This window comes from Bartonella sp. AU16XJBT, assembly GCF_028618665.1.
Classification (GTDB): domain Bacteria; phylum Pseudomonadota; class Alphaproteobacteria; order Rhizobiales; family Rhizobiaceae; genus Bartonella.
Genome location: NZ_JAQITF010000004.1, coordinates 1 through 57,671 on the forward strand (window position 1 = coordinate 1; position 57,671 = coordinate 57,671).

A 57,671-nucleotide genomic window follows, 5' to 3' on the forward strand; every position below is an offset into this window, starting at 1 on the left:
TTGCTTTTGAGGAAATATCCGTGACATATGTTTGTGTTATCTGATCAATTTTATTGAAAAGTTGCGTGAACACAGTAAAGTTCATGGCATTCCTCTTTAACAAATTTTCAATTTTTTATATGATTTCTCTAAGCATTTTTCGTTGAATTTTTTTAGGATGCATTTAGATTTCGTAGACCTTTTCAGTCTATGAGAGAGAACTAAGTATTATGCATTAACTTTTGCTTTTTACGAGCATACAGAAAAAATAATATACAAAATGTTATTATAAAAAGCTTTATCTAATAAATCTTATGGTAGGCATTTTTGTGTTTTTACTATTCAAAATTTTTATGTTATGCTTATCCTTCTGCTGTTTGATAAGTGTATATTCAGCGTTGCGTAAATGTGCGACCATTTGTAGTTTCGCTACTTCATTTTGTAGCTTAGCGAGCATCCCAATTATATGTGCTTGTAAATCGGCAATACTTTTTAGATCTTTTGTTGTCTTGATTTCGTTTAATAGTTCTTCAATTTGCTGAAAACGATTGTTTGCTTCTTGAAAAGTCTTTAAACTTACGGCTTTATCAGTGATGGCTGCATATTGGATCCGTTTGTTGATGAAACTACTAGATTCATGGATAGAGGCAGGAATTTCCTCTTCTTTTAAAATATTTTCAAGTGATGTAGATAGAGCAGAAGGTTTATTTCTATTGTAGAGCGTCTCGGGATTTTTGAGAAAAAAACTGCTCTGATCTGTTTGTGAATTTTTAAGTTTTTTAGTGTCGAATTTTTGGTTTCCCGTTATAGATTCATGTATCTTTTTTAATTCCTCAAGTTGTTTCTTTACGACCTCGAGGATTTCTTTAAGGCTTATTTTTTTTTGTTGTGGAGGTTGTTTAGGCGTTGGTGTGCTCGAAGATGAGCCCCAAAAACTAGGCCAAGTTGTTGGAACTGTTGCTTCTAAATCCGCTGCTCCTGCGCCCCAAACCCAAGCCATTGCTGGATTTGAAAGCCCTAAGGTTACTGCTACTGTTATTGAAATGACCTGTTTTTTCATGTTTCCCTCCTGTCATTTTTTGCGTGCTGTAAAAAAATTGGTAACCATATTGCCGGATCATCACCAACTTCTGCGATAATGCTTTCGGCTAATTCTGCGTTATCCGGCGTCCCTGATAATACCAAGAGCTCATCACTAAAGTCATGCTCGATGGTTTTTCCGTCATTTGTTACATGGAATTTACCCAGATTCAGCTCTGCAAGCGCAGATTGATCACCCTGCTTAATGAGGAACTGGCGACTAAATTCACCAAGTCCTTTAACGAGTTCAAATTCGGTGTCTGTTAGTTTAAAACCTTTTGTGTAATCTTCATAATTCGCTTTGGGGTTGGCTAGAAAAATGTAGGTTGCGCATTGCTGAATGAGTGTTTTGGCAATATTACTATCCAAAGCATCGCTAGGCTCTTGTGTTGCATAAACGAAAATACCATTTTGTTTACGAATAGTCTTTTGTTTATTCTTTGCTAAATCTTCAAAATATGGGTCTTGCAATGGTTTCCAAAACTCATCAAAGATATACATAAATCGCTGGCCGCTAATCATACCTTCTGTACGGTAAAGCAGATACATCATCACTGGAGTACGCGTTTCTGGGTTATCTAAGAATTCTGTGATATCAAAGCCGTAAATTTGATGTGTTGAAAGATCAAGAGCATCATGAGGATTATCGAATAACCATCCATAATCACCACCTTCACACCATTTGAGTAAGCGAGCGTGAACAGATGGGGGTGCATTATAATCACTTAAATGTGGATTTGGTAAAAATTGCACCAGAAAAGATAAACGACGCAGTGATGGGTCAATGTTACTGCTCATAACAGATGTAACAGCTTTGTTAATTTCTTCCTCGTCGTGATGTGTAACTTCGCCACCTGCTTCTGCCAATTTTTTAACAAATTGTTTTAGAAAAATCAAATTGTCTTGTGTGGGAGGAAGTTGAAATGGATTAAAACCACTTGATCTACCTGCCTTGAATGTTAAATATCTTCCACCCATCGCTCGAATGGCAATTTCCATACCACGATCTTTATCAAAAACAACAGTTGTCGGCTTAAATTTTTGTGCTTGTGCTAACAAAAAGCCGAGCAGTACAGTTTTACCAGATCCAGATTGTCCGATAAGCGCGGTATTACCCAGCAATCGCTTGTCAGTCGAATCCTCTTCAAGTTTGGAGGCGTGAAAATTAAAATAAAGCGGTGTTTTACTGGTTGTTTTAAGAATGGTGACCGCTGGTCCCCATGGATTGCCAGTGGGTTTTCCTGACATAAAATTATGCAAAGATGAAAATGATAAAAAGTTCAGTGATGTAATTGGGGCGGGGCGGGGCCTCCACTTCCAATTGCCAGGAAGTTGTGCCCAATAGCCAGCTTCTATCGCTAAATCTACAGGTTTTGGTAATACCGCAACATCTAATAATGCTGCACTTGCTTTGGCCATATAGTCGCGGACTTGTTGAATTGTATCACCATATATGGTCAATGTACAATGATGTTCCCCCATAACAAAATGTCCACTGATAAGCTGATTTAGTGCTTCATCAATTTGTGCAATTTGGCTTGTTGCTACATCACGTGCATCAATAAGATTACGCTGATGCCGCTGCAAATAGTCTTTAGCAGCATGTCGAGAGAGAACCGAAAAGCTCTGGGTCAATATGAACTCGAATTCACTTTCCAGCAAAACATTCAGTTGTCCTGGTTTGGTCGTTGCGTCGTATTCTTTAATTTCCAACATTCCAAATCGACGTATTCCACTGGTTGTGCGCAGCTCACCAAGAGCACCCCATTTTGAAAAAAATGGTCGATTGATAGACATGTAGTCAGCAAAACGGTCATAGCAAATTGGCATAGGGCGATATTCGCCATTGATAAGCATTCCCAGGAATTCAAGTGCAGAAGAATAGACATGTCCATTTTTTTCATAAGAACCAAGAAGTTCTGCACCATAACGCTTTAAGGATTGACCTAAAGTACGATTGACGTCATTGAGTTCTTTGATACATGAGTCTTGTCGCATCTTTTTTTGATCAAACGTTTCTCGCTCATGTTTAGAAAAGAACGACATAATTTTATCCGCTATCGGTTGGAAAACGACGGTCAAATACAGATCATTGACCATCAAATTATAACCAGAAAAGCTTTGCCGATATTTTTCATCAAGCTGATAGCAAAACATTTGATCAAATGCTGAATCAGGATATTCATAAACACGGCGGCGCACGATATGTGTCCAAAATGATAAATTAGCCGATGCAATACCCCGTAGAGTATTGTTAAGCTCTTTTGTCCATTGAAAAATATCTTCTTCTGAAGCGCTTTGATGCGAACGTCCGTCAATTTTCCAAATTGACAAATATTCCGCATTCTTAGTAGAGATAATCGTATCTGTAATATGATGTGAATAGGGAAGAAACAGGCTTACGGGTGTCTCTGATGCGAGACGTTTGCTGCTTTCAACAGCTGTCATGTTTATCTCCTTTTACTATAGTCAGAGGGACTATAACTTGATGCGCCCCAAAAACCTTTATTGCGATTGCGAAATTTAGTATCGATCCATAACCACCAGATACGAAATGCCTTATCATCGTTTTTAGTTATTTGCACCATAATGAACCATAATGGTGGAGCTATAATCCACAAAAAGATACTTATTGTCATGGCAATAACAGCGACCCCCATAACCATAACAATGAATGGCATCATGGGTACACCCCAAATCGTTGGAACACGTGTTGCTCCTTTGAATAGGGGGAATTCTTTGTTTTCTTGTGATTTCATGAAGTGCTCTTGTCACTGGAGGTGAAATAATATGTGGCTAATATAGAAAGCTGCACCAGCAATAATAACGCTGAATGCCCATCGCCTAAATGTCGCTTTTGCAATGATGCGGAATATATAAATAAGCAAAAGTAATAAAAGAATGATGGCAGCAACGATAGGAATAAGTATACTTAATCCATATTGCATCCCTATGAAAACATCTAAGCTCTTTGTTTCCGTTTGAGCATATGCAGATTGAGATATTAAGTACATCATTGAAGTGATAACAATAACATTAATCTTGTTGCATGTTTCTACTCGAAGCGTATTTGATTTTTTCATATCTTTTATCCCCTTTTAATTAAAGTTGCTATAAATAATATTCCTTTTTTCAGTATGGCTACATTATTACTGGTACAGTTTTATAATCGACGGATATTAAAACCATTACGTATTATACTAACTTATAGATTACCTTTCAATAACATTAAAGAAGGTTAGGTTGTAGAGCCCGCAATAATAAAATAATGTCAATTGCTCACCTTATAAACGTATCGTGTCTTATTATTTGTAATTAATGCCGTTATGGCTTAAATAGCAGTGTAACAAGTTGGGCTGCAGAACCAGCGATGACAACACCGATTGCCCACCGTACAAATGTATCCTTTCCGATGTAGCGTCCTGCATAACCAATTGCTAAACACAAAAGTATAATAGCAGCAGCGATAGGAATAATTGCTTTAATGTCTGCCTGTAAATTTGTTAGAGCTGTTGATGCATTTGTTAAAACGCTTGCGTTTTGAGCACATACAGAATTACTCACAAAAAACACAGTTAATGTTGCAGAAACTGTAGCGATTTTGTTGTTACTTTTCGATTGAAGACTAATTAATTTTTGCATTTTTTACTCTTAATTAAAATTCTAGATAACAATCTCGTATGAATAAACATATTGTATTTATCTATTTGTAATTAATGTCATTATTACGTTGTTTTAAATAGCAGTGTAACAAGTTGGGTTGCAGAACCAGCGATGACAACACCGATTGCCCACCGCACAAAAGTGTCTTTTCCGATATAGCGCCCTGCATAACCAATTGCTAAACACAGAAGTATAATAGCAGCAGCGATAGGGATAATTATTTTAATATCTGTCTGTAAATCTGTTAGAGCTTTCGATGCATTTGTTAAAACGGTTGCTTGGGCTTGGGCATAAGCAGAATGATTCATAAAGAATGTAGTTATAACTGCAGAAATTGTAGCGATTTTGTTGTTACTTTTCGATTGAAGACTAATTAATTTTTGCATTTTTTACTCTTAATTAAAATTTTGGATAACAATTTCGTATGAATAAACATATTGTATTTTATTATTTATAATTAATGCCGTTATGGCTTAAATAGCAGTGTAACAAGTTGGGCTGCAGAACCAGCGATGACAACACCGATTGCCCACCGTACAAAAGTGTCCTTTTCGATATAGCGCCCTGCATAACCAATTGCTAAGCACAACAGTATAATAGCAGCAGCGATAGGAATAATTTTCTGAATATCCTCTTGTAAACTTGTTAAAGCGCTCTCTGCATTTGTTAAAACGCTCGCTTTGGCATAAGCAGAATTATCCATAAAGAACGCAGTTATAGCTGCAGAAATTGCGGTGATTTTGTTGTTACTTTTCGATTGAAGACTAATTAATTTTTGCATGTTTTACTCTTAATTAAAATTCTAGATAACAATTTCGTATGAATAAACATATTGTATTTATTATTTGTAATTAACGCCCTTATTACGGTGTTGTAAATAGCAGTGAAACAAGTTGGGCTGCAGAACCAGCGATGACAACACCGATTGCCCACCGCACAAAAGTGTCTTTTCCGATATAGCGCCCTGCATAACCAATTGCTAAGCACAGAAGTATAATAGCAGCAGCGATAGGAATAATTGCTTGAATGTCTTTCTGTAACTTTGTTAGAGCATCCTCTGCATGTTTCAAAGTTGCCGCTGCAGCAGCATAAGTAGAATTATCCATAAAGAACGCAGTTATAGCTGCAGAAATTACGGCGATTTTGTTGTTACTTTTTGATTGAAGACTAATTAATTTTTGCATGTTTTACTCTTAATTAAAATTCTAAATAACATTTTTGTATGTATCAACATATTGTATTTATTATTTATAATTAATGCCGTTATTACGTTGTTTTAAATAGCAGTGAAACAAGTTGGGCTGCAGAACCAGCGATGACAACACCGATTGCCCACCGTACAAATGTATCTTTTCCGATATAGCGTCCTGCATAACCAATTGCTAAACACAAAAGTATAATAGCAGCAGCGATAGGGATAATTGCTTGAATGTCTGCCTGTAACTTTCCTAGAGCATCCTCTGCATGTTTCAAAGTTGTCGCTGCAGCATAAGCAGAATTATCCATAAAGAACGCAGTTATAGCTGCAGAAATTGCGGTGATTTTGTTGTTACTTTTCGATTGAAGACTAATTAATTTCTGCATTTTTTACTCTTAATTAAAATTCTAGATAACATTTTGGTATGTATCAACATATTGTATTTATTATTTATAATTAATGCCGTTATTACGCTGTTTTAAATAGCAGTGTAACAAGTTGGGCTGCAGAACCAGCGATGACAACACCGATTGCCCACCGTACAAAAGTGTCCTTTTCGATATAGCGCCCTGCATAACCAATTGCTAAGCACAACAGTATAATAGCAGCAGCGATAGGGATAATTTTCTGAATATCGCCTTGTAAACCCTTTAGAGCTGTCTCTGCATTTGTTAAAACTTTAGCTGTTTGAGCTTGAGCGCACACAGGATGTGTCATAAAGAACGCAGTTATAGCTGCAGAAATTGCGGTGATTTTGTTGTTACTTTTCGATTGAAAACTAATTAATTTTTGCATTTTTTACTCTTAATTAAAATTCTAGATAACATTTTTGTATGAATAAACATATTGTATTTTATTATTTGTAATTAATGCCCTTATTACGGTGTTGTAAATAGCAGTGTAACAAGTTGGGTTGCAGAACCAGCGATGACAACACCGATTGCCCACCGTACAAATGTATCCTTTCCGATATAGCGTCCTGCATAACCAATTGCTAAGCACAGAAGTATAATAGCAGCAGCGATAGGAATAATTACTTTTAAGTCTGTCTGTAACTTTGTTAGAGCGCCCTCTGCATGTTTCAAAGTTGCCGCTGCAGCATAAGTAGAATTATCCATAAAGAACGCAGTTATAGCTGCAGAAATTACGGCGATTTTGTTGCTACTTTTCGATTGAAGACTAATTAATTTTTGCATTTTTTACTCTTAATTAAAATTCTAGATAACATTTTGGTATGTATCAACATATTGTATTTATTATTTATAATTAATGCCGTTATTACGTTGTTTTAAATAGCAGTGAAACAAGTTGGGCTGCAGAACCAGCGATGACAACACCGATTGCCCACCGCACAAATGTGTCTTTTCCGATATAGCGTCCTGCATAACCAATTGCTAAACACAAAAGTATAATAGCAGCAGCGATAGGGATAATTTTCTGAATATCGTCTTGTAAACCCTTTAGAGCTGTCTCTGCATTTTTTAAAGTTTTCACTTGGGCTTGGGCATAAGCAGAATTACCCATAAAAAACACAGTTAAAGCTGCAGAAAACGCAGCAATTTTATTACGAGCTGTTGTGTGAAGAATATTTAATTGTTTCATGTTCTTTATCCTGATTAAGATTAAAACTCCCACAAATAACCCCTCTTTCATGAAGAAATTTAAAGAGATATTTTGGATCAGCCCAAGTTCTTAGTTTTCCTCTTTGTGTAAGTAATGTATATTTATTGGGTTTTCCGGTGATTGGATCATCGGCAACAAACGTAAAATACCATTCTCTTTCTGAGCGCATCACAACTGTAATTTCACGTGCTGCTCTCTGACTAAATGCTATGTCAACGCTGTTTTGTTCTATCATTTTCATTTTTTTGCCCTCAATTAGAAGAGATTTTATCCAATCTTACTAATTAGAGCTTTAATATTTTCTTATCTAGCTTTCATTATACCATCCTATCAAAATTCTAGTTTCCATTCGTGAAAATATCAGTCATCAATTTAGCTGCTTTGTCGGTGAAGAAGAATCTCCCGTGGCAAAAGCATCACGGCTGCTACTTTCTTTATGTGTAAACGCATCCTCTAATCCCCATAAAGAAAGAGGAAGAGAATCTACTTTAGTTGCCTGTTTTGGTTCTTCTTTTTTAAGCCTTACAGGCTCTTGCAAATCTTTATCTCTTCGTGCAACAGCTCCTTCTCCGATATATGAAGTAATCGTCTGTGTATCGGTACCACTGCTTAAATTTTCTGTGCTGTAAAAACTTAGCACAGACTGCAATGTCGCCTTTTCAAAGATATACTTTGATGTTTTTTGTTCATAGCAGTAAGTCAAAGTGTTTTGTACAGCTGCAAGATTTCTGCAAAAGTCAAATGACCCAAAAAAAGAAAGCCATTTCATATTTTCAACATCAATTTGCTTAAAGATTGCGTCAAAATTATGTCTATTTTGTTTAAACTGCTTAATTATTGCGGTTTCTTCTTTAAGCAGAGATAATTGACGGAATAATTTATCATTCTTATCTGTTATATGAACGTTATCCCGTGCTCTTTGTTCGATGAGAGTAGAAAATACAGGATTGGGGGTATTGGGCATGTATGCAGCAGCAAACATTGTGAAATCTAGAAAAATCATTAGCAATACACCTTATTATGAAGAATTTTGTTTATATAAATGCCAATTCTGTTTGGTGCTTTTTGTCGCTGTTTCTTGATTTTATAAATTTGAAATACGGAATTGTTTCGCTTAGAAGATTCCTTGTATTTATTATTTTCTTCTTTTCTAAGAAGATCTCTAATACATATGAATATCCAAGAAATAAGATCGATGTGTGGTATAAAATAGAGCAGATTATGCCAACCAATATTATTGGGATGACGGAAAAAAATGCGACTTTTAAACAATAATGATCTTTGGGAACCTCTTGAAGTTGCTTGTTCTATATAGTTTTCTCGTTGCAAAAAAAAATTTAAAGAACATTTATACGAAGTGAAAATCCGTTGTATTTGAGAGTATCTCTTATTGTTATAATGAACGATACCATCATTATAGGGAGAGGGCTTGTTCTTTGTTGCATATTGCCATAGTTTATAGAGTGGTAATTTATATTTACTTTTGACTACTGATTCATAAGAGTCAGGGAGGTGTGATGGCATTTGTGCACTGCACTTTTTAATTTCAGCAACTAAACTGAAAAAGGATGCAGTGGTGGAAGCTGGGACACAAATAAATAGTTCTTTGTGGTACAAAACACATCTCCGTCAAAGTGATATATGTATCGTAATTTTAATTTTGATAATAAATAGACGAAAATTGTCTATAATTGTGTTTAAAATATGGCAAAGGGCAATTCTTTTTTGCAAGGGGAGTAATTAAGGTGAATGATCTCAAAAATATGAATTTTGATGAACTACAAGAGATGCGTACACAAATTGATGTGGAATTGAAAAAACGGCAAGCAAAGGAAAAGCAAAATGCACGACGAAAAATTCTTGAAATTGCTAATACCCATGGAATTGATATCGCTGATCTTGTGAGCAAAGAGCGTCATTATAGGAACCCCAATAACCAATGGGAATTATGGAATGGGCGTGGACGGAGACCGAAGTGGATTAAAGAGTGGTTGGAGAATGGGTATACACTTGATGAACTCGAAGTAACATAACACATGTGCGATATTTATAAGGTAAGGGAATATCAAGAGATGTGAGTGCAAGAAGTAGGCTCTTTTTGCTAATTTGATTTTATAAAAATACTGAATAGATGTATTAATCTATTAAGGTGCCAGATAAAATGCTAGAAAGTATGGACAAATGTATCTAAATGCAAAAGGTATTGTTGTCATAAGCTGGCATCATTATTATGCTTGCTAGCTTAAAGTGTTATAACTGCTTTTGGCATTTTGAGAGAGGGGGACGTTTTACTTCTTTTTTATAGTTTTACTCAGCGTTGCTCTTTTTAGTCTGTGCAACTAAGTGGTTTACTGATTCTTTACAAAAAGGGTTGAAATCAGAAGAATTTATTGTATCAGGAGCAATACTATTTTTATATTTGCCAGCCCCAATGTTGTGACAGTCCTTGGTAATTGAGACGGTTCATAAGAGGCATTTTTAGTCCTTTCTTCAACAGTTTTACCCATATGGCCCACTCGTTTGTGACGTGCAAGAGGCGTGCTTTTTATTGCTTCAATAGGAGAGGGATTTGAAATGAGAGATCTTACGGTATTCAGGATTCTGAGTAACGATAAATTATCATTATAAATTGATTTGTTGTTTGATTCTAACCTAATATGTAAAATAATAAATTTATTAATCAATATGTTGATAAATTAATATTCTTATATTTTTGCAATACTGTTCTGTAGAATAAGACTTTGATGTTATGGAATTTGTTGAGTCTTTTTTCTGTAAGATTATATATGTGAGTTATTCGCTTTATTTATCGTTCGTACGATTGAGATGAGTGAGCGTATGGAAAATGAAAATTTTCTATGGCGGGTGAGGGTTTTAATAGGATTTTGTGACACGTTTTGAAGTGTCTGTGATTAAAATTCATTTATGGGCCTTTATGAATAAAAGGTGCATTGAAAATAAAAAGATTGGATTATTTTTTACTTTCGTTTGTTTTTTTGTATGGTCAGGGTAGAGGGTAATATACACGTTTGCAATTGTGTGTGATGGTGTAGAGTACGGAATACTTTGCTATATATGAGATTTTTTTTAATTGTGGCATATTCATATAAATTAAAAGACTTGTTTGAGAAACAGAATACCCTAAACGGAGTATACTTGTGTGCCAATTTACATGCTTTTTAAAAAATATTTTCCAATGCCACTAAGCCTATTTTATGGCGCTGCTAAAACAATACAATGTAAAAATCCCTATTATCATATCAAATCTATTCTGCACCATCATTTTTATTTCAATAATAAAGTATAAAAGTCTGCGCCATTATACACTTTGCTAATGTTCAATGTTTCGCGATAGTCCTTGGTGCAAGGGAGGTGGCATGAGAGGCTTTGATTCCTTATCTTCAATCATTTTTTATCTATATGCTAGTCTCATTTGTGGCATGTAAAGGGTGATTTTGATGGCTTCAACAGGAGAGAGATTGGAAATGAGGGTATTTTTATGATCTTCAGCTCTCTCATTTAACAAGAGAACGATGAAGTATTCATTGTAAGTCAAAGCTGGTTTGATAAAGAAAGTCTTGTGTATTTTGTTATGCCGTGAAATAGCGTTATTTGAAGTGTGATAAGATTGCTTTCGTGATATATTTTTTCAGTGTGTGTGAATATTCTTAAAGTATAGCTTGCTTGGCTTGCCTTATCGTTAAGTGAAATACGGGGAGGGGAAGTCAAGGGAAAGCTACGTGATAAGAATCCGGACTGTTTACAGTGCGGATTGAAAGGGAGTTTTTGTTCTTTGAGGGGGAAGAAAGAAGCCAAAGGTTGTAAAAAGTGAAAGGGTATGAATTTTTTGCTTAAAGCGGGAAACCGTGTAAGAGACGGGGAGCATTTGGGGTAAGTCCAGCAGCTTCTTGAATGAAATATTTTTTTATTTTTGGCGCTTGATTGACGATTCCAAGACCGGTATCGCGAAGCATCCGTAAGAGAAGGCTATCGTTAGAAAAGAGTTTATTAAGCCAATCATTGCTTAAAGCCATACGGACAATTTCAAAACGTCTCCAGCTTTGATAGCGCTCTAAAGCGCTGAGGGAGCCAATGTCAAGACCTAGTCGTGCTGTTTCAATAATCACTTCAGCGAGGGCCGCGCTATCACGTAAACCTAAATTGAGTCCTTGTCCTGCAAGGGGGTGGATGGTATGGGCAGCATCTCCAATGAGGGCAAAACGGGGCTTAATACATTGACGTGTTAAAGAAAGGTTTAGGGGAAAAGCTTGACGTTCACCATTCCAAGAGAGTTTTCCTAATCGATGACCAATGCGTCTTTCGAGTTCTGTTTCAAAAATAAGGGCATCAGCTTTGAGATAATATTGCGCAGTTTTATGGTCTTCATTCCATACAATAGCGGATTGGTTACCTTTGAGAGGGAGAAGAGCGAAAGGGCCGGCAGGTAAAAAATGTTGAATTGCTTGACCATTATGGGGTTTTTCATGTTCAACTGTGCAGATGATTGCTGTTTGTTTATAGGCATGAGAAAAGTTTTTAAGACCCGCTTTTTGGCGTAATTTCGAATGGGCTCCGTCGGCTGCAATAAGCAATTTTGTTTGCCAGACCTCTTCATTATTTAAAGTGACAGTTGTGTGTTGGTTGTCTTGATGAAAATCAATGACACGCGTATTTGCCATAACAGGGATATCGAGATCTTTGACACGTTTTTTTAAAGTGTTGATGAGTTCTCTATGTTCTACCATAGTCGCAAAGGGTTCACCGGGGGTAATGTCGCCTTCGAATGTTAAAAGAGTTGGTTTGACAGGATCACTTGTGCTTGTATCTGTGATGATCATGGAGTGAATGGGTTGCGCATAGAGTTTGATAGAGTCCCAACATTGCAATTGTTTTAACATACGAACAGAAGCAGCAGCAAGGGCAATGGTTCGTATGTTAGAAGCAGGAATATCTCCTTGTGGAGCAGCATCAACGATTTTTATTTTCAGATTAGGGGCTGTTTGCTTGAGTGCTATTGCCAGTGTTAAACCGACAGCCGCTCCCCCTGCAATGAGAAGATCACATTGTTTGATTTTATCGGATTTTATTTCTTTATTGGTTTTTACATCTTTATGGTGATTAGAATACACAATGCTTCTTCCATTATTTACGGGGCTTCTTCCATTGTTTAAAGTTTGCTCGCTGTTAATAAAGAATATTTTTTTCAAATTATCTACAATATTTTAATTTTTACTTTTCTCCCTGCTTTACAAAGATGAGGCTTCTCTTTGGATGTGGGTGTCAATCTGATGACAGATGAGTGTTTTAGAGCTCTTTTGCTTTAGTTGTGTGACTCACTTTACAAATTTATCGGATCAGCCTTTTTTGAATGTCCTCTTCAACTCTTTTTACACTTGGTTGATAGAAAAGAAAACTAAAATTAGTCAAAGATGGGAGTGTATTTTTTAATTTGCATGAATGTTCTTTAATATGCTTGTCCTAAAGAGGGACATTGAGGATGATAGATAAAAGTTGTGTTTATTCGTGATGGTTAAAACGGTATTAATATTTTGATGTTACCATGGTGTAGATAGCCTTCTGTTTAGGAGAGTGATAGGGGTTGTCGTAAACTGTACAACCTATGTAAAACTTTACATGTGAGGTATTTTTTTGTTGTTCGTGTAATAAATATTCAGGGTAGGATTTTTTTCGTGCTTTATGAAGGATTGTTCCTTAGGATGGTGGTATGAACAATATGGAGTGGGAAGAAAGTAGAACGCGTTAGATTAAGAAGTTGGATTGTTGAAAGATGACTGTTTACAGATCGGCACTGAGTGTAAGCTTCGTCCTTTTTTAGGAGAGGAAGGAGGTTATAGCTCTTTAAATATGAAAGTTTTGTATTTGGAATTGATGGATGCACCGAAGTTCTTCTCCTTATGATTCATTGGAAGCGCAAGATTCTCAAGGTTTTCGGCTTGTTGAGATGTTTTTGCGCCAGATAGGCGTTTTCATTGGCCTTGGGCTTTTGGGCTTTATTATTTTTTGTGTGTTTGCTTTGGCGACGTGGAATGTTGCTGACCCCTCTTTAACCCATGCAAGTACAAATGAGGTTACAAACCTTATGGGATGGCTGGGAGCGATTTTTTCAGATTTTATTATGCAGTTTTTTGGCTTAGCAGGTCTTGCTGTTTTGTTGCCGCCATTATTTTGGTCTTTTCTTTTGTTGGCACAAAAGAATATCTACAATTTGACTTTGCGCTTTTTTTTGTGGGTGGTATCAACGATTTGTTTTTTAATGGCTTTTGCCCTTATGACGCCTGTTGCTTCTGTTACTTATTGGCCATTGCCCATGGGATTGGGAGGGGTTTTAGGAGATAAAGCTTTAAGTGTTGCTTCTTCAATTTTTCCTCTTTTTCTTTCTCCATTTTATATGGTGCTTTTCAGTGTTGTTTTTATCCTTTTAGGTTTTTTCATTGCTGCTTTTTCTGGCAATGTGATATGGCGGCGTCAAACGAAGAAAAGAAAAGAAAAAAACATTCCAAAAAACCAAATTGTTGATCCGGTCTTTGAGATGGAAGAAGATGTGGAATATGCCGCGGAGGATGATCGTGAGAAGCATGGTTTTTTTGCGACAACTTTTGGTGCTCTTTTACATCTTTTTTATTTTTTACAAGCGCGTTTTTTTCGTTTTTTCTGTTGCAAAAGGCGTTCTCAGAGTAAAGGGCAAGGCAAGTCATTTGATCGGATTGAACCAACGTTTTTGGGCGAAAAAGAACAGTGTGAGGAAAGTCAAAATAAAGCCCATGCTTCTTCTGTTAAAAGCCGAAAGTCTTTAACAGTTTCTTCAAATGGTGGTTTTGTTCTTCCACTTTTGGATTACCTATCGGTTCCACCACCCGCGGTTCGGGATGCAAAACTTTCTCCTGCTGCTTTAAAAGAAAATTCTCAGGAACTTGAAGGGGTTTTGTTAGATTTTGGGGTCAAAGGAAAAATTATAGCTGCTTGTCCTGGACCCGTGGTCACTTTATATGAATTTGAACCGGCTGCTGGCATTAAGTCTTCTCGTATTATTAGTCTGGCAGATGATATTGCGCGCTCGATGCGTGCGATTTCTGCGCGTGTTGCTGTGGTTCCAGGGCGCAATGTGATTGGAATAGAATTGCCCAACGCAAAGCGTGAGATGGTTTATTTAAGAGAGATTGTGCAAGCACAGGAATTTGTTGAAAGCAAAGCAAAGCTAGGGCTTGCTTTGGGCAAAACAATCGGGGGGGAAGCTGTTATTGCGGATTTAGCAAAAATGCCGCATCTTTTGGTTGCCGGTACAACAGGATCGGGAAAGTCTGTTGCTATTAATACAATGATTTTATCATTGCTTTATCGTATGACGCCTGAACAATGTCGCCTTATTATGGTGGATCCGAAAATGCTTGAACTTTCGGTTTATGATGGCATTCCCCATTTATTAACACCCGTGGTGACAGATCCTAAAAAAGCAGTGACTGCACTTAAATGGGCTGTTCGTGAAATGGAAGAGCGCTACAGTAAAATGTCAAAACTTGGCGTTCGCAATATCGATGGGTTTAATGCACGTCTCAAGGAGTCGGAAGGTCAAGGAGAGACAATGGTGCGCACAATTCAAGTGGGCTTTGATCACGATACTGGTGAGCCTCTTTATGAGACAGAAACACTTGATTTTAGTCCTATGCCCTATATTGTTGTCATTATTGATGAAATGGCTGATTTGATGATGGTCGCTGGTAAAGATATTGAAGGCGCGGTTCAACGTTTAGCACAAATGGCACGTGCCGCCGGTATCCATGTGATTATGGCGACACAGCGTCCTTCTGTCGATGTTATTACTGGGACGATTAAAGCCAATTTTCCTACACGCATTTCTTTTTCCGTGAGTTCAAAAATCGATAGTCGAACGATTCTAGGCGAACAGGGCGCCGAGCAATTATTGGGACAAGGAGATATGCTCTTTATGATGGGAGGAGGGCGTATTCAGCGTGTGCATGGACCTTTTGTTGCGGATGATGAAGTGGAGCAGGTTGTTGCACATCTCAAAGCGCAAGCACGTCCTGATTATTTGGAAATAATTACCCAAGACGTTGAAGAGGATGATACGGATGTTTCTTCGGCTTCTCCTTCAGCAGATGATCCCTATAGTCAAGCTGTTGCTATTGTTCTTCGTGATCGTAAGGCTTCAACCTCTTATATTCAACGCCGTTTAGGTATTGGTTATAACCGTGCTGCAACATTGATTGAGAGGATGGAAGAAGAAGGTATCATTAGTCCAGCAAATCATGCAGGCAAACGAGAAATTTTAGTTCCTGCCGAAGAAGAACGCTTTTGAAAAATCTTTATAATCGTTTTTTTAATCATATTTTGTAAAAGCAGGTGTTGGTTCTATTGCACTGTAGAAAGCCCGCATCATCATATACGAGCTCTCAATATTGCGATAGCGCCTTGGCGCTTGAGACTCTTCATAAGGTTTTTTCTTTATCTTATATAACTTTATTCACACGCTAACCTTGTTTGTAATGTGCAAGCAAATGATTGGAATTGATTCAATATGAGAGAGTATGTGATGAGAGGATCTTACTGTATTTGGTGCTATGATTTCAGTTAAAAATGATGATTTATCATTATAAATCAATTTTTTGATGTAAAATAGGGTCATTGGGAGCGTGGAGATATAAAGGCATGCAAGGCTTGATATTTCAGTGTTTTTGCTGTTCTCATAATTTGATCTCACGAACAAATCAGTTGCGCTATATGGTTTGTGGTCTGCTTTTAGGGTAAGGCTTGTCTGTCGAGCCTTATGGAAGATGAATTATATGGGGTGGAAAGCCAAGTAAAACCTGCTAAACTCCAAACTATTTACAGACCGGATAGGTTGAAAATTTTTATTCTTTTTGGTGGGGAGGAAGTTAAAAAAACGTTTTTACTCCTTAAAAGAACTTTCAGGTTCGTGAACAATATATTTAATCCGTTGGTGTATTAACTATCATGCATATTGCTTCAAAGATTAGGGGCGGGAAAGAATATATTGTGCGTTTAGAAAATTGGCAAAAAAAGTAGAAAATTGGGATGCTTTCTGAAATTTAAAAGCAGACTGATTGTTTGGAAACGATACCGTAAGAGATTGCAAGAAATAAAGAAGGATGTTTCTTTGGCTTTTTCTTTAGCAGATGAGCCTTATAGCCAAGCTGTTGCAGTTGTGCTTCGTGATGGTAAGGCTTCAACCTCTTATATTCAACGCCGTTTAGGTATTGGTTATGATCGTGCCGCGACATTGATTGAGAGGATGGAAGAAGAAGGCATCGTTCGTTCAGCAAATCATGCAGGGAAACGAGAAATTTTAGTTTCTGTCGAAGAAGAATACTTTTAAAAATCTTTTGATAATTTTTTCAAACAATATCTTTATCTTATAAAGCAGGGTATTTATTCATCGTTGATGGCTTAATTATAAATGATAAAGTCAATTCGATATTGTTTGGGAGCATTTTTTATGAAAACGTCTTTTTTACCACAAAGAAGAGTCTTTGGGTTTGTGGGGATTATTGTCTTTTGGTGTTTAACTTTTCCTGCTTTTTCGCAAGTATCCAATAAGGTGGCAAAAGCGCAAAATGTTGCCAACCACTTTGCGGCAATCAAAACAATGACAGGTGACTTTATTCAATTTAGTCCAAAGGGGAAAATGTCTCAAGGAACATTTTATCTTGAGCGTCCAGGGAAAATTCGCTTTATTTACAAGAAAATGCCTTTACAAATCATTGCAGATGGTCAATTCGTGGGCATTAACAATAGGGCTTTAAATACTTGGAACTTTTCACAACTTTCACAAACGCCAATGAAGTTTTTGTTGGATGATAAAATTGACGTATCGTCTGGGCGTTTGTTGGCATTTCGCGAAGATCCAGGGGCAGTAACGATTGTTCTGCGTGATAAAACGATTGGGGCGGGGCAAATAAGAATGGTTTTTGATTCTAAAAGCTTTGCTTTGCGGCAGTGGACAATTGTTGACCAACAAAACTTGGAAACGACTGTGCAGATTATGAATGTACGAACAGGCGTTCGTTTTGTTCAGGGCATGTTTACACTTCCCTCAAAAAAATGAAGCAACAGTGTCACGTCATTGGGATTGAAACAGATGTTCTTTCGTATTGCGACTTGGAATATTAACTCTATTCGTTTGCGCCTTGCACAGGTTTTTCAGTATTTGAAATTCTTTCCTGCCGATGTTTTATGCCTACAGGAAACAAAATGTCCCGATGCTTTATTTCCCGTGGAGGCTTTTGAAGCAGCAGGATATAAGCATATCGCACTGAATGGACAAAAATCGTATAATGGGGTGGCGATTGTTTCTCGTTTGCCTTTTAAAAAGGTGAATAAGCGTTTCTTTTGTCAAAACCAAGATTGTCGCTATATCTCAGTGATTGTGGAAGCTCATGGTAAATTGATGCGGATTCATAATTTTTATGTTCCTGCTGGGGGCGATATTCCTGACGCTCATGTGAATGAAAAATTTCGTCATAAGCTTGATTTTTTGGAAGAAATGTCTTTTTTTCGCGCCGATCAGGAAAAGGGGATGTCTTCTCTTTTGCTGGGTGATTTGAATATTGCTCCTTTAGCAGAAGATGTTTGGTCTCATCAGCAATTGTTGAAGGTTGTAAGCCATACACCCATTGAAACCGAGCGTTTACAAGATTTGTGTTGTCAGGGCGGATGGGTTGATCTCATGCGGTTGCATATCCCTGTTCCTACTAAACTTTATACATGGTGGAGTTATCGTGCTCGCGATTGGGCCTTTACGGATTATGGGCGGCGGCTTGATCATGTTTGGTCTTCTTCAGATTTAGCTCCTTTTGTGGCCGATCTTTCGACTTTTCGTGATGCGCGCGGATGGGAACGTCCTTCAGATCATATTCCTGTGCAAACTGTATTTGATTTTTCACGTTAATTTTGAAATAACAGGTAAATAAAGTATTAATATTACATAATGATTCTGAAAGAATGCGGGAGACTAGATGGATATCAAAAATCTCAAAAGGGGCACTTCTCGCAGATTATTTTCTAGTGTCTTGCTTTGTTTTCTTTTGTCTGGATGTATGGTGGGGCCAAATTATCATAAGACATCTTTTTCTGTTCCATCTCGATGGGGACAGCAGTCTGAACAGACGTCTCAGCGTTCAATTTCCCTTGCAGGATGGTGGCGGTGTTTAAATGATCCAGTTTTAAATGCATTAATGGATCAGGCAATTTCTGGAAATAATGATGTGGCCGTTGCCAAAGCCCGGGTTCGTGAGGCGCGTGCGAGTTTAGGGCAAGTGGTGGGATCTTTGTTGCCAAATGCGTCAAATACAATTTCAGGAACCCGTAGCGGATCTAAACAATCTGATACATTGAACCAATATCGTAGTGGACTTGATGCGAGTTGGGAGCTTGATTTTTTTGGAGGGCATAAGCGAGGCGTTGAAGCCGCACAGTATGGTCTTGAAGCAACCGTGGAAGATATGCGTGCTACCATGGTCATATTGTTAGGAGAGGTGGCAACAAATTATGTTCAAATGCGTGGTTGGCAACAAAAGTTGTTGATTGTGCGGCAAATCGCTGCGACACAACGCAGAACATATGAATTGATGCAAGCAAAATTAACAGCAGGTGATATTTCTGAGCTTGATGTTTCAAATGCAAAAGCGCAAATGGCTAATACAGAAGCCGATATCTCTCAGATGGAAGCAAATGTGGCCATGAGTATGCATCGCCTTTCCGTCTTAACCGGTCATGTGCCTACGGCTTTAAAGGATCTTTTGCAAAAAAATGCCAAACACGTGAAAATTCCGCAACCACAATGGCCAATACCAGCAGGAATTCCGGCAGATATTTTGTTATCACGTCCAGATTTACGACGTGCAGAGCGCCAATATGCACAAGCAACAGCACGCATTGGTCAGCGTGAGGCAGAACGTTATCCATCTCTCACTTTAACAGGGAATATTTCAACAGCAGCAACCACAATAGATCAATTATGGAAAAGTTCAACCATTGGCTGGTCTTTTGGCCCTAGTCTTCGTTTCCCCTTCTTTAATGGAGGACAGATTGTTGCCTCTGTGGCGATGGCACGGGCACAGCGTGATCAGGCTTTTATTACTTATCGGGCGGCTGTATTGGGCGCTTTAGAAGATGTTGAAAATGCACTCGTGAGATTAACAAAGGAACATCAGCGCCTTGAAAAACTTGTTGTTGCAAATAAAGCTTTCCTGCATTCTTTACAACTTTCACGAAGCCTTTTTGAAAATGGCAATACCAGTTTTCTTGAATTATTAAATGCTGATCGTTCCTATTATTCTGCGCAAATGGCACTTAAAGATAGCCGCATTGCTTTAGCTACCCAATATATTGCTCTGATGAAAGCATTAGGGGGTGGATGGGATGGTGTCGTTGATGTGTCACGTCCGGAAGTTGTTGATGGTGTTTCCCATTCACTTGCAAAGGTAGGGCAATGAAAAAAAGTTTCATCAAAAATTTCATTACAAAACGCAAAAAGCTTTCGTTCTTTCTTCTTTCTCTCTTCATTATTATCATTTTTTTGTGGTTACGCTCTGTTTTTTTTGGAACATCCACACCAACGTATATGACCGCTGTGGTAAAGCGTGGTGATATTGAGGAAAGTGTTTTAGCTTCTGGGCTTGTGCGTCCTTATCGGTTGGTAGCGGTTGGAGCGCGTGCTACGGGGCGGGTGATTTCCATGCGCGTTTTTCCGGGCAGTGTTGTCAAAGAGGGAGATCTCTTGGCAGAAATTGATCCTACAGACCAAGAAAATGATCTGAAAAGAAAAAAAGCAGCCTTATCTCATTATCATGCAAATTTAGTGGAACAAGAAGCTTATCTTTCTCTTGCACAGAAAAATTTAGCGCGGCAGAAAAAAATGATCGAATCGCATGCAATTTCAAAAGCTAATCTTGATGATGCAGTGACACAGGTGAAAATACGCGAAGCACAAATTGCTCAATTGCGTCAACAGATTGTACAAGCCCAAATTGATGTGGAGAGTGCAGAGGTTAATCTCAGTTATACGCGGATAACTGCTCCTTCAGCGGGAACGGTTTTGGCAACAGTTGTTGAAGAAGGTCAGAATGTTAATGCTGTTCAGTCTGCGCCTACAATTGTTATTTTAGGCGATTTGTCAAAGATGACAGTCAAAGCACAAATTTCGGAAGCTGACATTCTTAAAGTTCGCGCCGGACAACCTCTTTATTTTACGGTATTAGGCAATTCAAATCGTCGTTATGAGGGAACGCTAGAAAGGGTTGATCCGGCTCCTGAATCCATTCGTGCTGATGTGAGTATTAACCCTGGTATGGGAGGTTCTAGTTCTCTTGTCTCGTCGGCGATTTATTATAATGGGGTTGTGCATGTTGATAATAAAGACAACTTTTTGCGAACTTATATGACTGCTCAAGTGCATATTATTTTAGGACGTGCTCAGAATGTTTTGCTGGTTCCAAGTGATGCTTTGCGTGATGAAACAAAAGAGGGCAAAGCATGGGTTTCACTGTTGGTGGGGGAAAATAAAGTGGTGGCAAAACAAGTGACCGTAGGGCTTAATAATAAAGTGATGGCAGAGATTGTTTCAGGGCTTGATGAGGGGGATGTGGTTATTACCGGTTCGCGCGATGGTGTGATGCCAGAAATCCCTGATGAACACAGTGAAGATGAGAATTAAGTCATGAAAGCAGAAAAAGCAGATGCTGTTTTCGTTTTAGAAAATATTGTGCGCACATTTCCTGCGGGTGAAACATTTGTCACTGTCTTAAAGGATATCAATTTGACCATTAAGCGTGGTGAAATGGTGGCAATTGTGGGGGCTTCTGGTTCTGGAAAGTCCACATTGATGAATATTCTAGGCTGTCTTGATCGACCAAGTTCTGGTCGTTATTGGATTTCTGGAAAAGAAATAGCTTCTCTTTCTGCTGATGAATTGTCCGCTTTACGACGCAATCATTTTGGCTTTATTTTTCAGCGCTATCACTTGTTGAATGAATTAACCGCACTTGGCAATGTTGAAATTCCAGCTATTTATGCAGGCTATGCACCAGATATAAGAAAAAAACGTGCTCAGGACTTGTTAATACGCTTAGGGATGGGAGAGCGAATCAATCATCGTCCTAATCAGCTTTCAGGGGGGCAGCAGCAACGGGTATCTATTGCGCGAGCATTGATGAATAATGCGGAGGTTATTCTTGCCGATGAGCCAACCGGTGCTTTAGATAAACACAGTGGTCAAGAAGTCTTGCGTATTTTGGATGAGCTTCATCAAGAAGGGCGCACTATTATTATCGTAACGCATGATATGCAGGTGGCTAAAAGAGCCGATCGTATTATCGAAATCAGTGATGGGGAAATTATTGCAGATAATGTGTCAAAGGGTAAAAAAACAAAGGCTGCACCTTATGTTCAGGAAAAGCAAAATCTGAAAGATCAAAAAACACTAGGTTTTTTTCGTTCTTTTGTTGAACGTTTTCGTGAAGCATTTATCATGGCTTTGTTGGCTATGAATGCACACCGGATGCGCACTTTTTTAACAATGCTCGGGGTGATTATTGGTATTGGGGCGATTATTGCCATGGTTGCTTTGGGAAATGGTACGCGAGAAAAAATACTAGAAAATTTTAAAAGCTTGGGTTCCAATACCTTGACAATCTTCCCGGGGAAAAGTTTTTCTGATCCACAAGCAGAAAAGATAACGAGTTTGGTGGAAGCAGATGCGGAAGCCCTTTCTAATCTTCCCTATGTTTCTGGTGTAACACCTCAGATTTCAGCAAGTTCTACGGTTCGTTTTGGTTCCGTTGAAGTTAATGCTATGATTACCGGGGTGGGAGAACAATTTTTCCAAACACAAGGGCTCAAGGCTGTTCAAGGGCAGTTGTTTGATCAAAAAAGTGTACATGAACGAGCTGTTGATCTCGTCATTGAAAAAGAAGCGCTTGCGGTGCTTTTTCCTCATAGTCATGGGAGTCCAATAGGGAAAATTGTTCATCTAGGCAATGTTCCCGCACGTATCATTGGGGTGGTAGATCCGCAAAATAATGGAGGTAGTTCAAATACGTTGCAGATTTATTTGCCCTATACAACCGTGCAAACGCGTTTTCTTGGAACAACGCAGGTTCGTGCCATTATGGTTAAAATTGCCGATGAGGTTGATTCACATCTCGCCGAGACTATGGTGAAGCGTTTTCTCATTATGCGCCATGGTGGGGAAGATTTTTTCATTCGAAATTCTGAATTTTTCCGTGAACGTATTATGGAGAGTACACATATTTTAACGCTTTTAGTGTCTTCAATTGCAGCGATTTCACTCATTGTAGGGGGGATTGGGGTGATGAATATTATGTTGGTCACGGTTTCTGAGCGGATTAATGAAATTGGGGTGCGTATGGCTGTTGGGGCACGCCAAAGTGATATTTTGCAGCAATTTCTTATTGAAGCAATTTTGGTTTGTGTCATTGGGGGCGGTTTAGGAATCCTCTTTGGATTCTCTATTGGGGGGTTATTTTTACTCTTTAAGGCGCCTATCCACCTTGTTTATACAATAGATTCAATCCTCCTATCCCTTACTTTTTCCACTCTCATTGGAATATGTTTTGGTTTTTCGCCAGCGCGACAAGCTTCACGGCTTGACCCGGTTGTTGCACTCTCGCGTGATTAAGTGCTCATCAATTTAAGACATGTTTGTTGTTATGATAGAGCGTTTTTGAAGAAAAATATGATCTGGAAAAAGTTTGATTATCCGCTGTTCTCTCCTAGAAAATGCCTCATTGGTTAAGTGGAACATATCATTAGACTCATGAAATTTTATAGCACACTACCATCTTTACGCTTGACCCAAGAGCAAACTGGAACCATCATACACTGCCCCCCAATGTTGCAGTCCTTGGTATTAGAATGGTGTAGATTTAAAACTCTTCATAAAAGGCATTTCTCGTTCTTTCTTTATGGTTTTTATTGATACGCCAGCCCTGCTTGTGATGTGCAAGCAAGTGATTTCAATAGACATAGATTTAAAATGAGAGAGTCTGCAATATCCGAGACTCTTATTTGAGATGAAAAACACTTATCTTTATGAATCGTTGGTAGGTAATAAAATATCCTACGCAATAAGGTCGCTAAAATTTTGATACATGAGCTTTAGCGACAGGGGTAAATATTTTGGGGCAGGGTTTGCTTGTCGAGCCTTGTAGGCGTGGAGCATATAAATGGGGAAGTCCAGAGGAGCTTGTCCAGAGAAAGTGGATTTTTTTACAAACCGTTGTTGATCGGCATTTTCGTTCTTTGAGCGGTTGGAAGGAACTCATAACTCTCATGAAATCTATCTTTTGAGTGAGGGTAATCAGAAGTGAGCCGGTGGAACGCGTTAGATAAAAAGCTGGATGTTATTGTTTACAGATTTGTGGGGGTTAAAGTGTCCTTTGAGATGTGGGGAGGAAACCAAACAAAAAGTGATTTGAAAGAAGAAAATGATTTTAAAAAAAGATTGCTATGAAGAGCGTGGGATGTTTGTGGTGGTGTGCGTTTTGAGCTTATTGTATCTGTGATCTAAAATGCTCTTATGAAGATGCGTTATAGAATGAAGAGATTGTTAGTAATCTATTGATTTATAATGATCATTTAACGTTCGCTCTCTTGAATGAGAACTCTAAGAATCATCAATTTTCTCACTTTTAAGCCTTTAAAATGACTGCCTTGCATGTCATATGAGGTTGGTCTATGAATACTGTTAAAGGCGTAACGCATGCCCCTTGCTCATCATCCAAAGTGGTTTTTAAGAGCTATCGTCATATTGGGGGATGGCAAAATATTAAGATGGGGTGATTTGCATTTTTTATGGAAGCGTAAAGATGGTAATATAAAGAGATTTTTATGACACGTCTGGAGATCTTATAGCTGTCTGGGGAGCTCTATTTACGAGAGCTGTCTAATACCGTTGGGATGTCATCGGTAGATCTGTGTCGTGAGATCAAGTTTGGGCTGTAAGAGATGTCTTTGGGTGAACATGCAAGACAATGACACGTGTATTGGGGTGTATTTCTTGACATGAAGGGAAGTTCTGTCGATCTTTTATAGCGGTAACTCGTGTGGAAAAGTATGGAGAGAACGGTATGAAGCAGTTAGAAGAGGAAAAGTTTAAAGTCATAAGAGGAAAGGTCAGAAGACGGTTCTGATATAGACTTGCAGTGTTTTAATATATTGGAATATCAGAATACGGGTTTGTTTGATCTGTTGTATTGTGCTTTCAGCTTTGCTCTTTTTCACAGGATAAGCAATGAAATGGATATCAGGCATGAGATATTTAAGTTCACGCATCGAGCGCCATATGTGGTAATCATGGGTGACGATATAAAGGGTTTTATAGTGATGCTTTTTTATCCAAGCGGCACTTTCTTGGGCATTTCCTCTAGTGTTAATCGCTTGATGCCCAATGTCAATACAACAGGAGATAAGCTGTGGGCTAATATGCATGTTATGCATGAAACTCTTTAGATTGGTTGAGGTATTTACGCCACTGATGAGGAGTCGTGAACCAAGCCCCTTTTGTAAGAGATGAAGTCCTGTCTCTATTCGGTGTTCTCCGCCTGTAAGCACAATGATAGCATCGGCCTTGGGAAGAGGCGTTGGGGGGATAAGTCGTTCGGTTTTTTCAGAAAAAATAATAAAACCACCCCAAAAAATGAAAACAATGACTACAAGAGTCAGTGTTGTGGGGGGAAAATAGCGAAATAAGCAGCGGGGAGACCAACTATAGTGGAGCCGTTTTGGAACAGAGCGGTCTAAATTGTTTTGCGTCAATGAGTTGGGGCTGTTGTGAGTCATAAAATTAAAATAAACCGTTTTCACATTGATCGATTTTTTTCAGTTGCGCTAAAATAGTCATGCGGTTGGTAAGGGTGGTGAGAAAAGAAACAAAAATAATAAGGAGAATGATTTTTCCATAAGGAATGGAACTTATGGAAATATGTCCTAATAAAGCCGTTACTTGGCTGGCTTCTGCTCTTCCTAGGTTATAATTCGTCCAGAAACAAAAGGCTGAAAACAGAAAGATGCTTGTGAGACCACCATACAAAGCACCGCGCAGCGCAGTTTTAAAAAAATGCCAATCAAATTGACGCGCAATGAAAAGGGTTTCAGTGCCAAGAAAATATAACACATTAATAATATAGGCATTTTCTGCCAATGCATTGCGGGTGGCAAAAATGATGGTGAGGATAAGAGAGCCTAGAACCAAGGCTAAAATTGAAAAACCAATAAAAACCGTGGTATATGCCATGGTTGCAAAACGATGGATCCAAACACGGTGATCATCAAATTGACCGCCTGGAATTTGAGTTTTAATGGCATGATTGATGGCAGCAAAATTGATTGTTTCATCTTCCTTCAAGGTGACAATGATAAGACGGGGAAGAGGGAGTTCATTGACATTAAAACCTGTTCCAAGCCATGGCTCCAGTAACTTTTCAGTGGCTTTTTGGTCAACAATTTTTGCATCTTGTACACCAGAGAAGGTTTTAACCAATGTTACTGCCTCATGAAGTGCTTTGTTGATATCAACATTGTCAACGGGGCGTATTTGTATTGTTGCTTCATAGCTAATTTGATTGCTCCAATTTTTGGCAGAACGCTGGACTAAATCAACACCAATTAAGGTGAGGCTTGAGAGAAATGTCATAATAGCAATCACGGCTACTAGCGCTTTTCCAGAAATATTGCCACTGGGAATAATCGCTGTTGTGTTTTTTTTATTGCTGGTAAAAACGGGGAAAAATTTATTCATGAATCGTCATCCGTCCGTTATGGAGGAGCATACGCCGTGCTGCAACTTGTTCCATTAAGGCGATATCATGAGTGGCAATGATAACAGCTGTTCCAAAACGGTTTAATTCAATAAACAAACGCAGCAGGCGTTTTGCCAAGGGCGGATCGACATTTCCTGTTGGTTCATCCGCAAGCAGAATTTCGGGTTGATCAATAAGCGCACGCGCAATGGCGACTCTTTGTTTTTCCCCACCGGAAAGAACTGGTGGTAAAACATGAATATGATCGCCAAGACCTACCCAACAGAGAAGATCTTCTACTTCACTGCGATAGGTTGCTTCTTCTTGTCCCTTAATGCGTAAGGGCAAGGAAACATTTTCATAAGTGGTCATGTGGTCAAGAAGACGAAAATCTTGAAAAACTACACCGATACGTTGTCGTAGCGCAGGGAGCTCTTGTCGTTTGAGCAACGCTGTATCTGTTCCAAATAGATCAATATGACCGCGGGTGGGTTTGAGTGCCAAAAACATCAGACGCATCAATGATGTTTTACCCGCCCCAGAGGCCCCGGTGAGAAATTGAAATGAGCCAGCAGGAATATGAAAGCTAATATCGCGAAGGACCTCTGGGCCCATTCCATAGCGCAGACCGACATTTTCAAAATGAATCACTTTTCGTTACCACTTCTGTTTTTATAGTGTATTACTCTCAGGAATTTTGCTCCTATTGTTTTCAATCTTGTTCATACTTCACAACGCGCAATATTTCTTAATCTGTGCTTTAGAAATATTGTTTGTAAAATATCTCTTATATTTCTTTATTTTACCTTTATTTATGATTTTAGCAGGAATTCCAAGGTGTTTCTAGCAGAAACATAAGAACTGCTATGCTTGTTTTTCGACTTAATCTTGATCTTTCTCGTTTTGTGGTTGATGGGGTTTGTGTATTTTTTGCTTTAATGTGTATTAAAACGCATCTTTTATAATTTTAATCTTTGTTTGTTTTTGGATGGGTTATGAAAAAAACGATTTGTTTTCAAAGGTTTTGAAAGTTTTTTTGTTGTTTTTTTGCCAAAATAGATTGATTTATAAGAATAATTTATCATCTTACAATTTGATAAATTGATAAAAAAGTTTTACCGACAGTAAAACCATGGCAAGCCTTTTATAGCATTCGTTTGCGGTTTGAAATGTGTGTGTGGATAAAACATCTAAAGTGCAAATTATCTCTTATGAAGGATTATGCTATAAGAGTGGTGCAATATTTTGGGTTGCAAACAAAATAGTGGTGTTGGCTTGGATTTTTACCGGCGGCTTTAGCAAGAATGCTGGGATTATTTTAGCAAAGGGCTAAAGCCTACCGGTGATATTGTGCGTTAAACCATGGTGTTTTTAATTTTGTCGGTTGGCAATTAGATCTTCAACAACTTGTGGTTCGGCAAGGGTTGAAATATCTCCTAAATTATCGAAATTATTTTCAGCGATTTTTCGTAAAATACGTCTCATAATTTTTCCTGATCGCGTTTTGGGAAGCTGCGGAGCAAACTGAATTTTATCCAATATAGCAATGGAGCCTATTTCCTTTCTGACATGCTTGATAAGGTCTTTTTGCAATTCTTCACTTGGCGCTGTTCCTTCCATGAGGGTGACAAAACTGTAGACCCCCTGTCCTTTAATGGGGTGAGGGTAACCAACAACAGCAGCTTCAGAAACAGCAGGGTGCAAAACAAGGGCTGATTCAATTTCTGCTGTTCCTAGTCTGTGCCCTGAAACATTGAGAATGTCATCAACGCGCCCTGTAATCCAATAATAGCCATCACTATCGCGTCTACAGCCATCGCCTGTAAAATATTTCCCTTTATAGGTGGAAAAATAGGTTTCGATAAAGCGCTCATGATCCTTATAGAGCGTGCGCATTTGTCCTGGCCATGAGTCAATAATACAAAGATTGCCTTCTGCTTCCCCTTCCAGAATATTTCCTTGCTCGTCAACGATTTGGGGTTGAACCCCAAAGAAAGGACGTGTAGCGGAGCCTGCTTTGAGAGGTATTGCACCGGGGAGGGGGGTGATCATGTGTCCCCCTGTTTCTGTTTGCCACCATGTATCGAGAATCGGACAACGGTCATTTCCAATTGTGTGATAAAACCATTCCCATGCTTCTGGATTAATGGGTTCACCTACGGTTCCTAAAAGACGTAAGGATGTTCTTTTTGAGTGTTCAACAAATGAATTTCCTGCCCCCATTAAGGCGCGGATAGCGGTTGGTGCTGTATAGAGCGTATTGACTTGGTGTTTGTCGACAATTTCCCAAAATCTTCCCTTATCAGGAAAGGTTGGCGTGCCTTCAAACATTAAAGTGGTGGCTTTGTTGCATAAAGGACCATAAACCAAGTAAGAATGCCCCGTAATCCAACCAATATCAGCTGTACACCAGTAAATTTCACCAGGGTGATAATCAAAAACATATTTGTGGGTTATTGCGGCATAAACAAGATAGCCCCCTGTGGTATGCAAAACACCTTTGGGTTTGCCGGTTGAGCCTGAAGTATAAAGAATAAAAAGCGGATCTTCAGCATTCATTGGTTCTGCTGGACAGTCTGTTTTTGCATGAGTGATTTCTTCGTGGTACCAAAAATCACGCCCATCTATCCAATCAATTGGTCCGCAAGTCCGCCGTATAACCATAACTTGATCGACACGCACATTTTGGCGGGCGGCTATTTCAATAGCATGGTCAACATTGTCTTTTAAGTTAATTCGTTTGCCACCCCGCAAGCCGTGATCAGCAGTAATAATGAAGGTCGATTCACAGTCAACAATGCGTCCTGCTATGGCTTCAGCAGAAAAGCCTGCAAAAATAACCGAATGAACAGCACCAATGCGGGCACAAGCGAGCATGGCATAGGCTGCTTCGGGAATCATAGGAAGATAAATGGTTACTTTATCGCCTTTTTTGACACCGTGGTTTTTTAAAAGATTGGCAAAACGACAAACATGTTCATAAAGTTCGTTATAGGTTATTTTTTTATCATGATAAGGATTATCCCCTTCCCAAATGAGCGCAATTTGATCGCCATGGGTTTTCAGATGACGATCAATGCAATTATAGGCTACATTTGTTATCCCATCTTCGTACCATTGAATTGATACATCTTCATTAAAAGAAGTTTTTTTTACTTTTGTAAAAGGTTTAAACCATTCAATACATTGACCATGTTTTGCCCAGAAGCTTTCTGGATCATTGATGCTTTCTCGATACCATTTTTGATAAGTTTCCTCATCGAGCAAAGTATTTTTTTTGATCTCTTCTGATATCGGATAAATTTTTTCAGTCATGTTTCCCTCTTTTGATTTATCTTAGGGAAAATCAGCCCACTGTATTTTTAGGCAAAACTTCCCCGTAAGCTTTTCATTATGAGGGTAGACTAAATGACAAAGATTGGAATAGTCAATTTTTAAAATCTGATGTGGTGATATTAAAGAGGGGATTCTATGCTTTTAGGATATCTAAATACGGCAGAGCCTATTGTCGTACAGAGCTTTTTATAAAAGCATAAAGATATTAAATATCATATAAGAGGCAGATGAAGAGTACTTCACAGGTGATCAATTCGAATATTTTTTGTATTCACTCATTTTTAAGGAATAAATTTTTAAATAATAAATTCAATAAAATTAATATAAACCAAAGTATCTACGCAAAATATCAAAAACAATGAACAGAATTACTGTATATAATGTTGATTTTATAGCTACTTTCCAACTGTAACCACCAATTTTTTTAAAACCAATAGCATATATAGGGATGAATACAATGAGAATGCAAAACAGCCTTATGATTTCATAACGAATGTTCATTATAAAATATTTCTCAAAAGTTGAGATAAACCAATATAGTTTAATAAAATACTAACAAAAAAGAACATAATGCTTATTAATAATGCGTTTTTTAGAGAATCTTTCCAACTATAAGAAAAAAATTTATAATAAAAAAGATGTACTAAACCAAAAAAACTGCTACCGCCAATGATCCAATAATTTTATAAGTAAAATCTGACATTATAAATGATAATTTCTCATTAAATAGCACCATCGCTATTTTATTCAGTGTAATCGGAACTCATCCGATAACTATTAATATAAACCAAAGTATCTACACAAACTATCAGAAATAAAAAATAGAATTCACACAAATAATCCTGTCATTATGGATTGTTTCCAACTCCAACCACCGAATGTTTTAACAAAAGTAGCATATATAGGGATAAATACAATGAGTATTAAGAGCAATCTTGCAATTTTATAAAGAATATTCATTATAAAAAGATCCTGATTATAATATTTTATATAGCAGATATCTCTGAAAATTATTTTGTCCATAGATATTTGGTATATTCTCTCGAATATATTTACAAAACTACTAATTTCAGAGATATCTTTGTCGCTATTTTCTATAAATTATAACCAACATTCCCAAGCTTTTTTGTTCATTTTGCTCATAGGGTGAAAGAGGGACGGGCATTTTTTCTGCTAGAGTTGCACTTTTTATTGATAGTGAGGGGTTTTTTTCATTTCTGTTGCTTTTGGCTTGTATCATAGAGTTTTCAATGGGTTGGGGGAATGTATCTTGGGGGAATGTATTTACATGAGGTTTTACACGGGGCGTTTGCCAAATAAAGCAGAGCCAATGCGAAGGACATTCGAACCAAATTGCAGAGCTGTTTTAAAATCATTGGACATGCCCATGGAAAGCTTTGGAAGTTCCACTTGTTTTGCTAGCTTTGCTAATAGAGCGAAATAGGGTCCAGGGTTTTCGTCCACAGGGGGGATGGCCATAAGACCAATGATATCAAGTCCATAGTTGTTTTTGCATTGAGAAACAAAAGGGATTACTTCTTGCGGTGCTATACCACTTTTTTGCGGTTCTAAGCCAATATTGACCTGAACATAGCAGGGGATATGCCTTTTTTGTTTTTGCATTTCTTCTGCCAAAATTTTGGCTATTTTTTCACGATCAACCGTTTGAATGATATCAAAAATCTTTACAGCTTCAGCGGCTTTATTGGATTGTAAGGGACCGATGAGGTGAAGTTTAATATTTTTAAATTGTTGACGTAACCCGAGCCATTTTTGTGCCGCCTCTTGTACGCGGTTTTCTGCAAACAGAGATTGACCTGCTTGTAAAAGAGGACGTATATCCTCTATGGAAACAGTTTTTGAAACAGCGATAAGTTCAACTTCTTCCCTGGGGCGTTGTAGCTCTTGGCAGAGTGCCGCAATGTCTTTTTGAAGGTTGTGTAATGCTTCAATAGAAGAGTTATGTGGGGGGGAGGGGCTATGAGGGGGCGTGTGTGTATTCATGTTTTTGTGCTTTATCGTGTTTGTTTAAATTTTGTTCAAGTTTTATTCAAGGGTTGGTGTTTTTATAAAATACTTAGGGAAATATTTCACGAAAATGTTGACGATGAGATTAATCCATGGTCAAGCATAATAAAACAAGTTTTTGGTTCAGTTTTATTAAAAAGTATAAATTAAAAGAGTATAATGGGAATGACGATTGAACATTATAAGATAGGCGAGCGCTATAATCCACGTGCGAGAGAAAAAAAATGGCAAGAAATTTGGGATGAAAAGAAAATTTTTCAGACTGTCCAAGGAGATGGTCGCGAAAAATATTATGTTTTAGAGATGTTCCCTTATCCATCAGGTCGCATTCACATGGGGCATGTGCGCAATTATGCCATGGGAGATGTTGTAGCACGCTATAAACGTGCAAAGGGCTTTAACGTGCTTCATCCTATGGGCTGGGACGCGTTTGGTATGCCGGCTGAAAATGCTGCTTTGCAAAGTAAAGTGCATCCTAAAACTTGGACCTATGAAAATATTGCGGTTATGCGTGGGCAATTAAAGCAATTAGGACTCTCACTCGATTGGGCGCGTGAGTTTGCAACGTGTGATGTGGACTATTACCACCGCCAACAAATGCTTTTCCTTGACTTCTATCAAAAGGGGTTGGTGGCGCGTAAAGTGGCGAAGGTCAATTGGGACCCGGTTGACCACACTGTTTTGGCCAATGAGCAGGTTGTTGATGGACGGGGTTGGCGTTCAGGCGCGTTGGTTGAGCAACGTGAGTTGACCCAGTGGTTTTTCAAAATTAGCGATTTTAGTGAAGATCTCTTGGCGGGGCTTGAAGAACTGGATCAATGGCCGGAAAAAGTTCGTACGATGCAAAAAAATTGGATCGGGAAATCCCAAGGTTTGCTGATTCGTTGGGCTTTAAAGTCAACAGCTGATGATGCAGGTGGTGCTGATGATGCTTGTGAGGCATTTGATGAGGTTGTTTGTTACTCAACGCGTCCTGATACACTGTTTGGTGCTTCCTTTTTGGCTCTGTCTGTTGATCATCCCATTGCACAATCTCTTGCAAAAAAAGACAAAGCCTTAGCGGCTTTTATCGAAAATTGTCGGTGTGGTGGAACGACAACAGCAGCACTTGAAACAGCTGAAAAACAAGGGGTTCTCACCCCTCTTGTGGCGGTGCATCCTTTTGATGAAACAGTGCATATTCCCGTTTATATCGCTAATTTTGTGCTGATGGACTATGGTACGGGAGCTATTTTTGGTTGTCCAGCTCATGATCAGAGAGATTTCGATTTTGCGCGTAAATATGATCTTCCGATAAAACCAGTGGTTTTGCCAAGGGAAACTAAGGTAGAAGATTTTGTTCTTGCTGAAATGCCTTATACGGGTGATGGGGTGATGATCAATTCCAGCTTTTTGGACGGCTTGACACCCCAACAAGCCTTTGAAGAAGCCGCCAAAAGGCTTGAACAACAAGTGCTTCATGGGCAGCCGCAAGGGAAAAAAACGGTGCAATTTCGATTGCGTGATTGGGGAATTTCGCGTCAACGTTATTGGGGATGCCCCATTCCTATGATCCATTGTACATCTTGTGGCGTTGTGCCTGTACCACGGGCCGATTTGCCGGTTGTATTGCCGGATGATGTTACTTTTGATCAACCGGGCAATCCTCTTGCGCGGCATGAAATGTGGCAGAATGTTGCTTGCCCGATCTGTGGTCAACCTGCCAAACGTGAAACGGATACCATGGACACATTTGTTGACTCTTCTTGGTATTATGCGCGCTTTACAGCTCCTTTTGCATCAGAACCTGTTGAAAAACAAGCAACCGCTGAATGGTTGCCTGTGCAACAATATATTGGTGGAATTGAGCATGCCATTTTGCATCTTCTTTATGCGCGCTTTTTTATGCGTGCTATGAAATTGGTCGGTCATGTGAGTGTGGATGAACCTTTTAAGGGGCTTTTTACCCAAGGGATGGTGGTGCATGAAACCTATCGAGATGATCAAGGGTGGGTTTCTCCAGCAGAGATTTCGATTGTTGAAAAAGATGGAAAGCGGTGTGCTTATAAATTAACCGATCAAAGCGAAGTGACGATTGGTTTGATTGAGAAAATGTCAAAATCAAAAAAGAATGTCGTTGATCCGGATGATATTATTGCATCTTACGGCGCTGATACGGTACGCTGGTTTGTGTTGTCAGATTCTCCTCCTGAGCGAGATGTTATCTGGACAGAATCGGGTGTTGAAGGTGCACATCGCTTTGTCCAGCGTGTTTGGCGCCATGTGGCTTTGAGTGCTGCTGTTTTAAAGGATGTGGCGCCCCGGGCAGGGCATCAGGGGGCGGCTTTAGAATTGTCAAAGGCAGCGCATCGCATGCTCCACGCTGTAGAAGATGATTTAGAAAAATTCGCTTTTAATCGCGCTATTGCACGCCTTTATGAATTCTTGAATATTATGGCACCTTTGCTCAATAAGGTAGCAGATGTTGAGGATGAAATGAAAGCGGCTTTACGTCAGGCCATGGATTTTTTTCTTGCCATGATTGCACCTATCATGCCGCATTTAGCGGAAGAATGCCATGCTGCTTTAGGGGGGAAAACTTTAATGTCTGAACTTGCTTGGCCTGTATATGATTCCGCATTAATCGTTGAAGAAAGCTATACTTTGCCAGTACAAATTAATGGTAAAAAACGCGGTGAGGTGACTGTTGCTGCAACAGCGAGTGAGGCGATGATTAAAGAAGCGGTTTTGGCTTTAGATTTCGTCCAGGCACAGCTGGTTGAAAAACCTATGAAAAAAATTATTATTGTTCCACAAAGGATTGTGAATGTCGTTCTTTAAAAGTTTTCTGCTTGTCGTTTTAGCGGGTGTCTTCACATTGTTGTGTGGGTGCAAAGTTGAACCGCTTTACCGTCAAGAGTCGCAGAGTTTAAGTGCAATGAATTCTGCTGTTTATGGGGACTCTTCTCAGCAAGCTTCTTTGGGGCTTGCGCAAAAGCTTGCCTCTATTGTTGTGGAAGAGCCTTCGGATCGTTTTGGACAAATGGTGCGCAATCATCTGCTGTTCCTTTTGTATGGAAAGGGTGGTAAGCCTTCTCTACCGGCTTATCGATTGGCATTGCAGGTATCCGTCCTTACAAGAGAATCGATGCAGATAGAGGTTGATCTTGAGAAAAAGAGAAAAGGACGCCCTTCTGTTGGAACTGTTATGAGCAAAGCTTCCTATACCTTGCAGGATATGAAAAATATCCCTGTTGCAAAAGGAACAGCAATCATGAATGCATCTTTTGAGCGGCTTCGTCAAGAATATGCAACGATGCAAGCAGAAGAAGATGCAAAAAAACGTGTAGCAGAAGAGCTCGCTGAACAGATTTTTTTGTTACTTTCAAAAGATCTTTCTCATAAAATTCTTAGCCACTAGCCAATATTTTGTCCGGTTTTTTTCCAGTCGTTGAGAAATATTTGCAACCCTTTATCAGTGAGGGGATGTGTGATGAGGGCTTTTAAGATTGCTGGTGGAACTGTTGCAACATCAGCACCGCTGAGGGCTGCTTCTTTGACATGATTAACGGTGCGGATTGATGCTGCCAAGATTTGCGTTTCAAAGTTATAGTTATCATAAATTGTGCGAATTTCATGAAGTAGTTCACTGCCATTTATTCCGCAATCATCGAGTCTCCCGATAAAAGGCGAAACGAATGTCGCACCTGCTTTGGCAGCAAGTAAGGCTTGATTGGCAGAAAAACAAAGTGTGAGATTTGTTTTTAATCCTTCTGCTGTAAGGGCTTTACAAGCTTTTAATCCATCAAGTGTTAAAGGAAGCTTGATGCAAATATTGTCAGCAACCTTTGCTAAAACAGCTGCTTCTTTCATCATGTCTTCAAATTCTGTTGCTGCAACTTCAGCAGAAACAGGTCCCCTTACGAGAGAACAAATTTCTTTTGTCACTTCAAGAATATTGCGTCCTGATTTTAGGATCAGAGAGGGATTGGTGGTCACACCATCAACAAGGCTTAAATTCTGTAACTCTCGTATTTCTTCAATATTGGCGCTGTCCACAAAAAACTTCATCTCTAACCTCTTCTTGTTAGCTTTTTTATTCAAAGCTTTTCACATTTTATCCTGTTTTTTGTTATGCGCTATTGTTGATGGCAAAAGCAAGAGCAAGAATGAAGATCTCTTTAGAAAATGGGAATGTCATGGTGTTAATGAAAAAGAATGCCATGCTATTCATCATGCATCCACTTTCTGTAAAGAAAGATTTCGTGTTGTTTTCATGCCTCTTTCATGGCGTTGCTCGTAATAAGGCATAGGATTCATTGTGCACGAACATTTTTGTATCTTGGCATTTTTGCCTATCGGCATCTTTGCAGAGCGATAGCTTTATAGTTATGGCAATAGGCGAGTATTATCACACCCTTTGTTCGTTTTTGGTTGGTGATTGCTCTTGATATCTGAGAATTTTGACGTTTCCTTTTCTCAAGGGTTTACATTTAGTTTTTCTTGTCGCGTGTCAGTGAATGGATTTTTGTGTCGTAAAACACCATTGAAGAAGGCTTGCGTTTTACGCGTGAAGTTTTTCAATTTATTTATAACGAAAAAATTCTCATGTTGAGCGTTTTTATTATGAGAGAAAAAATAATTTATCTTTATAAATCAATATATTAATAATAATTTGAGATGTGAGGTGGAAAGACAATAAAAGTATGTATCTTGAGCATGAAGTCATACTATGGGATAGCTTTGTTGAGGGGCACATCTACGATATAATGTTGAGAGCTTAATCGTGATGAACTTTATTTGCACAGAAGAATGGCGCTGTTTTTTGTTATAGAGGATGACCTTGTGTTCATTGTTGGTGTTTTAGAAATGGAATGCGTATGAAAAAGAATTTTTGAAAGAAAAGTATTGTCGTAAAGGGAGAGTGATTGAATCTCGTAATGAATTTTATCCGCAATGCGTTTTATAAGGGTGTTTAAAGATAAAGTATAGATCTGTTGGTTTTCAAGAGGATCGTAGATAAGATGATCTTAGATAAGGGGGAATTGTAGATTGGTTAAAAAGATGAATTCAAACATGATAGAGGAAAAGGTTGTCTCTGTATTGGTTCCTCTTCCTGTTGCGCATGCTTATAGTTATAAAGTTCCGTCTTCTATGGAGGTGGAACTTGGTTCTTTTGTTCGTGTTCCTGTTATGGGGCGTGAGCTTTGCGGTTTTGTTGTAGATGTGGGAGAGCAGACAAAGAATGGGCAACGGACTGCTTCGGTGGCGCGTGAAAAATTACGCTTTGTGCTTCATGTTTTTGATTGTCCCCCATTAAAGGCAGAAATGATTACATTTTTGCGGTTTGTGAGTCGTTATACGATGACGCCTTTTGGTCTTGTTGCACGATTGGTTTTATCCGTACCGGCCGCTTTAGAGCCCGAAGCACAGATGCTGGGATTGCGCTATTGTGGGGGAGATGTGGAACGTCTCACACCAGCGCGCTTACGGGTTTTGGAATTGGTGCGCAATGAGAAAATATGGACACGTGTGGGGCTTGCGCATGCGGCTGGAACTTCTGTTTCTGTTGTTGAAGGGTTAAAAGCGCTAGGAATTTTTGAAGAGGTTAAGGTTCCTGCTCCTGATCTTGTGGGCATGCCTGATCCTGATTTTTGCGCTCCTCAATTGCAGGGCGCACAAAATGAGGCAGCCACATTGTTACGGGAAGGGGTTTTGTCTTCTCAGTTTCAAGTTTTTTTGCTGGATGGTGTTACGGGTTCAGGAAAGACAGAAGTTTATTTTGAAGCAGTTGCTCAAGCTTTCAAAGGGGGTAGCCAAGTTTTAATTTTATTGCCGGAAATTGCTTTAACACAGCAGTTTTTAGATCGTTTTTATGCACGCTTTGGCGCTGCGGCAGCAGAATGGCATTCCGATTTGACACCGCGTCGTAGAGAACGCGTCTGGCGGCAAGTTGCAGAAGGGCGGGTGCGTGTCGTTGCGGGGGCTCGTTCGGCACTTTTTCTTCCCTTCCACGCGCTTGGCTTGATTGTTGTTGATGAAGAGCATGATAGCGCTTATAAACAAGAAGAGCGCATTTTTTATCATGCGCGTGATATGGCAGTTGCACGGGGCTCTTTTGAGCATTTTCCTGTTATTTTATCCTCAGCCACTCCGTCGATTGAAAGTCAAGCCAATGTTTTAAAAGGGCGTTATCAAAAGGTGTATTTACCCTCTCGTTTTAAAGAAGTTGCACTTCCACAGTTGCGGGTGGTTGATATGCGTCAAGGAGGGGTGCAAAAGGGGCGCTTTATTTCCTTTGCTCTTGAAAAGGCTTTAAAACAAACACTTGAGAAAGGCGAGCAGGCGCTGCTTTTTCTTAATCGCCGTGGTTATGCGCCTTTAACTTTATGCCGAGTTTGCGGACATCGTTTTCATTGTACCGATTGTTCAAGTTGGTTGGTTGAACATCGTGCGCAAGGGCAATTAAAATGTCATCATTGTGGCTATCATCAACCACTTCCAGAAGCCTGTCCTGAATGCGGGACATTAGACCATCTCGTGGCTTGTGGACCGGGTGTGGAAAGAATTGCAGAAGAAACACAAGGGCTTTTTCCGCAGGCGCGATCATTGATTCTTTCAACAGATCTCAAAGGGGGAATTGGGCAGTTGCGAAGCGAATTGCAAGCCATTGCCAATGGTGATGTAGACATTATTATTGGGACACAGTTGGTCGCTAAAGGACATCATTTTCCCAAGCTTTCTCTGGTGGGGGTTATTGATGCTGATCTTGGTCTTGCCAATGGCGATTTACGCGCGAGTGAACGTACCTTCCAGCTGCTTTCTCAAGTGACTGGAAGAGCAGGGCGGGTAGGATTGGAAAGTTTAGGATTATTGCAAACCTATCAACCCGATCATCCGGTCATAAAAGCTTTACTTTTATGCCAACCAGAAGAATTTTACACCCGTGAGATTGCAGCACGCCAATATTATCATTTACCCCCCTATGGGCGTCTTGCTTCTTTGATTGTATCGGCACAACAGCGCCAAGCCGCAGAACATTATGCGCGGGCCCTGCGTCAAGCCGCGCCACGGGAAAAAAATATCTCGGTTATGGGACCTGCAGAAGCGCCTTTGGCTCTGGTTCGGGGGCGTTATCGTTTTCGGCTTTTACTGCAAGGACAGCGCTCTTTTGATATCCAAGGGTTTATTCGTGCAATGCTTAGCAATAGTCCCCAAATGCCTAGTTCCGTCCGGGTTCAAATTGATATTGATCCACAAAGCTTTTTTTAACAATCAATTTTCTCTCTCAAGTGACTGGAAGAGCAGGGCGTGTGGGATTGGAAAGTTTAGGATTATTACAAACCTATCAACTGGGTCATCCGGTCATAAAAGCTTTACTTTCATGCCAACCAGAAGAATTTTACACCCGTGAGATTTTGAGCACGCCAATATTATCATTTGTCTCCTTATGGGTGTCTTGCTTCTTTGATTGTATCGGCACAACAGCGCCAAGTCGCAGAACATTATGCGCGGGCCCTGCGTCAAGCCGCGCTTTGGGGAAAAAATATCTCGGTTATGGGACCCGCAGAAGCGCCTTTGGCTCTGGTTCGGGGGCGTTATCGTTTTCGGCTTTTACTGCAAGGACAGCGCTCTTTTGATATCCAAGGGTTTATTCGTGCAATGCTTAGCAATAGTCCCAAAATGCCTAGTTCCGTCCAGGTTCAAATTGATATTGATCCACAAAGCTTTTTTTAACAATCAATTTTCTCTCTCAAGTGACTGGAAGAGCAGGGCGTGTGGGATTGGAAAGTTTAGGATTATTGCAAACCTATCAGCTGGGTCATCCGGTCATAAAAGCTTTACTTTTATGCCAACCAGAAGAATTTTATACCCGTGAGATTTTGAGCACGCCAATATTATCATTTGTCTCCTTATGGGTGTCTTGCCTCTTTGATTGTGTCTTCTAAGCAGCGCCAAATCGCAGAACATTATGCATGTGTATTGCGTTAAGTCGCGCTCCGGGGGGAAAAAAAATATCTCGGTTATGGGACCTGCAGAAGCGCCTCTCTTATTAGTACAAGATATTGATTTATTAAGAGTTTTCACTTTTTGCACGTTAAAGGTGGGGAGTTTGTGTGGCGTGAAATTGTGCAAGAAAGGCATGCCTCTTATGAAAAAATTCTGGCGTCAAGGGCTGTCGCAACATTGAGGCAGTGTGTGATGGTACTGGTTTGCTCTTGATCAAACGTAAAGATGTGGGCTCATGGGGGGACCTCGCATTCATGGGCGCTGTCGCGAAATGGGGCTTGAGAGTGTTGAGAGATGCCTCATGAACCAAGCACGTGAATATGTAATGCAAGTATATTCCGTTGGGGAGCTATATTTTGTGAGGAGCATGATCTTATCAAAGAACGAGAGTCACAAAAACGTAAGGTACTTCCTAATCTCTATTCTTTAAAAGGCATGGCTTTGAACGTTTTTGAAAGTCGTAAAATAGAATCAAAAAACGACCATTTTGTTGATACGGAAATGCAAAATAAATATAAAATATTTACTCTAACAGTACCTTTTGAAGAAATAGTAAAAATGTGTTGCATGAGAATGACATTGTAACACATTGAGTGGTCGTAAAATGGCTGAGACAACATTTACCTTTCGCGTTGATGATGTATTAAAAAATGAATTTTCCAAAGCAGTAAAGGCGTGCGATAGATTGGGTGTACAATTGTTGTGGGATTATATGCGCGATATCGTAAAAGAACAAAAAGAAAAAAGTGCACATGATTTATGATTTCGGGAACAAGTTCAATGAGGAATAAATTCTGCTCATGCGGGCGATGTAATATCTTCTGAAGAAATCGAAGCAGAGGCAAAAGAATGGCGCTTAGAAACACAAAATGCTAGATAGATCAACTTTATGAAGCTTATTTGGACACAAATAGCACATGTTGACCGCAAAAAGATATGTGAATACATATCGCAAGATAATCCTTCTGCGGCCTTAAAGTTTGATCAACTTTTATTTGAAAAGGCAGAAAAACTTGTCAAACTTCTTAACTCTTGGTCGTTGAGGGTGAATTGTCAATACACGTGAGCTTGTTGTACATCTAAATTATATCATGATTTATGATATTTCAAATGGTGTTGTGCGTATTTTGTGTGTGCTTCATACAAAGCAAAAATTTCCGTAACCAACTGTATTTTTATTTATTTGGTATATGTGATGCGGCTTTAGTAAAAAATGCTTCTCTATTATCCTTGAAGCAAATTATTTGTTACAATACCGTGCTCTGTATCAATGAGTAATAAACACTATTTTTTACTGTTGCGAATATGATTGTGCAACCACTTCGCACCCCCCTTAGTTTCTTATCATTTCTTATTCGTCAAAGAGATGATGATAGTTTTGTAAAACGGCATTTTACTATCAATGATACAACGGTAGAAAAGCTTGGAAAATTATCCAATGAATATCCCCGTGGTTTCTTGTTGATACGCAACAAATTGGCTGAATTTCTTTCTCAAAAGGAGATGATCCATTTTTTACGCTTTCGTTGTTCGCATTCTTTAATGGGGGCATGTTTTTCATATAAAGCAGAACACTCAAAATAAAATATTCCTAAAACAGACTATCATTATGGTTACTTTCATATGCTTGTTTTAACAAATGTTTCTCAGAATGCTTGAATTCATTTTACGATGTTGCACGTGAATAATGTAAATGCTTTCATAAATGAAAAAGCCTTTAAGGCTTCTCCATCTTTATTTTATAAAGGTATAAGTTGGTACCATTGTTAAGCGTCTAGAAGCTCTTGATACTTGAAAATGTTTATCAGAGATGTTTTTCTTTAATCGTTTCCTCTTTTTCTTGTGAGGTCGCAAGGGGGATGATTTTGATAAAAGAATTTGAAATGAGAGAATCCTACGATATTGGGGGCTCATCTGGTATGGAAAAAAGATGCATTATCCTTATAAATCAATGCATGTATGCTTAAAGTGTTTTCACAAGGCAATATGTTTGGGTAATATGCTTTGGTGAAATATTTTAAAAAGAGTGGACATTTCAAGCAAAAGAATCATTTTCCTTAATTTTAAGGGGATATCCATTATTATTTTCTTGATTATCCGTTTGAAATAACAGATTTTTTCAGTCGCAGTCGCAGTCGCAGTCGCAGTCGCAGTCGCAGTCGCAGTCGCAGTCGCAGTCGCAGTCGCAGTCGCAGTCGCAGTCGCAGTCGCAGTCGCAGTCGCAGTCGCAGTCGCAGTCGCAGTCGCTTCTCGCTCTCGCTTAAGCTTTTGTGGGGATAAGAGGAGCAATCTTTGAAGAAGAACCGCTTTTTGTGATGGCAAGAGCGTTTGAAGCAAAATTAAAGAGCGTGAAATTTTTTCACAGAATGTCAAAAAGAGGCATAAAAAAATCGTGATGCCATCTTGGGGATCTAAAAAAAATCCTTTTCAAAAATATTTTGAATATTTTATTTAAAATTTTTAAAAAGCAGCGATTTGTGGTGTTGCGAGTCGGCTATGTCTATGCTAGAAACCGAATGGTTTTCGTTCGAGGTTTTAAGAAGAAGATTCTTAAGATTGAGAATGTCTGTTTCATTATCATCTGATAACTATCAGAGAGTCGCTCAAGGGAAAGAGGCGGTATTTCGTGTCGGATTCATTTTCTCTCATACCGCTGCCGTTGGTAGATCAACGCTATGCGCAAGCGCTTTTTAATTGCGTTCAAGAAGCAGGAAACGTTGAAAAGATTGAAAAGGCAGTGGAGGATTTCTTGCTTGTCTTAGAGCAAAATGAAGATTTAAAATACTTCGTGCTCAGTCCATTCTTTTCAGTCAAAGAGCAAATTAAGGTGATGCAATCTGTTTGTGAAAACATCAAATTTGCTGATAAAGAAGCAGGACAGATTGTTGGTAATTTTTTACGCGTTATTGCAGCAAACCGTAGGCTTAGTGCCGTATTTGGTATTCTCCATGCCTTTCAGGGTTGCGTTGCACGTGCTCGTAAGCAAGTTACTGCGCAAATTGTTTCTGCGCGCCCCTTAAGTTCTCAACAAAACCAAGAATTGTGTGAGACTTTGGAAGGTGTCGTTGGGGGAAAAGTTTTGCTACACACCATTGTGGATCCAACAATTCTTGGTGGATTAATTATTCGTGTTGGGACGTCTCAAATTGATACGTCTCTTCTAACAAAATTGTCTTCGCTTAAGCTTGCATTGAAAAAAGAGGTCAGCTGATGGATATTAGACCATCTGAAATTTCAAAAATTCTAAAAGAGCAAATCAAAAACTTTGACCAAAAGGCTGAGGTTTCAGAAATTGGTTGGGTCCTCTCTGTGGGGGATGGTATCGCTCGCGTTTATGGTTTGGATAATGTTCAAGCTGGGGAAATGGTGGCTTTTCCAAATGGTGTGCGCGGGATGGCGCTCAATTTGGAAGTTGATAATGTCGGTGTGGTTATTTTTGGCTCAGACCGCGATATTCGTGAAGGGGATTGTGTAAAGCGATTGGGCGCTATTGTCGATGTCCCCGTGGGTCCCGCTTTGCTAGGGCGAGTGGTCGATGCACTTGGAAATCCTATAGATGGTAAGGGACCTCTTAAGGAAACAGAGCGTCGTCGTGTTGATGTGAAGGCGCCAGGGATTATTCCGCGCCAGTCTGTTCATGAACCTATGTCAACCGGATTAAAAGCAATTGATGCACTCATCCCTATTGGACGGGGACAGCGTGAATTGGTGATTGGTGATCGCCAAACTGGAAAAACAGCGATTTTGCTCGATACATTTTTAAACCAGAAACCTTTTCATGAAAAAGAGGCTGGACGAGAGCAGGACAAAGTTTATTGTATTTATGTGGCTATCGGTCAAAAACGTTCGACGGTGGCACAATTCGTTAAAGTTTTAGAAGAACGTGGAGCGCTGGAATATTCTATTATTGTTGCGGCGACCGCTTCTGATCCTGCTCCCTTGCAATTTATAGCGCCTCTTGCTGGATGCGCTATGGGCGAATATTTCCGTGATAATGGGCAGCATGCTTTGATCGGTTATGATGACCTGTCAAAACAAGCCGTGGCGTATCGTCAAATGTCTCTTTTGTTACGTCGTCCACCGGGGCGTGAAGCTTATCCGGGAGATGTTTTCTATCTGCATTCACGTCTTTTAGAACGGGCGGCGAAGTTGAATGCGGAAAATGGATCGGGGTCGTTGACAGCTTTGCCAGTCATTGAAACGCAAGCAAATGATGTCTCGGCTTATATTCCTACAAATGTGATTTCGATTACAGATGGGCAAATTTTCTTGGAGACCAATTTATTTTATCAGGGTATTCGTCCTGCTGTGAATGTTGGTCTTTCTGTATCGCGTGTTGGTTCGGCAGCACAAATTAAGGCAATGAAGCAGGTTGCCGGCTCGATCAAAGGTGAATTGGCACAATATCGTGAAATGGCAGCTTTTGCGCAGTTTGGCTCTGATTTGGATGCATCAACCCAGCGCCTTTTGAATCGGGGAGCACGCTTGACAGAGCTTTTGAAGCAGCCACAATTTTCTCCACTAAAAACAGAAGAACAAGTGGTGGTTATTTTCGCGGGTGTGAATGGCTATCTTGATTCTCTAGCGGTTTCTGATGTTGCGCGGTTTGAGCAGGGGCTTTTGGTGCTTTTGCGGAGTGATTATCAAGATCTTTTACAAGCAATTGCTGAGCAAAAGCAGATAACAGATGAGCTAAAAGATAAGTTGATCACTGTTCTTAACACTTATGCGAAAAATTTTTCGTGATGAATTGATGGAATGCTTGAATGGCCTCATTAAAGGATCTTAGAGACCGTATCGCTTCGGTTAAAGCAACACAGAAAATTACCAAAGCTATGCAGATGGTTGCGGCAGCCAGGTTGCATCGTGCGCAAGAGGCGGCGCAATCAGCTCGCCCTTATGCGAAGAGGATGGCGGATATTTTAACCAGTGTTGCGGCTGATGTGGATGGTGTTGATGCACCGGCTCTTATGCGTGGTACGGGGCGTGATGATGTGCATCTCTTGGTGGTTTGTACGGCTGAGCGCGGCTTATGTGGTGCTTTTAATGTGCAAATTGCTCGTCGTGCCCGTGAGCAGATTAAAGCGTTGTTGGCTGCTGGTAAAATTGTAAAAATTATCACTGTGGGCAAAAAGGGTGCAGATATTTTATCGCGTGATTACAAAAGTTTGATGATTGATCATATTGATTTACATGCTGTAAAGCGAATTAGTTTTGCAGAGGCGATGGTGATTAGTCAACGCATTGTTGATTTGTTCAATGAAGGCGCTTTTGATGTTTGTACGTTGTTTTATTCTGAATTTGTTTCCGTGATTAATCAGCGCCCAACAGCTTTTGGCTTAATCCCAATGGGGGCTCCAAAAGCAGTTGTTGAGGCAATAGATGTTGTGGAACAAACAGAGACGAGTAAAGATTCACAATCAATTGTTTCTGAGGCAATTGTTTATGAGTATGAACCTGATGCCGCTTCTCTTTTAGAGGCGCTTGTGCCACGCAATCTTTCAGTGCAAATCTTTCGGGCTTTACTCGAAAATGTTGCTGGAGAAATGGGCGCAAAGATGACAGCTATGGACAATGCATCGCGCAATGCGGGTGAAATGATTAATAAATTGACGGTGGCTTATAATCGTCAACGTCAGGCACAAATTACGACAGAATTGATTGAAATTATTGCGGGCGCTGAAGCGCTTTAAATGGAAAAGGTAAGGATTGATGGCAAAAGCAGTAACCTCAAGCAAAGGAGCAGAAAAAGGTGAAAAAAAGAAACCTGCTGCTCGTTCCGGTGTGAAAAAAGACGCTTCGAAATCTCAAGTGGATGTAAAGATTTCATCTGCGCCTGTGTGTAGTGCTGCTAAAGATACACCGGTGAAAAAAAATACACCGGTGAAAAAAGAAGAGCGTGCAAAAGGCGCGGTTGGTGAAATTAAGCAGGTTATTGGTGCTGTCGTTGATGTGCAATTTGAAGGGGCATTGCCAAATATTCTCAATGCTTTGGAAACAGAGAATTTAGGCAATCGCTTGGTGTTGGAAGTTGCGCAGCATTTGGGTGAAAATACCGTGCGTACCATTGCGATGGATACGACCGATGGTCTGATGCGGGGACAAAAGGTCGTGGATACAGGAGCACAAATTCGTGTTCCTGTAGGAGAAGCAACGTTGGGACGTATTATGAATGTGATTGGAGAGCCGGTGGATAATGTGGGACCAATCGCTTCAACCAAAACGCGTTCTATTCACCAAGAGGCGCCTGAATATGTTGAACAGTCAACCGTTTCAGAGATTCTTGTTACGGGTATTAAGGTTGTGGATTTGTTAGCCCCTTATTCTAAAGGGGGTAAAATTGGCTTGTTTGGTGGTGCTGGTGTTGGAAAAACCGTTCTCATTATGGAGCTTATCAACAATATTGCAAAGGCACATGGTGGCTATTCCGTCTTTGCTGGTGTTGGAGAACGGACACGTGAGGGAAATGATCTTTATTACGAAATGATCGAAAGCCGCGTGAATGTGAATCCAAAAGACAATAATGGTTCAACAGAAGGGTCAAAATGTGCGCTTGTTTACGGGCAAATGAATGAACCACCAGGAGCACGTGCGCGTGTCGCTCTTTCAGGTTTGACCATTGCAGAAAGCTTCCGTGATGAAGGACAAGATGTTCTCTTCTTTGTGGATAATATTTTCCGTTTCACACAAGCAGGGGCTGAGGTGTCTGCTCTTTTAGGACGTATTCCTTCTGCTGTGGGGTACCAGCCTACTTTGGCAACGGATATGGGCGCTTTGCAAGAACGTATTACCAGTACAAAAACAGGCTCTATTACTTCTGTTCAGGCGATTTATGTTCCGGCTGATGACTTGACAGATCCGGCGCCGGCAACGTCTTTTGCCCATTTGGATGCAACGACCGTTCTTTCGCGCTCTATTGCGGAAAAGGGAATTTATCCAGCTGTGGATCCGCTTGATTCTTTCTCACGTATGTTGGATCCATTGATTGTGGGGGAAGAGCATTATACCGTTGCTTGTCAGGTGCAAACCATTTTACAACGTTATAGAGCGCTTCAAGATATTATTGCTATTCTTGGAATGGATGAACTTTCTGAAGATGATAAATTGTTGGTGGGACGGGCGCGTAAAATTGAACGTTTCCTTTCGCAACCTTTCCATGTGGCGGAAGCCTTTACTGGTTCGCCGGGAAAACTTGTTCCTTTGGAAGATACAATCAAAGGCTTTAAAGGTCTTTGTGCGGGCGATTATGATGATTTGCCAGAAGCTGCTTTTTATATGGTTGGTTCGATTGATGAAGCCATTGAAAAAGGAAAACGTCTCATGGCAGAGGCTTCTTAATTGAGAAGAAATCTGTCATGGATATTTGTCATTGAAAAGGGCAAGTTGTTGAAAAAGATAAGTTGTTAGGGAGGACGGAGAGTCCTTCTATCGGGTATTGTGGAGACTTTTGTGGAAAACAATAGAGAAGAGCATTTTTTGTTTGAGCTTGTGTCGCCTGAAAAGATTGTGTTTTCAGAGCGGGTTGTGTCTGTTGTTCTTCCTTCAGCTTCAGGTTCTTTGACCGTTATGGCACATCATGCACCATTGGTGGCAAGCATTGTGTTGGGGAGTGTTCGTGTTCGCACTGCTGCGGGAGAAAAGTTATTTGCTGTTTGCGGAGGTGTTGCAAATATTACCTTTTCAGGCTGCTCTTTATTGGTAGAGCATGTTGTGGCTGTTGAACATCTTTCTTTTGATGTATTAGAACAGCAGATTTTACAGGTTCAAGCGACGTTAGAGGGGGGAACGAGTGATGAGGATAATCGTAAAATCGAGGCTTTTTTCCAGCAATTATCAGCTGATGGTTCTGTGTTGATAGAGGCGTAGCAAGGTATACAGGAAAAGGTGACATGAGCGGAAAAAAGAGTACGGTTGTGTCTGCCAAAAGGGTCGGAAAACCTTTTCCTCGTCCGGGTCGTGTTTTTGCGGGACCTTTGCCGAAATGTTTTGTTTATATTTTTGCTTCTCTTATTTTGCAATGGGCTTATGGCTTAGGGGCCAATATTGTTCAGTCTAATATTGTCCATCTGACTGGCGATTTTCACGCAACTTTGGCCGAGACGACATGGTTGGTTGCGGCCTATATGGCACCCAATGTAAGTGTGGCGATTATGTTGATCAAAATCCGCTATCAGTTTGGATTGCGTGCTTTTGCTGAACTATCAATCCTTGGCTTCGTTTTGGTTTGTGTGTTGCAGCTCTTTGTGACCGATTTGCGTTCTGCGTTGATTATTCGCTTTTTTGCTGGGATTGCTGCTGCGCCTTTGGCTTCGCTTGCACTGCTTTATATGATGGAGGCTTTTGCTCCAGCAAAGAAGTTTACTGTTGCTCTGAGTTTGAATTATATGAATGCGGCTTTAGCAGCACCTTTATCCCGTTTGATTTCTCCGGATTTGCTGGAAAATGGTGGCTTTTCCAGTCTTTCTGCTCTGGAAATGGGGTTGGTCCTCATTAGTTTGGTCTGTATCTATACTTTGCCCCTTACACCAGTTGTCCGTAGTAAGGTTATTCAAAAGTTAGATTGGATAAGCTATGGTTTGATTGCTTTGGGGCTGGGGCTCAATGCTGTGATTATGTCTGTTGGCATATTGTATTGGTGGTATGAAGCGCCATGGATTGGTTGGGGGCTCGCACTTGCTATTTTCTCGTTGGCTGTTGCTATTATGATTGAGCTTAATAGAGAAAAACCATTGATTGATCTGCGTTGGATTTTCAGTAAAGAAATGATTCAATCTGTTTTTATTTTATTGATTTTTCATGTTTTCTTGTTGGAACGGTCCAATTTGCCCGTCGGTTTTTTTAATCTTTTTGGTTTGCTCAATCGTGAAATGGCGCCCATGTATCTTGCGGTGACATTGGGAACTCTGTTAGGGGGGGCTGTTTGTGTCTTTTTTTTACGGGCGGGGCGTGAGGATTATTTTTATTTGTTATCTTTGGGTTGTTTGGCACTTGGCGCTTATTTAGATAGTCGTGTCAATCATTTAACGCGTCCGCAAGATATGATGTTGAGCCAAGGATTGGTGAGTTTTAGTTATGCACTTTTTTTGCCTCCTGCTCTTTTCAAAGGGTTTGTGATTGCTGGTGAGCGAGGCCCGCGTTATGTTTTGAGTTTTATTGCTGTTTTTTTGCTAACGCAAGTCACAGGGGGATTGATGGGATCGGCTTTTTTTGGCACCTTACAGTTTTATTTTGCTCATAAGAACTTTGAGTCTTTAACACAAAATATTGTTGTGACGGATCCGCTTATTTCTGGTGAGATAAATACTTTATTTTCGCCTTCTTATGGTGTTTCTGTTCCCCATGGCTTTGGAAGTGAGCAGGCGACTTCTCTGTTGATAGAGAAATTTAAGTTAACAGCAAATATTTTTGCTTATGATGACGTTTTTCGGCTTTATTTTTATATTTCAATGGCTGTATTCGTTGTTTTTCTTGTCACAATGGTTGTTAAGTCATGCTCTTTGCGTGCATTAGAAAAAAAGTGATGTCATAGAAGAGGGGTGTAAAAAATGATAAAAGCATTACGGTCAAAAGCTACGATTGTTGCATTCCTTTCTGGTATTATGGGGGTTTTGCTGATTTTGTGGGCTTGGAGACTTCCTCCTTTTGTGAGTAACATTCAAATAACGGATAATGCTTCTATTAAGGGCAATGTGACGCTGGTTAGTTCACAGATCTCTGGGGTGATCGCACGGATTTATGTACAAGATTATCAACGCGTTGAAAAGGGAATGCTGCTCTTTGAGCTTGATGATTCTCTTTTTCGTCAGCAGCTTGCACGCGCACAGGCTGTTCTCGATTCAAAAAATGCAAAATTGGCCAGTATTGAATTGCAAGCTCAGATTTTACAAGGAGAAGTTAATGCTGCAGAAGCAGAATTAGCGCGTTCACGAGCATTCTCCAATGTTGTTCCTGATAGTAAAAAGTTAGGCTTTGGAGATGTGGCAAATTCTGTTTCTCGTCCTCTTTCACAACTCTTGGCAGCACTGGAAACAAAACGACAATTGCAAAAACAATTAAATCTTGAACGGCAAAGTTTACAGTCAGAAGTTGCGGGAGCAAAGGTGAGTGTTGAGTTGGCAAAACTTAATCTCGATCATACAAAGATTTTATCGCCTCGAACAGGCTATATTGGATTGGTTGGAGCGCGGGTAGGGCAATATGTTATGCCGGGGACGCAATTGGTCTCTGTTATTTCTGATGATATTTGGATTATCGCTAATTATAAAGAAACGCAGCTTTCTCAGATGCGTGTGGGACAACCGGTTGTTTTTTCTGTTGATGCGTTGAACAACAAAAAGTTAACAGGGCGTGTGGTTCGTTTTGCTCCAGCGACAGGTTCAGAGTTTTCATTGTTAAAAACGGATACGACAATTGGTAATTTTATCAAAATTGCACAACGTATTTCAGTAAGGATTGCTTTAGATCCTGGTCAGGAAGGGATTGAAAAGCTTATTCCTGGGATGTCTGTGGTTACGTATGTGGATACTTCGCAGCGGGTCGATTCTGGAGGATAAAATTTTGGGTTTTTTCAGTTTAATTTTTATACCATTTGCTTATAGCAAGTGGGCGTTTACGTTAGAAGATTTCGTTTGGTTTATTATGATCCATCTCTTAAAGCTCTTAAAACACTTATTTGTCATGATGTAAAATAATGTTCTTTAGAACATTAAGAGGCATGCCTCTTTAATCACTTCTATTTCTTTTGAAATAACGCAGTAGAAGGGGGGGATTGATAAGGTGCTTTATAGTCTTCTTGCAACAGCGTTCTTTGAAGGCGTGGGGGTGTGGGGTGGCGTGTGTGTGGGCAGTAGGTGAAAATTACTCGATAAAAAATTAGATGTTTACAGACGAGTGGCGGGGAGGAATATTGAAGTAATATTTAGGGTATAGTTTGCCTGTCGTCTCTCACAATACTGTTCTTTGAGGTGTGGTGATGTGGATCGCATGTGTGGACAGTTATCCCGCTAGATAAAAAGCTGAATGATAGACTGGTGGGGTGGAAAATTTAGCCTTGGGAAGGATGAAGGGCGTAAAGTTAGGGGGAAAACGTATAAGTAGTGTGCTTTATCAGTGATGAAAAAAATGCCCGCTTTGAATCGGGCATTAAAAGGGAAGATTGTTGGTGTTAGTAATTTTTGCGGATTAGCAAGAAGCTTGCCAAAACGACTCCGGCAGCTAATGCGAGGGTTTTTTTAGGATTTTCTTTCGCTTTTTTCTTTAATTCTGTTGCATGTTCGTTGAGGTGGTAAAGTGCGTGACGCCCCTTTTGTTTCCATGTGTTAAACAGCTCAGAAATGTTTTCAAAGCTATCATTTTGAGAACTCCAATGATTTACGGGGACCAGCTCTCTTTTTAATTGTGCAATACGTTTTTTAATTTTAGCATTTTTAGCGTTGGTTGAAAATAGACACATTTGTTGACTCCTTCATGTGTTAAATTGTGTGCATGATCGTTGGAATTGTGTTTGGGGTTTTGCTATAACGACTTAAAAATTGAAAGGTTGCATTGATTATGCGACTTGGGGCGGATTGTGTTTTGGGGGTGAGGTGAAAGTTAAGCGTTTGGGTTTAATGAGGCATTTCTTAAATATGGCTTGCGTCCATTTCATGATGGGGAGTGTAAGGGTATAAGGTACAATCTCCTGCAAAAGATAATTTCTTTGTCAAGGCTATCAAGCTCGTTGCGCATTCCCATCTTTATTTCATCAAGATATCAAGCTGGTCGTTTTATTTTCTTATCCTTGTTTCAAAGTTTGGAGACAGTTCTTCAAGCATTTTTACTTTTTTTCGTTTTTATCTCCATGGTTGCTTGTGGTGTGTAAGGGACATGGCTTTGATTGATGATGAACAGATTTGAAATGAGAGAAGCTTACGATGTTTAGGTTTTCCATTCAAATTTATAAAAAAGAAGTTATTATAAATGAATATGTTGCCTTAATTGGGTGGTATATCCCGTGAATTTTTAAACATTTTTTAAAATTGTGCTTTGATGAGCGTTATCTGTTGTGTTGTAAAGTATTGTGCTTTGATGACGTTGATGTAGGTATGCACCTTAAAAATACAGTCTTGTCTCTGTCTGATTTTAGTTTCTTTTTGAAGCAACCAAGTGTAAAAGTGTGAACGTGAACAGGAGTGGTGGGACTTATCCGGGGCATTTGTGAAATGAATCTCACTTATGAGCTGAGTTCCATCAGGGGGTAACAGATGAAGCTTAAAGTAATCTGTTAAGATTGGTGGGTGGTGTTATTTTCGTTTTCGTCCTTTGAGGTGCGGAGGAAGTCAATGTAAATGATGGTTGAGAGTGCAGGTTTTAAAAATTTGAGGACTTGATGAGCACGACCTATTCTTTGTCGAAACCTCTTGAGCGTCGTCGCTCTGTTGGTGTTGCGGTTGGTAATGTGGTGGTTGGGGGGCAGAGCCCGGTTGTTGTACAGTCAATGACCAATACAGATACCGCTGATGTTGATGCAACCGTTTCTCAAGTGGCTGCTCTTTGGCAAGCGGGTTCACAATTGGTTCGGATTACTGTTGATCGTGATGAAGCAGCGGCAGCTGTACCAAAAATACGGGAGCGATTGGAAAGATTAGGTTTTTCTATCCCATTGGTTGGGGATTTTCATTATATCGGCCATAAGCTTTTATCAGAGCATCCAGCGTGTGCTGAGGCACTTGCAAAATATCGCATCAATCCTGGAAATGTAGGTTTTGGCGCAAAAAAAGATCGTCAATTTGCAGAAATTATTGAGATTGCTTGTCGCTATCATAAACCTATTCGCATTGGCGTGAATTGGGGGTCGCTTGATAACGCGTTGTTGACACAGCTTATGAATGAAAATGCGAGACAAGAAAATCCCTTATCTGTGGCTGAAGTGATGCGAGAAACTGTTGTGCAGTCGGCTTTGCTTTCGGCGGCTTTAGCAGAAGAGTTGGGGTTGGGACGGGATAAAATTATTCTTTCTGCTAAAGTGAGTGATGTTCAAGATCTTATTGCTGTCTATACCACCTTGGCAGAACGTTGTGATTATGCCCTTCATTTGGGCTTAACGGAAGCAGGGATGGGGACAAAGGGGGTTGTGGCTTCTTCGGTGGCTTTGGGCATTTTATTACAGCAGGGGATTGGCGATACGATACGCATTTCATTAACGCCTGAACCTGGTGGTGATCGAACACGAGAAGTAAAAGTGGGCCAGGAACTTTTACAAGTGATGGGGTTTCGGCAATTTCTCCCCGTGGTTGCAGCTTGCCCTGGATGTGGGCGTACAACTTCAACGGTCTTTCAGCAATTGGCGCAAAAAATTGAAGCGGATTTACATAAAAATATGCCCATTTGGCGTGAAAAATATCCTGGGGTTGAAAGTTTAAAGGTGGCTGTGATGGGATGTATCGTCAATGGACCCGGGGAATCAAAACATGCGGATATTGGAATTTCATTGCCTGGCGTAGGGGAATCTCCAGCGGCCCCTGTTTTTATTGAAGGACAAAAGGTAAAAACTTTGCGTGGTGATCACATTGCAGAAGAATTCGAAGGGCTTTTGAGTGATTATATTCATAAACGTTTTGGACAAGGTTAAACAATGACACAAGGTTGAGGTAAAGAACTTGCGTTGTTTTAAAGAAAGGTCTCTTAAGGCTCCCCATTTCTCAATAGCGTTTATGAATGCTAGAATGGTAAAGTTCTCGTGAAGTGTATAAACTTATAAAGCTGTCCCATCTTTTAAGTTTAATAAAAGGGCAAGTCGTTCGCTATGGTAAACTTCAGCTCCCATATGGTCCTTAATACTTGATACTTGAGAGAGCTCATAAGAGGCATTTTTGCTCCACACTTTGACTATTTTTTTTATTCCCTATGGGATTATTTTATTCCACACGGGCCCCCCGCTTGTGACGTGGAAAATGTGACGTGTAAAAGATTTTGATGCAACATAAACAGCTTTAGAATGAAAGAATCCTACAATATTTGCCCATTCGATATGCAAAACAATGAACATTTTTTATAAATCAATCTATTGTTGTTATGTGCTGCTTTGGCTACGGTGAAAGCTATTGGGCCGCTTATGATCTCAAGAAAAACCGCCGTTATGCATGCTATGAATCAAAAGCCTATGATCGATATCGATGCGTTTGAGTTTTTTGAGAATATTAAGCAACACTCTATGAATAGTTTGATAGATCATAAATATTGTTGCTGGTTCTTTGGCGGTTCTTGAAGCAGTGAGATATTTGACGGATTTCCAATTATAGAAAAAACATGATTCATTCATTCATTCAGTATTTTCAGGCATTCTTCCAGTATTTTCAGGCATGTCTCTGGATATCAAATTGATAGGACTGGAGATCTGTACGGTGGTTATTACCCCATTTGTCGTAAAATGTAAGCTTTTATATTGCTCTAAAATGATGTATACGGGTGCCTTTTTTGGCGTTATTGGGGGAATGAATGACAAGTATATTAGCCTTTGGTTTTTTATTTAACGGTATAAGAATTTTAACAGGCGCTTTTATTGTCTTTTATATGCTGGAGAAAGGCTTAACGCTTATTGATATCGGGATCATTAAGTCATTTCAGGTTTTTATTATGATGGTTACCGATATTCCTCTGGGATATTTTGCTGATCGAAAAAGTTATAAAATATCGATCGTCTTGGCGGCGGCTTTTGCTGCCACATGGCTCTTTCTCATGGGCGTTTCTACAAGCTTTTACGGTTTTCTTTTGGCAGAATCTTTTAATGCCTTGTCTCTGACATTGATTGCGGGGGCTTATAATGCTTTACTTGTGCAATATGCAAAAGCAAAAGTGACATCGACTAAAAAGGTGCTGGGATCAAGTTCTCAATATAATTACATTGGCATGTTTATATTTAGTTTAATTGGCGCCTATTTTGCTGATTATTCGAGCCAATATATATGGTATATTGCGGCATTTTTAATGTTGATGACAACACTCTTTGGTTTGTTCTTTCTTGATGACCTCAAAGGACAGAGAAAACCAAGTCATGGAAATTCTCTTCAGAAAAATTCTCTCATTTGTGAAGCTAAAGAGATGGTCTCTATTTTTGTTAAAGTTCCTTATATCTCTTTATGCTTTTATTTTTCATTGATTTTTTTCAATATATTTTCGCAATATTGGCAGTGGATCTTTAAAGATCATCATATTCATGTCACTTATTTTGATCTTGGTGTGACATTTTCACTGATTTTGCTCTCGCAGCTCCTGGCTAGTTTTCTCTTTACAAAACTAAGTGAAAGGGTGAATTTTGTTTTATTGCTGTTTCTTTCAGCGTCACTGATTTTTACAGTGGTTTTCTTTGAGCCAAGAAAAGAAATTGCTGTCATTTTAGTCTGTATGGTTTTTTATCTCATTAAGTACACCTATCTTCGTGTGGAAGTTATCCTCCATGATCGTATTAGCGATCATTTCAGGGCTACATACGAGTCTTTCTTGTCAACCGTTGGAAGATTTAGCCTTTTGGTGCTTTTTTACATGAGTGCATCTATGGTCAATATATTTGGCTTTTTCTCTCTCGTTTATATTTTTGCTATTTATTTATTGATTTACTTATTGGCAGTATTTTTTTTAGAAGGAACGCGCAAAAAAGCTCAGTGAGAATCGTAACTTATGATTACATTTGTGTTTTTATGGCGTGTTTGCATAGAGCTCCACACGATATAGGATATGATGCACCCAAGAGGAATTTCTAAATGACAGTGAGCGAGCAAAGATATTCAATGATTATGGTGCGATTGGGGGCTATGGTATAATCGATTATCGTAATATTTTCTTGGTCTTGTTGTATATTTTTACATTCGGGTTATCTTTTGATGGCCATATTTTCCAGCTTTGGCAAGGGATATCGGTTCGGTTATTATGATGCTCTTCATCTTTATGGGACGTATGAGAAAATTTCATTTGAGGGAAGAAATTTATTTTTGGCTTGGAAAAACTCCTTATTATTATGCCGTAAAATACTGCCATTTGAGGCGTGGTGATGGGAAGAGATCTAAAATTTTACACATTCGGTATTACGTGCGTGGTGGATATCCTTCAGTCTTATTTGTTGAGTCTTTATGTCCGTGAACCATACAACAGCTGTAAGCATCTTCTTTAAGAATCCAGACTATTTACAAATTGGCATTGGTAGGAATCCTTGCTCTTTTAAATGTGGAGAGGAGATATTCTATAGAATAATGATTTATTTTTTTGTCGCAAGCATCATGCTCTGTTTAATTTTTTTATGCAATGCGTTGAATAAATACGATAAAAAGTCTGACAAATTAAAGGACGATAGTGATGATTATTAAACTGAAATTATTCCGTATTTTTGTAAAAGCGGTTCTATTTTTCGAAAGAGAAAACCGGTACTATCATTCGTGTTCCTAGTAGTTGGGTTCTTGGTTGGGTTCTAGCCCTTGGTCCTTAAGATGGTTCATAAGAGGAATTTTGCTCCCTTTTTTACGGCTTTGCTTTTACCCAAACGCTGCTTTCGCTTATGACGACAGACAAAAGATTTTAATGAATTCAATATGAGAGGGTATGTGATGAGAAAATCTTATGATATTAAGCGCTGTTTCAAATTAATATTATAAATCAATGCGTTGAATGCGTGTTTCTTGACGTTTTTTCTTGTTCTTTAGGCGTGCTTCATGCAAAATAGGATGTCTAGAATACACTTGTTTTATAAATTCATGCGCTTGTTTTAATGAAACCCTTCTTAAGGTTTGTCAGATCATATTTAATGATGGGCATTTATGATGGGACCAACAGTATACAATGGTCATGTTTTTTGAAAAATCTCTTGGATATTTAACAAAGAGAACGGTGTACGATATGGACAATAGGGCGGGATGTAAGGGCGGATGACGTTAATTTTTGCGTGTCGCACTAAAGCGCGCGACTTGTAGGAGGGGGAGTGCTTTGGCATCATCAAAAGGGTGTAAGAGGGCTTCTGCTTTTGTGATGAGCGCGTCTCGCTTTTTTTGGGTTTCTTCAATGCCATAAAGACGAACAAAAGTTGCCTTTTGTGCCGTTTCATCTTTCCCAGCGGTTTTACCTAGGGTTTGCGTGTTGGCGGTGACATCAAGAAGATCATCGGTTAATTGAAAGGCTAAACCAAGATAGCTCCCAAAAGCCGTCAACTTTGTCAATAATTCTTGGGAGGCATTGCCAATGATGGCGCCTGCTTGGCAAGCAAAGCTTATTAAGGCTGCTGTTTTCATGCGTTGTAGTGTGATGATGTCAGTACTCTCTTGCGGTTTTTTTTCAGCTTCAAGATCCAGCATTTGTCCCCCTAGCATACCACCAAGTCCGGCTGATTGTGCAAGAGCGGTGATCAATTTTATTCTTATATCTGTAGACAGTGCAGCAGCTTTATGGGCAATGATTTCAAAGGCAAATGTCAAGAGGGCATTGCCTGCTAGAATTGCTGTTGCTTCATCAAATTCTATGTGGACAGTGGGTTTTCCGCGTCGAAGTGTATCGTTATCCATGGCTGGAAGATCATCGTGAATGAGCGAATAACAATGAACACATTCTAAGGCACATGCAACATCAAGAGAATGCTCTACAGGGATATCAAAAAGTGCAGCACTTTGAATCACAAGAAAAGGACGCAGGCGTTTCCCACCGTTCAGCACCCCATAACGCATGGCTTTGATTAAGTTTTCAGGGCGTGAAATTTCACCATTTTGGATGTGATTACTTAACAGTGTGCTCAGTCGACTTTCAACGGTGTGGCCATGTTTTGCAAGAAGGGTGGTAAATTCGTGCATTCTTGCTTCCTTTGTTTTTACAAAAATAAAATGATGAAGTTCAAAGAGAGAAGCTGTTGCTTTTTCTTATTTTCATCAATTGGCGTAGGTTTTTATTAAAAATCAACTTCTCTTTATTATGCGTATCTCTACTGTATGCGAAAATCCCTTTTAATG

Annotated in this window: 44 protein-coding genes and 5 pseudogenes; 25 read left to right on the forward strand and 24 right to left on the reverse strand. The window is 39.6% G+C overall.

Going from position 1 to position 57,671, the window contains the following annotated elements:
* The 15 genes and pseudogenes from PVV66_RS03170 to PVV66_RS03240 form a co-directional block, all read right to left on the reverse strand.
* A pseudogene (locus tag PVV66_RS03170) lies at window positions 1-85 on the reverse strand (trwi protein); the annotation flags it as partial.
* A gap of 192 nt (window positions 86-277) precedes the next feature.
* Window positions 278-1,039 carry a type IV secretion system protein gene (locus tag PVV66_RS03175; RefSeq protein WP_273718654.1) on the reverse strand — a complete coding sequence of 254 codons (762 nt, stop codon included), beginning with the start codon at window positions 1,037-1,039 and terminating at the stop codon, window positions 278-280.
* On the reverse strand, window positions 1,036-3,507 hold the full coding sequence (locus tag PVV66_RS03180) for a VirB4 family type IV secretion/conjugal transfer ATPase (RefSeq protein WP_273718657.1): 2,472 nt from the start codon (window positions 3,505-3,507) through the stop codon (window positions 1,036-1,038). The genes PVV66_RS03175 and PVV66_RS03180 overlap by 4 nt, the downstream gene beginning before the upstream one ends.
* Window positions 3,508-3,509: 2 nt before the next feature.
* On the reverse strand, window positions 3,510-3,818 hold the full coding sequence (locus PVV66_RS03185) for a type IV secretion system protein VirB3 (RefSeq protein ID WP_273718658.1): 309 nt from the start codon (window positions 3,816-3,818) through the stop codon (window positions 3,510-3,512).
* A 12-nt stretch (window positions 3,819-3,830) separates the two neighbouring features.
* The gene (locus PVV66_RS03190) at window positions 3,831-4,142 is read right to left on the reverse strand and encodes a conjugal transfer protein (protein ID WP_273718659.1); all 312 of its coding nucleotides are present in this window, start codon (window positions 4,140-4,142) and stop codon (window positions 3,831-3,833) included.
* 241 nt (window positions 4,143-4,383) lie between these two features.
* The gene (gene trwL / locus PVV66_RS03195; RefSeq protein ID WP_273718662.1) at window positions 4,384-4,701 is read right to left on the reverse strand and encodes a VirB2 family type IV secretion system major pilin TrwL; all 318 of its coding nucleotides are present in this window, start codon (window positions 4,699-4,701) and stop codon (window positions 4,384-4,386) included.
* 83 nt (window positions 4,702-4,784) lie between these two features.
* Window positions 4,785-5,108, reverse strand: a complete 324-nt coding sequence (gene trwL, locus PVV66_RS03200) for a VirB2 family type IV secretion system major pilin TrwL (protein WP_273718663.1) — start codon at window positions 5,106-5,108, stop codon at window positions 4,785-4,787.
* Between the two features lie 80 nt (window positions 5,109-5,188).
* Window positions 5,189-5,503, reverse strand: a complete 315-nt coding sequence (gene trwL, locus PVV66_RS03205) for a VirB2 family type IV secretion system major pilin TrwL (RefSeq protein WP_273718665.1) — start codon at window positions 5,501-5,503, stop codon at window positions 5,189-5,191.
* 82 nt (window positions 5,504-5,585) lie between these two features.
* Window positions 5,586-5,906, reverse strand: coding sequence for a VirB2 family type IV secretion system major pilin TrwL (gene trwL / locus PVV66_RS03210; protein ID WP_273718667.1), 321 nt, complete (start codon window positions 5,904-5,906; stop codon window positions 5,586-5,588).
* A gap of 82 nt (window positions 5,907-5,988) precedes the next feature.
* Window positions 5,989-6,306: a VirB2 family type IV secretion system major pilin TrwL gene (gene trwL / locus PVV66_RS03215; protein ID WP_273718669.1), complete on the reverse strand. Its 318-nt coding sequence runs from the start codon at window positions 6,304-6,306 to the stop codon at window positions 5,989-5,991.
* 82 nt (window positions 6,307-6,388) lie between these two features.
* On the reverse strand, window positions 6,389-6,715 hold the full coding sequence (gene trwL / locus PVV66_RS03220) for a VirB2 family type IV secretion system major pilin TrwL (RefSeq protein WP_273718671.1): 327 nt from the start codon (window positions 6,713-6,715) through the stop codon (window positions 6,389-6,391).
* A gap of 83 nt (window positions 6,716-6,798) precedes the next feature.
* On the reverse strand, window positions 6,799-7,116 hold the full coding sequence (gene trwL, locus PVV66_RS03225) for a VirB2 family type IV secretion system major pilin TrwL (protein WP_273718672.1): 318 nt from the start codon (window positions 7,114-7,116) through the stop codon (window positions 6,799-6,801).
* An 82-nt stretch (window positions 7,117-7,198) separates the two neighbouring features.
* Window positions 7,199-7,522: a VirB2 family type IV secretion system major pilin TrwL gene (gene trwL / locus PVV66_RS03230; protein ID WP_273718673.1), complete on the reverse strand. Its 324-nt coding sequence runs from the start codon at window positions 7,520-7,522 to the stop codon at window positions 7,199-7,201.
* On the reverse strand, window positions 7,485-7,784 hold the full coding sequence (korA, locus tag PVV66_RS03235) for a KorA family transcriptional regulator (protein ID WP_241436072.1): 300 nt from the start codon (window positions 7,782-7,784) through the stop codon (window positions 7,485-7,487). Before korA ends, trwL (PVV66_RS03230) begins: the two co-directional genes overlap by 38 nt.
* 126 nt (window positions 7,785-7,910) lie before the next feature.
* Window positions 7,911-8,546: a TrwN protein gene (locus tag PVV66_RS03240; RefSeq protein ID WP_273718674.1), complete on the reverse strand. Its 636-nt coding sequence runs from the start codon at window positions 8,544-8,546 to the stop codon at window positions 7,911-7,913.
* A 742-nt stretch (window positions 8,547-9,288) separates the two neighbouring features.
* On the opposite strand from PVV66_RS03240, the gene PVV66_RS03245 reads away from it, so the two are divergent.
* A complete protein-coding gene (locus PVV66_RS03245; protein WP_142416710.1) occupies window positions 9,289-9,576 on the forward strand; it encodes an H-NS family nucleoid-associated regulatory protein in 288 nt (95 codons plus the stop codon).
* A gap of 1,818 nt (window positions 9,577-11,394) precedes the next feature.
* On the opposite strand, the gene PVV66_RS03250 is transcribed toward PVV66_RS03245, so the two are convergent.
* Window positions 11,395-12,672, reverse strand: a complete 1,278-nt coding sequence (locus tag PVV66_RS03250) for a ubiquinone biosynthesis hydroxylase (RefSeq protein WP_273718675.1) — start codon at window positions 12,670-12,672, stop codon at window positions 11,395-11,397.
* A gap of 764 nt (window positions 12,673-13,436) precedes the next feature.
* Here PVV66_RS03250 and PVV66_RS03255 point away from each other — a divergent pair.
* The 7 genes and pseudogenes from PVV66_RS03255 to PVV66_RS03285 all read left to right on the forward strand — a co-directional run bounded on the left by PVV66_RS03255 (window position 13,437) and on the right by PVV66_RS03285 (window position 23,237).
* Window positions 13,437-15,878 carry a DNA translocase FtsK gene (locus PVV66_RS03255; protein WP_273718676.1) on the forward strand — a complete coding sequence of 814 codons (2,442 nt, stop codon included), beginning with the start codon at window positions 13,437-13,439 and terminating at the stop codon, window positions 15,876-15,878.
* A gap of 813 nt (window positions 15,879-16,691) precedes the next feature.
* A pseudogene (locus tag PVV66_RS03260) lies at window positions 16,692-16,916 on the forward strand (DNA translocase FtsK); the annotation flags it as partial.
* A 120-nt stretch (window positions 16,917-17,036) separates the two neighbouring features.
* Window positions 17,037-17,645, forward strand: a complete 609-nt coding sequence (locus PVV66_RS03265) for an outer membrane lipoprotein carrier protein LolA (RefSeq protein WP_273718677.1) — start codon at window positions 17,037-17,039, stop codon at window positions 17,643-17,645.
* A 33-nt stretch (window positions 17,646-17,678) separates the two neighbouring features.
* Window positions 17,679-18,488: an exodeoxyribonuclease III gene (locus PVV66_RS03270; RefSeq protein WP_273718678.1), complete on the forward strand. Its 810-nt coding sequence runs from the start codon at window positions 17,679-17,681 to the stop codon at window positions 18,486-18,488.
* 67 nt (window positions 18,489-18,555) lie between these two features.
* Window positions 18,556-20,034 carry an efflux transporter outer membrane subunit gene (locus PVV66_RS03275; protein ID WP_273718679.1) on the forward strand — a complete coding sequence of 493 codons (1,479 nt, stop codon included), beginning with the start codon at window positions 18,556-18,558 and terminating at the stop codon, window positions 20,032-20,034.
* Window positions 20,031-21,254: an efflux RND transporter periplasmic adaptor subunit gene (locus tag PVV66_RS03280; RefSeq protein ID WP_273718680.1), complete on the forward strand. Its 1,224-nt coding sequence runs from the start codon at window positions 20,031-20,033 to the stop codon at window positions 21,252-21,254. The genes PVV66_RS03275 and PVV66_RS03280 overlap by 4 nt, the downstream gene beginning before the upstream one ends.
* 3 nt (window positions 21,255-21,257) lie before the next feature.
* The gene (locus PVV66_RS03285) at window positions 21,258-23,237 is read left to right on the forward strand and encodes a MacB family efflux pump subunit (RefSeq protein ID WP_273718681.1); all 1,980 of its coding nucleotides are present in this window, start codon (window positions 21,258-21,260) and stop codon (window positions 23,235-23,237) included.
* A 1,496-nt stretch (window positions 23,238-24,733) separates the two neighbouring features.
* Here the strand turns inward: PVV66_RS03285 and PVV66_RS03290 are convergent.
* From PVV66_RS03290 to ftsE, 3 genes are read right to left on the reverse strand one after another with little or no spacing between them, the layout of a single operon-like run.
* Window positions 24,734-25,399 (reverse strand): YdcF family protein, encoded by a 666-nt coding sequence (locus tag PVV66_RS03290; protein WP_273718682.1) that lies wholly within the window; start codon window positions 25,397-25,399, stop codon window positions 24,734-24,736.
* 4 nt (window positions 25,400-25,403) lie between these two features.
* Entirely contained in the window at window positions 25,404-26,357 is a 954-nt protein-coding gene (locus PVV66_RS03295) for an ABC transporter permease (protein WP_273718683.1), read from the reverse strand.
* Window positions 26,350-27,009, reverse strand: a complete 660-nt coding sequence (gene ftsE / locus PVV66_RS03300) for a cell division ATP-binding protein FtsE (protein ID WP_012232498.1) — start codon at window positions 27,007-27,009, stop codon at window positions 26,350-26,352. Before ftsE ends, PVV66_RS03295 begins: the two co-directional genes overlap by 8 nt.
* 526 nt (window positions 27,010-27,535) lie before the next feature.
* Here ftsE and PVV66_RS03305 point away from each other — a divergent pair.
* Window positions 27,536-27,691: a hypothetical protein gene (locus PVV66_RS03305; RefSeq protein WP_273760950.1), complete on the forward strand. Its 156-nt coding sequence runs from the start codon at window positions 27,536-27,538 to the stop codon at window positions 27,689-27,691.
* Window positions 27,692-27,729: 38 nt separating this feature from the next.
* Here PVV66_RS03305 and acs read toward each other — a convergent pair whose 3' ends face one another.
* Both acs and PVV66_RS03315 read right to left on the reverse strand, forming a co-directional pair.
* Window positions 27,730-29,673 (reverse strand): acetate--CoA ligase, encoded by a 1,944-nt coding sequence (acs, locus tag PVV66_RS03310; protein ID WP_273718685.1) that lies wholly within the window; start codon window positions 29,671-29,673, stop codon window positions 27,730-27,732.
* Between the two features lie 1,317 nt (window positions 29,674-30,990).
* Window positions 30,991-31,698 (reverse strand): YggS family pyridoxal phosphate-dependent enzyme, encoded by a 708-nt coding sequence (locus tag PVV66_RS03315; RefSeq protein WP_273718686.1) that lies wholly within the window; start codon window positions 31,696-31,698, stop codon window positions 30,991-30,993.
* Window positions 31,699-31,887: 189 nt separating this feature from the next.
* On the opposite strand from PVV66_RS03315, the gene leuS reads away from it, so the two are divergent.
* Entirely contained in the window at window positions 31,888-34,542 is a 2,655-nt protein-coding gene (gene leuS, locus PVV66_RS03320) for a leucine--tRNA ligase (protein ID WP_273718687.1), read from the forward strand.
* Window positions 34,529-35,122 carry an LPS assembly lipoprotein LptE gene (locus tag PVV66_RS03325; RefSeq protein WP_273718688.1) on the forward strand — a complete coding sequence of 198 codons (594 nt, stop codon included), beginning with the start codon at window positions 34,529-34,531 and terminating at the stop codon, window positions 35,120-35,122. The genes leuS and PVV66_RS03325 overlap by 14 nt, the downstream gene beginning before the upstream one ends.
* Here the strand turns inward: PVV66_RS03325 and fsa are convergent.
* Window positions 35,119-35,772 carry a fructose-6-phosphate aldolase gene (gene fsa / locus PVV66_RS03330; RefSeq protein WP_273718690.1) on the reverse strand — a complete coding sequence of 218 codons (654 nt, stop codon included), beginning with the start codon at window positions 35,770-35,772 and terminating at the stop codon, window positions 35,119-35,121. The two genes, PVV66_RS03325 and fsa, sit on opposite strands and share 4 nt — an antisense overlap.
* Window positions 35,773-36,765: 993 nt before the next feature.
* Between fsa and PVV66_RS03335 the strand changes: the two genes are divergently transcribed.
* From PVV66_RS03335 to PVV66_RS03390, 12 genes and pseudogenes are all read left to right on the forward strand, one after another.
* Entirely contained in the window at window positions 36,766-38,973 is a 2,208-nt protein-coding gene (locus tag PVV66_RS03335) for a primosomal protein N' (protein WP_273718786.1), read from the forward strand.
* A pseudogene (locus tag PVV66_RS03340) lies at window positions 38,973-39,438 on the forward strand (primosomal protein N'); the annotation flags it as partial. The gene PVV66_RS03335 and the pseudogene PVV66_RS03340, both read left to right, overlap by 1 nt.
* Window positions 39,438-39,763: pseudogene (locus PVV66_RS03345) on the forward strand (primosomal protein N'); the annotation flags it as partial. The pseudogenes PVV66_RS03340 and PVV66_RS03345, both read left to right, overlap by 1 nt.
* Before the next feature lie 552 nt (window positions 39,764-40,315).
* Window positions 40,316-40,604 (forward strand): annotated as a pseudogene (locus tag PVV66_RS09670) (hypothetical protein).
* A gap of 418 nt (window positions 40,605-41,022) precedes the next feature.
* Window positions 41,023-41,295, forward strand: coding sequence for a hypothetical protein (locus PVV66_RS09725; protein ID WP_273718695.1), 273 nt, complete (start codon window positions 41,023-41,025; stop codon window positions 41,293-41,295).
* 1,042 nt (window positions 41,296-42,337) lie between these two features.
* On the forward strand, window positions 42,338-42,922 hold the full coding sequence (atpH, locus tag PVV66_RS03360; protein ID WP_273718697.1) for an ATP synthase F1 subunit delta: 585 nt from the start codon (window positions 42,338-42,340) through the stop codon (window positions 42,920-42,922).
* Complete coding sequence (atpA, locus tag PVV66_RS03365; RefSeq protein ID WP_273718699.1) at window positions 42,922-44,457, forward strand: F0F1 ATP synthase subunit alpha; 1,536 nt, start codon at window positions 42,922-42,924, stop codon at window positions 44,455-44,457. The genes atpH and atpA overlap by 1 nt, the downstream gene beginning before the upstream one ends.
* A gap of 20 nt (window positions 44,458-44,477) precedes the next feature.
* Entirely contained in the window at window positions 44,478-45,404 is a 927-nt protein-coding gene (locus tag PVV66_RS03370; RefSeq protein WP_273718701.1) for a F0F1 ATP synthase subunit gamma, read from the forward strand.
* Window positions 45,405-45,423: 19 nt separating this feature from the next.
* The gene (gene atpD, locus PVV66_RS03375) at window positions 45,424-47,049 is read left to right on the forward strand and encodes a F0F1 ATP synthase subunit beta (protein WP_273718702.1); all 1,626 of its coding nucleotides are present in this window, start codon (window positions 45,424-45,426) and stop codon (window positions 47,047-47,049) included.
* 111 nt (window positions 47,050-47,160) lie between these two features.
* Window positions 47,161-47,577 (forward strand): ATP synthase F1 subunit epsilon, encoded by a 417-nt coding sequence (atpC, locus tag PVV66_RS03380; RefSeq protein ID WP_273718704.1) that lies wholly within the window; start codon window positions 47,161-47,163, stop codon window positions 47,575-47,577.
* Window positions 47,578-47,600: 23 nt separating this feature from the next.
* Window positions 47,601-49,232 carry an MFS transporter gene (locus PVV66_RS03385; RefSeq protein WP_273718705.1) on the forward strand — a complete coding sequence of 544 codons (1,632 nt, stop codon included), beginning with the start codon at window positions 47,601-47,603 and terminating at the stop codon, window positions 49,230-49,232.
* A 24-nt stretch (window positions 49,233-49,256) separates the two neighbouring features.
* A complete protein-coding gene (locus PVV66_RS03390) occupies window positions 49,257-50,264 on the forward strand; it encodes an HlyD family secretion protein (protein ID WP_273718706.1) in 1,008 nt (335 codons plus the stop codon).
* Window positions 50,265-50,875: 611 nt separating this feature from the next.
* On the opposite strand, the gene PVV66_RS03395 is transcribed toward PVV66_RS03390, so the two are convergent.
* On the reverse strand, window positions 50,876-51,163 hold the full coding sequence (locus PVV66_RS03395; protein ID WP_273718707.1) for a hypothetical protein: 288 nt from the start codon (window positions 51,161-51,163) through the stop codon (window positions 50,876-50,878).
* A gap of 915 nt (window positions 51,164-52,078) precedes the next feature.
* Between PVV66_RS03395 and ispG the strand changes: the two genes are divergently transcribed.
* Together ispG and PVV66_RS03405 are read left to right on the forward strand one after the other, a co-directional pair.
* Complete coding sequence (gene ispG, locus PVV66_RS03400) at window positions 52,079-53,320, forward strand: flavodoxin-dependent (E)-4-hydroxy-3-methylbut-2-enyl-diphosphate synthase (RefSeq protein WP_273718708.1); 1,242 nt, start codon at window positions 52,079-52,081, stop codon at window positions 53,318-53,320.
* An 866-nt stretch (window positions 53,321-54,186) separates the two neighbouring features.
* Complete coding sequence (locus tag PVV66_RS03405; RefSeq protein ID WP_273718709.1) at window positions 54,187-55,353, forward strand: MFS transporter; 1,167 nt, start codon at window positions 54,187-54,189, stop codon at window positions 55,351-55,353.
* Window positions 55,354-56,609: 1,256 nt separating this feature from the next.
* On the opposite strand, the gene PVV66_RS03410 is transcribed toward PVV66_RS03405, so the two are convergent.
* Window positions 56,610-57,515, reverse strand: a complete 906-nt coding sequence (locus PVV66_RS03410; RefSeq protein WP_273718711.1) for a polyprenyl synthetase family protein — start codon at window positions 57,513-57,515, stop codon at window positions 56,610-56,612.
* Between the last annotated feature and the right edge of the window lie 156 nt (window positions 57,516-57,671).

Excerpts from the sequence above, each read along its gene's own strand:
- trwL (WP_273718663.1), bottom strand. The coding sequence starts at position 5,108 with ATGCAAAAATTAATTAGTCTTCAATCGAAAAGTAACAACAAAATCGCT.
- PVV66_RS03370 (WP_273718701.1), top strand. The coding sequence starts at position 44,478 with ATGGCCTCATTAAAGGATCTTAGAGACCGTATCGCTTCGGTTAAAGCA.
- trwL (WP_273718671.1), bottom strand. The coding sequence starts at position 6,715 with ATGCAAAAATTAATTAGTTTTCAATCGAAAAGTAACAACAAAATCACC.
- PVV66_RS03280 (WP_273718680.1), top strand. The coding sequence starts at position 20,031 with ATGAAAAAAAGTTTCATCAAAAATTTCATTACAAAACGCAAAAAGCTT.
- PVV66_RS03405 (WP_273718709.1), top strand. The coding sequence starts at position 54,187 with ATGACAAGTATATTAGCCTTTGGTTTTTTATTTAACGGTATAAGAATT.
- PVV66_RS03410 (WP_273718711.1), bottom strand. The coding sequence starts at position 57,515 with ATGCACGAATTTACCACCCTTCTTGCAAAACATGGCCACACCGTTGAA.
- trwL (WP_273718667.1), bottom strand. The coding sequence starts at position 5,906 with ATGCAAAAATTAATTAGTCTTCAATCAAAAAGTAACAACAAAATCGCC.
- PVV66_RS03190 (WP_273718659.1), bottom strand. The coding sequence starts at position 4,142 with ATGAAAAAATCAAATACGCTTCGAGTAGAAACATGCAACAAGATTAAT.
- PVV66_RS03270 (WP_273718678.1), top strand. The coding sequence starts at position 17,679 with ATGTTCTTTCGTATTGCGACTTGGAATATTAACTCTATTCGTTTGCGC.
- trwL (WP_273718672.1), bottom strand. The coding sequence starts at position 7,116 with ATGCAAAAATTAATTAGTCTTCAATCGAAAAGTAGCAACAAAATCGCC.
- PVV66_RS03390 (WP_273718706.1), top strand. The coding sequence starts at position 49,257 with ATGATAAAAGCATTACGGTCAAAAGCTACGATTGTTGCATTCCTTTCT.
- trwL (WP_273718673.1), bottom strand. The coding sequence starts at position 7,522 with ATGAAACAATTAAATATTCTTCACACAACAGCTCGTAATAAAATTGCT.
- fsa (WP_273718690.1), bottom strand. The coding sequence starts at position 35,772 with ATGAAGTTTTTTGTGGACAGCGCCAATATTGAAGAAATACGAGAGTTA.
- leuS (WP_273718687.1), top strand. The coding sequence starts at position 31,888 with ATGACGATTGAACATTATAAGATAGGCGAGCGCTATAATCCACGTGCG.
- PVV66_RS03275 (WP_273718679.1), top strand. The coding sequence starts at position 18,556 with ATGGATATCAAAAATCTCAAAAGGGGCACTTCTCGCAGATTATTTTCT.
- PVV66_RS03265 (WP_273718677.1), top strand. The coding sequence starts at position 17,037 with ATGAAAACGTCTTTTTTACCACAAAGAAGAGTCTTTGGGTTTGTGGGG.
- PVV66_RS03175 (WP_273718654.1), bottom strand. The coding sequence starts at position 1,039 with ATGAAAAAACAGGTCATTTCAATAACAGTAGCAGTAACCTTAGGGCTT.
- trwL (WP_273718665.1), bottom strand. The coding sequence starts at position 5,503 with ATGCAAAAATTAATTAGTCTTCAATCGAAAAGTAACAACAAAATCACC.
- PVV66_RS03315 (WP_273718686.1), bottom strand. The coding sequence starts at position 31,698 with ATGAATACACACACGCCCCCTCATAGCCCCTCCCCCCCACATAACTCT.
- ispG (WP_273718708.1), top strand. The coding sequence starts at position 52,079 with ATGAGCACGACCTATTCTTTGTCGAAACCTCTTGAGCGTCGTCGCTCT.
- PVV66_RS03185 (WP_273718658.1), bottom strand. The coding sequence starts at position 3,818 with ATGAAATCACAAGAAAACAAAGAATTCCCCCTATTCAAAGGAGCAACA.
- PVV66_RS03285 (WP_273718681.1), top strand. The coding sequence starts at position 21,258 with ATGAAAGCAGAAAAAGCAGATGCTGTTTTCGTTTTAGAAAATATTGTG.
- PVV66_RS03290 (WP_273718682.1), bottom strand. The coding sequence starts at position 25,399 with ATGACTCACAACAGCCCCAACTCATTGACGCAAAACAATTTAGACCGC.
- PVV66_RS03325 (WP_273718688.1), top strand. The coding sequence starts at position 34,529 with ATGTCGTTCTTTAAAAGTTTTCTGCTTGTCGTTTTAGCGGGTGTCTTC.
- korA (WP_241436072.1), bottom strand. The coding sequence starts at position 7,784 with ATGAAAATGATAGAACAAAACAGCGTTGACATAGCATTTAGTCAGAGA.
- acs (WP_273718685.1), bottom strand. The coding sequence starts at position 29,673 with ATGACTGAAAAAATTTATCCGATATCAGAAGAGATCAAAAAAAATACT.
- trwL (WP_273718662.1), bottom strand. The coding sequence starts at position 4,701 with ATGCAAAAATTAATTAGTCTTCAATCGAAAAGTAACAACAAAATCGCT.
- atpA (WP_273718699.1), top strand. The coding sequence starts at position 42,922 with ATGGATATTAGACCATCTGAAATTTCAAAAATTCTAAAAGAGCAAATC.
- PVV66_RS03295 (WP_273718683.1), bottom strand. The coding sequence starts at position 26,357 with ATGAATAAATTTTTCCCCGTTTTTACCAGCAATAAAAAAAACACAACA.
- trwL (WP_273718669.1), bottom strand. The coding sequence starts at position 6,306 with ATGCAGAAATTAATTAGTCTTCAATCGAAAAGTAACAACAAAATCACC.
- PVV66_RS03180 (WP_273718657.1), bottom strand. The coding sequence starts at position 3,507 with ATGACAGCTGTTGAAAGCAGCAAACGTCTCGCATCAGAGACACCCGTA.
- PVV66_RS03335 (WP_273718786.1), top strand. The coding sequence starts at position 36,766 with ATGAATTCAAACATGATAGAGGAAAAGGTTGTCTCTGTATTGGTTCCT.
- PVV66_RS03255 (WP_273718676.1), top strand. The coding sequence starts at position 13,437 with ATGCACCGAAGTTCTTCTCCTTATGATTCATTGGAAGCGCAAGATTCT.
- PVV66_RS03240 (WP_273718674.1), bottom strand. The coding sequence starts at position 8,546 with ATGATTTTTCTAGATTTCACAATGTTTGCTGCTGCATACATGCCCAAT.
- PVV66_RS03395 (WP_273718707.1), bottom strand. The coding sequence starts at position 51,163 with ATGTGTCTATTTTCAACCAACGCTAAAAATGCTAAAATTAAAAAACGT.
- atpD (WP_273718702.1), top strand. The coding sequence starts at position 45,424 with ATGGCAAAAGCAGTAACCTCAAGCAAAGGAGCAGAAAAAGGTGAAAAA.
- PVV66_RS03385 (WP_273718705.1), top strand. The coding sequence starts at position 47,601 with ATGAGCGGAAAAAAGAGTACGGTTGTGTCTGCCAAAAGGGTCGGAAAA.